Genomic DNA, 57,671 nt, shown 5'->3' on the forward strand with positions numbered 1-57,671 from the left:
TTGGTGAAGTCACCCCAGTTGGTGGTGCCGATACGGTGGTTGATCACGACATCGGCCACGCTGTGTATGCCCTGCCCGTTCAGTGCCGAGATGGCAGCGGCGAGCGCAGCTTCGTTGCCGTAGTTGGAATCGAGCTTGTTGAGCTGCCGCGGCAGGTAGCCCTCGCGCGAGCCAGCATCGGATGGCGGCGGGAACCAGACATGGGTGATGCCCAGGTTTTTCAGATCGCTGGCCTTGGCTTGCAGATCGCCGTACAGCTGACCATTGGCCGAGTTCCAGTGAAAGCCCTGGAACAGCACGGCGGTGCTGGACTTGGCCTGTTCTGTTGCGGCCAGCGCGGGCAAGGCGGCGGCCACTGCGCTTGCCAGCAAGCTGGCACGCAGAAGGTGTTGCAGTTTCATGTCGTCACTCCGATTTGATTTTTTATGTGCTTGTTGGGTTGAGGCCGTACCGTCGTTCTGCTCTGTTGCGGCAACTCCTTGGCCATGCTGCAGCCGGCTTGGGGTTGAAAAAAGGCCGCCCTCTCGGGCGGCCTGACAGTTTACATTTCCACGAACACGGCGGTAGTCCTGGCCGGCACGCTAAAGCTGCCGGCGGCGCTGCTGAAGACAGCCCCCCTCACCACAGCATCCGCCCCGGCCTGCAGCACGGGGTGCAGTTGCAGTGTCTTGCCGCTGCTGCCTGCCACCGTGGTGGTATGTGCCACCTTGTCTGCATTGAACAGCACGAACACCGTCTTGTAGACCCCCCCGGTGTAGCCGGCACCATCCACCTTCATCACGATCAAGCCCGGCAGTTGCGCCGCGCCCGCATCCGGAAAGCTGACCCGCGCCTGCACATCGGCAGCGGTACGCAGACGGAACAGCGGAGTGCTCTTGCGGATGCGCAGTAGATCCTGGAAAGCACTACGGCTGGCAGCAATATGGCTGCTGCCGACCTTGAGGCCAGCGTCGGCCAGCAAGGGCTTCATGATGCTCCAGTTGTCGCCGTTCTTGTCCTGTATAGGCAAGCCCACCGCCCAGTTGTTGCTGGTGCCGCTCCAATCGATGCGGTTGAACCAGTCACCCGAGTTGTAGGAATCACGATCCAGCGACTTGGAGCGCAGCAGATCATCGCCCGCGTGGAAGAATGGCACCCCCTGTCCCAGCGCAACCAACGACAGGCCCACCACCTGCGCCCTGGCTCGATCCGCGGCACTACTGGCGCGAGGCAAGCGGTACTGGCTGATATCGAACAGCGTCTGGTTGTCGTGTTTGCTGACATAGCTGATCAGTTCCTGTGGGTCCGCCGTATAGCCGGCCGGTTGGCCGTTATAGTCGATCTGGCTGCCTTTCTTGCTGGCACCGGTGTAATCGACCAGCGTGTAGTCCTTCAGGTTGCCCGCCAGACCGAGGCGTATCAGGTCCTGCGCCTTGAGGGCGCTATTGCGCTCATCCGCAGTACAAGCACTAGCGTCGTTCTTGTCCACGCACTGGCCATTGATAAACCCCTGGTTGCGTACCAGCCACTCGCCACCATCGAACGGGCTACCACCCCGGGCGGCATCGCGCAGGCGATCGCTGAACGAGCCTATGCCCGTGCCGGCCAGATTGAGCTGGCTGGCCTGCTTGAAGCGGGCATTGTTTTCCACCTCGCCAAAGTTCCAGCCCTCGCCGTACAGGTAAATCTCTCGGCCGGCGGCCGCATTTACCTCGGTCTGCAGCCGCTGCATCACGTCCAGCGGCTGGTGGCCCATCAGGTCGAAGCGGAAGGCATCGATCTGGTACTGGCTGGCCCAGACCTTGACCGAGTCGATCATCAGCTTGGCCATCATGGCGTGCTCGGTCGCCGTATTGGAGCAACAGGTGGAGTTGGTGACCGCACCATTGCCGTCTAGACGATGGTAATAACCGGGGACGATGCGATCCAGCACTGATTTGCCGTCCTGGCCCGATGCCGGAGTGTGGTTGTAGACCACATCCATCACCACCCGCAGCCCGCTATCGTGCAGCGCCTTCACCGCAGTGCGCATTTCCACCGTGCGGGCCAGGCCATTGGGGTCGGTAGCATAGCTCCCCTCCGGTGCGGTGTAGTGCAACGGGTCATAGCCCCAGTTGAATGCATCGCTGTCGCGCACGGCTGCCACGGCAGCTTGCTGGCTCTCGCCGTCACCCGCCGCCGCGGTGTCTATCGCTGGCACCTTCTGGTCTGCAGCCAGCTCAGGGGCGCTGGAGATATCGTTCACCGGCAGCCAGTGCACATGGGTCAGGCCCGCCTGCTGCAAGGCCTTCAGGTGCTTCATCCCATTGCTGGTGCCATGGCTGAATGCCAGGAACTTGCCCTGATGGTTGGCAGGCACAGTCGCATCATTGGCCGAGAAATCACGCACATGCAGCTCGTACAGCGCAATATCCTCGGGCGCAGCCAGTGCCGGTATGGCGTGGCCATCCCAGCCTGCCGGCTTGGTGGCTGCTGCCGTCAGGTCGGTGATCAGGCTACGGGTGCTATTGGCTGACAGGCCCAGCGAGTAGGGATCGGTTACCGTATTGATCTCGACCTTGCCGGTACTGCGGGCATATACCTCCACCCGGTAAGCGTAATACCGGGCGTTGATCCAAGCCGCTTCGCCATTGGCACTCCAGATACCCGTATTGGCATCCAGCTGCATGGTCAGCGAGCCGGCGCTGGCGCTGGTCGGGCCATCAAACAGCTGCACATCCACCGACCTCGCTGTCGGCGACCACAGCCGGAACACCGGCTTGCCGCCTTCGATCACTGCGCCCAGCGCCGCATTGGCTGCGGCACTGGCGTACAGATCGTCCAGCACCGGCCCCGTCTGTACCTGGCTGCCATCGACTACGACACCGTTCACCGTCTGCGACACCACCAGTTGGCCTTTGACCAGGCTCTTGGCATTGGCGCCTGCCGCAAGCTTGAACGCAGGCGCACCGGCCAAGTGTGGGTAGCGGGCCTTGAGGGCATCAGCCAAGGTGGTCGCCGCCAGGTCTATCACACCATCGGCACCGCTGATGCCACTGGCCCCCAGCACCATGCCGCCATTGGCAGCATGATGCAGCTTGTAGCTGGCGCTCAGGCTGGCGCCAGGCCAGACCAGGGTATCGGCAGTCAACCACACAGCCTTGGCCGACGAGAGATTGGCGCTGCTCTTGGCCGGCTCGCTGCTATAGACCGTGCAATCGCCATCCTTCACCCACACCTGCTGGCCCTTGCTGGCGATATCTGCCGCAAAGGTCGCCAATTGATCGCTGCCGCACAGCTTGGTGGCATCCTTGCCATCGGCCGTCGGGACGGTGATCAGGAAGTCCATCTTGCCCTTGGCCACATCCACCTCGATATCGGTGTAAGCGCCGTAGGCATTAGTCTTGTCAAACAGGTAACGGTTGCCGGGCCAGCCGGTAGAAGGCGTCTTGGGGCCGGACCAGGAATACACACCCCAGTCCTTGTAAACACCATCCTTACGCCAGAGATTGACGCGCAGATGGCCTGCCTTGATTTCAGCCGTGGGTGGGGTAGTTGTGCCGCCGCCGTCACTGCCACCGCCTCCACCGCCACAGGCGGTGATCAGCAAGCTGCCGGCGAGCGCCGCGCCAAACAGGCGCAGCCGGGCCCAGCGGCCCGAGTCGCTAAGGTATTGCATGGGTCATCACTCCGGTTTATTCGCCGCCGGGTATCCCGGCTGGCTGGTTTATTGTGCGGTGCAGCGTAACTACGGGTAAGCAAAGTACTGAAACTACGCAACTTTTTGCTGCACTCGTTTATTTGTGCCCCAGGACTGGCGCGAGGTCAACGCCCAAGACAAGACTGGTATGACAAGTAGTTTTACAACCTTGCTGCAACGGGCTTCGTCGTCATGCAAGCCGGCATGCGCAAATCCGAAAACAAAAAAACGCCAAGCACAAAGTGGTTGGCGTTTTTCGTAGTCTACATATTAGCAGCTACTTGTTTGGCACAGCCCTGCAGCAAAACAGACCGTATCAGAGGGGCTGCAGATCCAGCTTTTCAAATAACTGGCGATCCCGATCCGCCTCCGGATTGCCGGTGGTTAGCAGCTTATCCCCATAGAAAATGGAATTCGCACCGGCCAGAAAGCACAAGGCCTGCACCGACTCTGGCATCTGCTGGCGGCCGGCAGACAGGCGCACAAAGCTGCGCGGCAAGGTGATGCGGGCAACGGCAATAGTGCGCACGAACTCGCTCCAGTCTATGCCTTCCTGCTCCGCCAGGGGCGTACCCTCCACCTTGACCAGGTTGTTGATGGGAACCGACTCAGGTTGCGGATCCAGATTGGCCAACTGTGCCAGTAGGCCGGCGCGCTCTTCGCGCGTTTCGCCCATGCCCACAATGCCGCCACAGCAGACACTCATGCCCGATTCCCGTACCTGCCGCAGGGTATCAAGCCTATCGTCGTAGCCACGGGTACCGATGATGTCGCCGTACTTCTCCGGCGCGGTATCCAGATTGTGGTTGTAGTAATCCAGGCCAGCGTCCTTCAGCTCCCCCGCCATGCCTTGCTTGAGCATGCCCAGGGTGGCACAGGTCTGCAGCCCCAGGGCCTTGACCCCGGCTATCATCTGCTTCACCTCGTCCAGATCACGCTGCTTGGGGCCACGCCAGGCTGCCCCCATGCAGAAGCGCGAGGCACCAGCAGCCTTGGCTGCCTGCGCCGCCTGCAGCACCTCATCCAGCGGCATCAGATCCTGGCTGGTGACACCGGTGTCATAGCGCACCGACTGCGGACAGTAGCCACAATCCTCCGGGCAGCCCCCCGTCTTGATCGACAGCAAGGTGGACAGCTGCACCTTGCTGGCATCGAAATGCTCGCGATGCACCGTCTGGGCCATGAACAGCAAGTCATTGAAAGGCAATGCAAACAACTCCGCCACAGCCTCCACCGACCAGTTCTTGGCCTCGGCATGCGGAACGGGTTTCTTGTGGAAGACAACAGCGTTGGGTGCAGCAGCTTGGTTCATGGCAGGGAAGCATGTCTCGTTATCGTTATGCTAATTTTTGGGCCTACCGCCGCACTTGTCAAATATTCAACGCAGCAAAATTTGACTAGTAAACCACCCCACCCCGCGGAAACTGTTTGGTTTAAGTCAGGCAGGCTCAGCAGCCTGACTGGCGTATGGCGGTTGTAGTTAGCCGCCGCCACTGCGGGCGCGATATGCATGATCAGGACGAGAAGGTGCTGATGGTTGAATCCGGGCATACCAACTTCAGCCTGCAACGGTACCGACTAAAGTGGCCAAGCCAAATGGTGAATAGTTCACAACCACATGTTTTGTAACAAATCCATGATATGAACGTCCTTTGCCTGAAGTTCCACCCTAAGGATTTGTCATGAGTCGTTCCGCACTTTTTAGCTGCCTCCTCGCCTGCACCGTGGCCATTGGCCTGCCAGCACACGCTTCAGACCCCAAGGCCATTACGGTTGGGCTGATTGCACCGACCAACGAGGCGGAAACGCTCAAGAAATGGCAACCGGTGCTTGATGACATGGCCGCAGAACTGAAGGTGCCGGTAGTCGGTATGCCGGCCAAGGATTATGGCGCCCTGATCAAGGGTATGGCAGATGGTAAGGTGCAGGTTGCATGGTTTGGTCAGAAATCGGCCTTGCAGGCCATCACCGATGCGCATGGCGAGGTGTTCGCCCACCATGTGAAGGCAGATGGTAGCAAAGGCTATTCATCGCTTTTGCTGGCGGCCAAGAGCAGCCCGATCAAGTCCGTGGATGAGGTCATCGCCAGCCCCGGCAAATATAGCCTGGCAATGGGCAAGCCCAGTTCGACCTCGGGTTTTCTCATTCCAATTTACAACGTGATCACCAAGAACAAGCTGGAAATGAAGACCCATTTCAGCCGCCTTCAGACGGGTAGCCATGAAGACAACTTCCTGGCGGTTGCCAATGGCAAGGTGGATATCGCCACGAACAACACCGATGACCTCGACAACTTCCGCAGCAAGCACCCTTCGGAGTATGCCAAGGTCAAGGTAATCTGGACTTCGGAGCCGATAGGACTGGACCCTATGGTGATGGACAAGCGCCTCAATGCACCACTCAAGCAGCGGATTGCCGGCTTCTTCAGAGCCTATGGCAAGACTGCCCAACAGAAGGCGCGTTTGCTGCAGGCCAATGAGTTGGTGGGGTTTGCCCGGGCCAACAACAAACTGCTGAGCCGAATTGCTGATCTGGAAGCATTCAATGAGCAATACACGCTGATGAACGATGAATCGCTCACTTCCGAGCAAAAGGATGCAAAGTTCAAGGTGCTGTTCCAGAAGCACAAGGACACGTCCCGCCTTCTCGGGGGCAATTGAACGGGGTTGCGCAAGGCTGTGATGGGGCGACCGGCTCAAGCAGGCATGATGCTCGCTCCGCTCCTGATCGCCTTCAAGGAAGTTGCCCGCCAGGGCAGTGTGACAGCGGCAGCCAGGCAGCTCGATTGCAGTCAGCCCACGATCACAGCCCGAATAAGGCAGCTGGAGGAACGTTACGCAGTTGAGTTGTTCCACCGTCGAGGCAGCAGGCTGGATTTGACCGATATCGGTACCCACCTGCTACCCTTGATCGATCAACTGCTGCAGCAGGAAGGGGATATCGACTTCTTGCTGCGGAACGCAGGCGCATTGCGTGGTGGCAGTTTGCGCATAGGGGTCACAGGGCCGTATTACATACTGCCCAGCGTTGCCGCCTTCAGGCAGCAGTATCCCGCTGTTGAAGTGAGCATAGAGGTGGGTAACTCCCAGGCTGTGCTGGAGGCGCTCGATGACTATGAAATCGACCTGGCTGTTTCTTCGCATGAGGTCGAGGACAGCAGGCTGGAGCGCAGGACCATCGCAACCGACCCCTTGGTATTGATCGTGCCGCAGCGGCATCGGCTTGCCGCTCTTGCGGACATTTGCCTGGCCGATCTGGCCGATTGCAACCTGCTGCTGCGCGAGCCGGGGTCCATGACCCGCAAGCTGACGGAGCAGGCCCTGCAAGGTGCCGGCATCAAACTGGCGTCTAGCATGGTGATAGGCAGCCGTGAGGCTATCTGCGAGGCAGTCAGGCTGGGCATGGGCTGCAGTCTGATGCCGCGTGGCGAGGTGCCTACTCAGGCTGGCCTGGCCATTTGCTCCTTGCGCGAGCCTATCCCCGTCTTGCATGAGTATCTTTACACCTTGAGTACGCGCGCGCACAACCCGGTGATCGCCGCTTTTCTCGCCGCCCTGCCCCCACACCGACTCCCCTGACAACGCTGTGTCCTGAGTGCTCATAAGGCGCGGAGCAGGTCACCCCCCTGCAGCACCGCACACCCCAGCCATCACCCGCTGCCAAATCGGCTGATATGGGTATCGGTAGATTTGTGCCTATGGCAATCAGCCTGTCGTGCTAGCTCCCTAAGCTGCGGGCAGCCTCGTTGGCTCGGCAGCACGGGCAATGAGGCCTGCTTGCAGGGAGCGATGATCCTTGCGCCACAAGGGAGAGCAACAATGCATCGGAAACAGTTTACCCAGCGCCTGCTACTGGCGGGCCTGGTGGGATTGAGCCTGGCTAGCCAAGCCGCGCCCAAGGCGGTACTGATAGGCATGGACGGCACCCAGTACGAAAAATTGCAGGCGCTGAACTTGCCGCACATCAGCCGCTTCTACCAGACCAAGGCCTACACAGGGGGCGTGCAAGGGAGCGGTAGCGAGCAGGCTACCGTCAGCGGGCCGGGCTGGACCACCATGCTCACCGGAGTGTGGGCCAACAAGCATGGTGTCACATCCAATGAATCGGGCTTGGCCAACGCCCAGTTCCCCAGTGTGTTCAAGCGCATTCGGCAAGCCAAACCAGGCGCCTATATCGCCAGCATCACCAATTGGGCCAGTATCAACCAGCGCTTCCTGACGCAGGATGTGGCGGGAAACAACTTCAACGCCAGCGGCCTGAGTGACCAGGCCGTGACGGACAAAGCCGTAGAGCAGATACGGAACACAGCGGCCGATTTCATCTTCGTGGCACTGGATGATCCAGATCATGCAGGCCATGCCAGTGGGTTTGGTTCGGCCTACAACCAGGCGATACGCGACAGCGATGCCCGCCTGGGCCAGATCATGGCCGCGGTAGAAGCCAAGCGGGCTAGCACTGGTGACGATTGGCTGGTTTTGGTGACGACCGATCACGGCCGCGAGGCTACGCTGGGTTATGGCCATGGCAACCAGACTCTGTCTGAGAAGACCATCTTCATTGCCAGCAACCAGCCTTTGAATGCTGAGTTCAGCCAGCCGGTAGGCAATGTGTCCAATCAGGGCTTTGGCGGGCTGTATGGCTATGCGGCCCATACCTCGATAGCCCCCACCCTATTGCGTCACCTGGGCATTGAGCCACAGCCGCAATGGCTGCTGGATGGCATACCGCTCAAGGGCGCACTAGGCGTACAGAAGCTGCTTCCAGCATCGACCAACCAAGCCACACTGAATTGGTACAGCACCTCAGGCGGCATGGTGGATATCCAGCGCAATGGCCAGAGCGTGGCAACCGTACCGGCAGCACAGCAGGGTTGGCTGGATAGCGCAGCTCCTATGGGGATGACCGATTACAACCTGATCCACAACGGCACACCGGCTGCTTTGCGCCTGAATCGGCGGCAGATACAGGCCACACTGGATTGGGATGCGACCCGCAGCTATTTCTTCCTCGATGATGGTAGCTACGTGCGATACAACCAGGTACTGGACAAGGCCGACAACGGCTACCCGGCCACCACTAGCGACACTAGCTGGCCAGGCTTGGGTAGCTACGCCAGCAAGCTGGTGTCCGGCTTCAGCAAGGATGCGGGTGTAGCCTATCTATTCCTGAACGACGGCCGATACCTGCGCTACAACAAGATCGCCGACAAGGTCGATAGCGGCTATCCCAAGGAGATCAACGACAGCACCTGGCCCGGCCTGGGCGCCTACGCCTCCCAGATTCGCGCCACGTTGCGTTGGAGCGGCAGTACCGTGTATTTCTTCCTGCGCGATGGTCGCTACCTTCGCTACAACCTGACCTTAGACAAGGTTGATGCCGGCTACCCCAAGCCGGTGACCGACGCCTTGTGGCCGGGGCTGGGCGCCTATGCAGGGCAGATCGAGTCGGCCATGAAGTGGGATGATACCCGTGCTTATTTCTTCCTCAGCGGCAAGCGTTACATACGCTACAACATCACGCTTGATCGCGCCGAGAGTGGATATCCCAAGACCGTGAACCAGTCGACATGGCCAGGCCTGGCCGTACAGTAGTGGCGCTTGGTACGCCATAGCTGACCGGCGCACCATGGCAACAACGGGAGCTCAAACGCGCTCCCGGTGTTGCCATTCAAAGGGAAGCCTGCTTGCGAAATGCCCACCAGCCTGCCAGCAGGGTAAAGGTCACCACCAGTACGACCATTACCCAGAATCCACTGGGGTGATGTGCCAGCGGTACATCTCCCACACTCATGTCGAAGAAACCCGCCGTGATATAGGATGCAAAGAATTCGTCGGACAATACGCTTTGTGGCTGCATCCAGCGCTCGAACGCGGTGTGGGTCAGGTTGAAATACAGCCAGATGAGCTCACCTCTCTCACCGCCCTGGTGCTGCCATGAGTGCACCGCTGCCGAATCGATTTCCCGCCCTGGCTCACCGGCCTTGAAGTGGCAACCACTGACCAAGCCGGCCTGATCTGAACCATAGCTGGCTGAGGTAATAGACATGGTCAACAGGGTTCCATTTAGATCCGCTAACAAAACCGTTCTGGCGTTGTTGTGAGAGCTTGCCGTACCCGCGTACTGTCTGCTGCGCGCGCCATCGCTCACGCGCCTAGCCAGAACCGCTACGCTGGGTTTTGTTAGCGGTTCGTATAGGGTGTACAAACGCCATGCTAGCCAGCGATGCTGACAATAGTGTTGCATCCAGATGCCAAGTACCTTGCCGTCACCTCACTGTAAAAGGCCCGTAATCATCCACCGCTAGCGTTCTGCCCTTTTGCGCCGCCACCGCCGCCGCGCAGCCACAACGATAAAAGGGAATAGCGAGATGCATCGAGCCAATCACGCAGATAGGGCCAACCGAGCACATGACCGATCGCGACTGCACCGGCTGTGTTTGCTGGCCGGCCTGGTGGCTGCAGCTTTTGCCCCACCCGCCGTTGCAGCGGGTTTTACTGCCGGTAATGTGGTGGTGTACCGGGTGGGTGATGGCAGCAGCAGTTTGGGGAGCACAGGCGCTGCTGTGTTCCTGGATGAATACACGCTAGCCGGCGCCCTGGTGCAAAGCCTGCCCTTGCCCACGGCAGCCAATGGCAGCAATCAGCCCCTTAGCGCAGCAGGCAGCGCCAGTTCAGAGGGCATGCTGAGTCGCTCCAGCAACGGTGAATGCCTGCTGCTGACGGGCTATGCCGCCGTACCAGGCACCACCGGGCTGGCGGCGACGACCTCAGCCAGCGTCCAGCGGGTTGTCGGTGTGGTCGGTAGCGACGGCAGTGTCGATACCCGGTCGGTGCTGGGTACCGGCAGCAGTGGCAGTTTCAGCGCCACCAATCCGCGTGGTGTCGCCAGCGATGATTGCAGACGCGCCTGGATTACCGGTGGCAAGGATGGTGTGATCTACCTGCCGGGCCTGGGGGCCACCCCGACCGTCGTGGCCAATGCCACCACGAATCTGCGCTCGGTGGTGATTGCCGATGGCCAGCTCTATATCAGTACAGCCTCAGGCAGTGTGCGCATTGCCAGCGTGGGCACTGGCCTGCCCACTGCGGCGGCCAGCGCCATCACCAATCTTGCCGGTATCAGCAGCACCGCCAGCGACCCGGCCTATGTCAATGGCCCCTATGGTTTTGCGCTGCTGGATGCCGACAGCAGCACACCTGGCGTCGATACGCTGTATGTCGCGGACAACGGCGCCAACCTGGTGCGCAGGTTCAGCTTCAGCGCTGGTAGCTGGGTGGCTTCCGGCAGTGTGGCCCTGAGCGGGGTGGTGGGGCTGACGGCAGGGGTGAACGGCAATACCGCCACCCTGCTGGCCTCCAGCGGCAGCAAGCTGTATAGCCTGAGCGACACCAACGCAGGTGGCGCCAGCGCAAGCTTCAGTACGCCCGCCGTGCTCGCCTCGGCAGCCAGCAATACAGCCTTCCGGGGCGTCGCTTTTGCGCCGGCAGCCACGACTGTCAAGCCCACCGTGCAGTTAAGCGCTTCCACTGCACAAGCCAGTGAGGCAGGCATGACTGTCATTACCCTAAGCGCCACGCTTTCCGCACCGGCCGTACTCGATCAAACCGTGTCCGTGCAGGTAGGCGGCGTTCAGATCGATGCCAGTGACTATGCACTGAGCAGCGCTGTGATAACCGTACCTGCCGGGCAATTGTCGGCAAGCGTCAGCTTTACGGTGCTGGATGACGCGGCTGAAGAAGGCGAGGAAGTGGCCACCCTGACCTTGCAGCATCCCAGCAGCGGGCTGACCCTGGGTGCAGACAAGTCTGTCAGCATCACGATTGCCGACAACGATGATACGACGGCCCCCACGGTCTCCAGCGTAGCCGTGCCTGCTGCGGCTACCTATACGGCAGGCCAGGTACTGCGTTTCACCCTGAACTGGAGCGAGCCTGTCACGATCAATGGCTCGCCCTACCTGCAGCTCGATGTGGGCGGCACGGCCCGTCAAGCCACACTGCTGGACGGTAGCATCAGCAGTACGCATCACTTTGACTATACCGTGGCAGAAGGTGACGTAGATTCTGATGGCCTGGCCTTGCTGAGCCTGAGCGGCAACGCCGCAACCTTGGTGGACGCAGCCGGCAATGCCGCCAACCTGACGCTCCAGCAGATCGGCAGCCTGGCAGGCGTCCAGGTGAACAGCAGCCTGGGCTTGCCTGTGCTGGCGCCGCCAGTTGTGCTGGATGCGACCAGTGAGAGTGCCGAAATCAGTGTCAGTAGCAGTCTGGCCGGCATGGCCTACTACGTGGTTCTGCCAGCCGGTGCAGTACCGCCATCAGCAGCCCAGGTGCTGGCTGGCCAGGATGCCACCGGCGGCAGCGCGCTGCGCGCGGGCCAGCTCGCGGTGGCCAAGGATCAGTCGGCCAAGCTGGTCATCAATGGCCTGGCAGCCGACACGGCCTACAAGGTGTATATCGTGGTCAAGAGCGGGGGGGTCAGCTCTGCCGTCGCGGCGGCTACGCTGGCCACTACGCCTACCATCACCCGCATCCATCAGATACAGGGTTCCGGTGCAGCCTCGCCACTCGCCAACCAGGTGGTGTCGGTGGAGGCCATCGTCACCGGTGTCTTCAAGGGTACTGGCAGCTTGCAGGGCTTCTACCTGCAAGAAGAAGATGCCGACACGGATGCCGACCCGCTGAGTTCCGAAGGCCTGTTTGTCTACACCGGTGCATCGATGCCGGCATTGAGCAAGGGGGACAAGGTCAGGGTGACGGGCAAGGTGGTCGAGTTCAACGGCCTGACCGAGCTGACCAACACGCCTGCGCTGGTGATTTCCGTGTTGGCCCAAGGCCAGGCGCTACCCAAGGCCACCAGCCTGACGCTACCTGTCGCCAATCTCGCCGATTGGGAGCGCTATGAAGGCATGCGGCTGCAGTTCAGCCAGACACTGACCGTCAGCAATAACTTCGAGCTGGGGCAGTATGGCAAGGTCACCCTGTCTAGCGGTGGACGTCTGCTGCAACCCACAAACGTGCTTGACCCCAACGACGCAGACCCCTCGGGCACCAGCAGCAGTGGCAACAGCAACAAGGCCGCCATCGAGGCCATGGCGAATGCCAATTTGCGGCGTGCCATCGTGCTCGACGATGGGTTTAGCAAGCAGTACCCAGACCCAGTACCGTATATCGAGGCCAGCAGCAACAGCCTGCGACTGGGCAGTACCGTGAGCCAGCTCAGCGGGGTGCTGCACTACGGCAACAATGTCTATGCCTTGCAGCCTAGTGATGGTGCCCCGGCCTTCAACTATGCCGCCCGCCCGGCCGCGCCTGACCTGGCGGGTGCAGACCTGCGGGTAGCGGCAACCAATGTGCTCAATTACTTCACCACGCTGACCGCTAACAACAAGAATGCCCGAGGTGCCGATAGCGCAGCCGAGTTCAGCCGTCAGAACGCCAAGATCGTGGCCGAACTGCAGGGCATCAATGCTGACGTACTGGGCCTGATGGAACTGGAGAACATTGACCAGGGCGCGCAGGATGTACTGCTGGGCAAGTTGAACGCCGCCGTAGGCGCTGGTAGCTATGCCAGGCTTGAGGACGGCATTGCTGCTTATCCGGCCAGCGATGCCATCAAGGTAGGCATGTTCTACAAGCCCGCTGTAGTCCAGCCCGACGGCAAGCCCAGCCTTCTGGCGGATGCCATGTTCGAGCGGCCGTCACTCGCCCAGGTGTTTGTGCACAAGGCCAGTGGCAAGCGCTTCATGGCGGTGATGAATCACCTCAAATCCAAGAGCTGTGGCAGCGCCAAGGGCCTGGATGCCGACCAGGGCGATGGTCAGGGCTGCTATACCGAAAAGCGTCGTGAGCAAGCCAAACGACTGGCTGCCTGGCTGGTGACGCTGCGGCAGCAAAGTGGCCTGGACGAGGTCATTCTGCTAGGGGATTTCAATGCCTACGCCGAGGAAGACCCCATCGACATACTGCGTGCTGCGGGCTACCAGTTGCAGCATGCGGCGACAGAGTCCTACCAGTTCGGCGGACTGACGGGATCACTGGATCATGCGCTGGCGACACCCGCCCTGGCCAGCAAGATAGTGGGGGTAGCGCACTGGAATGTGAATGCCGATGAGCCTGTCTTCCTGGACTACAACCTCGAGGACAAATCGCCGGCACAACAAGCCGGGCTGTACCAGCCGAATGCTTACCGCTCCTCCGATCATGACCCCGTTATTGTCGGCCTCAAACTGGGCACGGATGTCGCGCCGCCAACACCCAGCAATCCCTTCAATGGCGGTGTTACCGAGCAACCCAACCCTACCAGCCTGCTGGGGGTTGCTGGCACCCCAGCCACGGCCGATACCCTGGACAATGCAGGCGCACTGGCCGGAGAGGTCGGGATAGCCGACAACGGCAGCCTTGTGGTGCTCTCGCCTCCCAAAGGCCCTGTCGTGTTCAGCCGAAGCGCACCCGACAATATCGTGCTTTCCTTGCCGGCCAAAGCACCCGTCGCGCTCAGCGTGGCCGGTGGTCTGGTCACCCTCGAAACCAATCCGGAATCCGACAGCAGCAAGCGAGACACCTTGCTGGCGACAGCCAGTTTTCCGCGTGACGATGGCTCTGTGCAGCAAGGCGTGCGGCTATTGCTGGGCCAAGCCTATGCGACCGCTGGGTCCATGGGCGCCTTGCTGGGTGGCATGAGCCTGTCCGCCGATGGCGCCGGCCCCCTGCTTACCGTGCAAGCCGGCAGCAGCGCTGCAAAGGCAGGCATGCAGCGCAGCGCCGACGGCCAGGCCGCAGTGTCGGCAGAGCAAGGCGAGATCAGGCTGAACATGCCTGCATCAGCCAGGGCTGGCAGCCTGGATCGGAGCACCAGCACACGCCTGACCATGGCACTGCAAGCGGGTGAAGTGGCGCGTTTTGATGCCCTGGGCAAGCTGACCGGTATCTACTTGGGATCGGTCAGCGGCAGTGCCGGCAAGGTGGGCGATACGTTTGTTCTGCAACGTCCTGCCGGGGTGACAGACTACCCCTGGCAGCTACCTCGGCTGAAGGGCAGCAATCTTCCTGCTCGCACAGGCAGCCTGATAGATGGCCTGAGCAAGGCACTGGGCGCCAGCATCGTGCAGCGCGCTGACGGTGTGGTGGAGGTCAATGTCGGTACGGAACGCTACCGGGCATTTTTCACTGATCGCTTCGAGATAGTCCCTGGTGCCAGCGACGCTTTCGCAGTACAGGACGACGGCGGCTATCTGCTCACGGTGGCAGGTGTACGCTACCGCATTTATCCTGCACTGGATGATGTGCCAGGTTTGCTGACAACCCTGCCCGGTGCCAGCCTGACCGTAGGCCAGACAGGGCTATTGCGTATCTACCACCAGGGCATGAGCTACATGGCCCAACCTGCCCTGACGCTGACTGCCGCCACGCCAGCAGGCGCACCAGCCATCACCACGGAGAACGGAGTGTTTCAGCTGCTATCAGCCAGCGGTCAGCGCCAGCAGTTGCTGCCCACCTGGTTTGATCGGGCTGAGCTGGCAGCGGCAGCTCGCAAGCTGGGTTGGCAATTAATGCTGTTCGGCGAAACCACTACCCTGCTTGACCCCAGCGGTAAGCGTTGGCAAGCCCGGCCGGATTACGGCTTTGGCTACACCTACCCGGTGCAGGCGACTGATCTGGGGCATGGTTTTCTCCTGAGCCCCCAGCATCAGCTGTTGTTCCGCTTCAGCAATCCCAATTATCTACCTGCCTATCAGCGCTTCGAAATATTGCCCTGAGAAGCAACTTGGATAGCCAGAAAGCACCGGTTTAACCGGTGCTTTTTTGTTTTTCGGCGGTAGGAGTTGCTGCCAACCTCGCACAGTCATCTAGACGTCACGATGACGTAATGCAGACCTCGTAAAGTGCCATGGCTGGTCGACAAACGGCCTGCCTTTCCACCCACGAGGAGTTTCCATGCAGGTTCGCCACATTCTGAAGCCGCTTGCCACGCTCGTCGCCTTACTGGCAGGCGTTGCGCACGCCAACACCACCCTGACTGTCTATACCGCGCTGGAAGCAGACCAGCTCAAAGCCTACCAGGCGCAGTTCGAAGCAGAGAACCCCGATGTCAAGATCAAGTGGGTTCGAGATTCCACCGGCATCATTACCGCCAAACTGCTGGCCGAGAAAGCGGCCCCACAGGCAGATGTCGTCATGGGCGTGGCGGCCAGTTCCCTGCTGGTGCTGGCTCAGGAAGGCATGCTGCAGCCCTATGCGCCCAAGGGCGTGGAAAAACTCAGCAAGCAATATGTGGATACCGCCAAGGTACCAAGCTGGGTAGGCATGGATGTCTGGGGAGCCACTCTGTGCTTCAACACCGTCGAAGCCGCCAAGCAGGGCATCAAGAAGCCTGAGTCATGGCGTGATCTGCTCAAGCCGGAATACAAGGGCAAGATCGTGATGCCGAATCCAGCCTCCAGCGGCACCGGTTACTTTGATGTCACGGCATGGCTGACCCTGTTTGGCGAGAAGGAAGGCTGGGCCTATATGGACAAGCTGCACGACAACATCGCGCAGTACACCCATTCAGGTTCCAAGCCATGCAAGCAGGCTGCTGCTGGCGAGTTTCCCATCGGTATCTCCTTTGAGTACCGCGCCGCCAAGCTCAAGGAAGGCGGCGCACCGCTTGATCTGGTCTTTCCCAAGGAAGGCCTGGGATGGGATGTGGAAGCGACTGCCATCATGAAGGGAGCCAAGAATCTCGAAGCTGCCCGCAAGCTGGCCGATTGGTCCGCCTCACGCTCGGCCAATGAGCTGTACGAAAAGAACTTCGCTATCGTCGCCTATCCCGGTGTCGCCAAGCCCAATGGCTTTATCCCGGCCAACTATGAGCAACTGCTGGTCAAACAGGATCTGTCCTGGTCTGCCAAGCATCGCGATCGCATCCTCGCTGAATGGACGCGTCGTTACGACGGCAAGTCTGAACCCAAGAAGTAAAGCCGTCTGGCGTGCCATGCGCCAGCAAGCTGGCGCATGGCACGCCACTTTCCCTACCCATCTGCAGCTCACGCCATGTCATTGACCATACCCACCATCGCCTCCCTGTTTGCCAGCCACGGTAGCCAACTCTATGGCGGTGAGGCCATCAGCCAGGCAGAGCATGCATGCCAGGCGGCCTGGTTGGCTGAACAGGCCGGCGAGGACGATGCGCTGATCGTAGCCTGCCTGCTGCATGACTTGGGCCACCTGCTGTTTGAGCAGGGAGAGCAAGACCTGGCGCAAGGCAAGGATGACCTGCACCAGTACAGGCTGCTGCCTTTTCTGCGCCATTGGCTGCCCGACGAGGTCGTGGTGCCCATCGGCATGCATGTGGATGCCAAGCGCTACCTCTGTGTTACCGAGCCCGGCTATCAGGACCGATTGTCCGAGGCGTCCAGCCTTAGCCTGGCCTTGCAGGGAGGCGTCATGGATGTGGATGCAGCCGCACGCTTTGCCGCGCAGCCACATGCAGGGCGCGCCATTGCGCTACGACGTTATGACGATGCGGCCAAGCGAGTGGGCTGGGTCGTTCCGGATATTGAATATTTCCTGCCACGCCTCGCGGCGCTGGCGAGTGAGTAGGCCATGAAACGCCAGGAGTTTCCTACACCAGCCGAGCAAGGGCACCCGTCTGCCGACTGCTTGCGCTTTACTGGTATTCACAAGCGCTTCGGCAGCTTTAAAGCGCTGGATGGCATAGACCTCAGCATACGCAAGGGAGAATTCCTGTGCCTGCTTGGCCCGTCGGGCTGTGGCAAGACCACCCTGCTGCGCATTCTGGCCGGGCTCGAGACCCAGGATGCCGGCAGCCTCCACATGGCCGGGCGCGACATCAGCCGCCTGCCCCCTGCAGCAAGGGACTACGGCATCGTCTTCCAGTCCTATGCGCTGTTTCCCAACCTGACCGTCGCCGGCAATATTGCCTACGGCCTGCGTACAAGCAGGCAGGCGCAAGGTCGCCGTGTCGCCGAGTTGCTGGATCTGGTGGGCCTGCCCGGTTCCGAGTCCAGGTTCCCATCGCAGCTATCCGGCGGGCAGCAGCAGCGCGTAGCATTGGCCCGTGCACTGGCTACCTCACCTAGCCTGCTGCTGCTGGATGAACCGCTCTCGGCGCTGGATGCCCAGGTGCGGGAACACCTGCGCGCAGAACTGCGCCTACTGCAGCAAAAGCTGGGGGTGACCACCATCATGGTGACCCATGACCAGGAAGAGGCACTGGCCTTGGCGGATACGATTGCGGTCATGCGCCACGGCCGCATTGAGCAGGTAGGTAGCCCCGAGCAGATCTATCGGCAACCCGCCAACCGCTTTGTGGCCGAATTTGTCGGCCATGCCAACTGGCTGCCCGTGCATTGTGACGATATGGGCACGCTAAGGCTGGCTGGCATACCGCTTGCCAGCAGCTTTGCAATGCCGACAGGCTTGGCGTCGGCAGAGGCTACGCTGTTTTGCAGACCAGAGGATGTGCGGGTCGAACCGCACTGGCAGCCAGCTAACAACACCCTGATGGCGGTAGTGGAGCGGGTGGATTTCCTCGGCGGCTTGCGCCGGGCCAGCCTGTCGCTTTGCGCAGCGCGCGAGATCGTGCTGGTGGCGGATGTAAGCCCAAACGATGCCGGCTTCAGCGCGCTTGTGCCGGGACAGCGAGTACCCGTCACGCTTCCCGCCGACCGCCTGCGGCTATTCCAGGGGTCGGTTCTATGATGGCCTGGGCTTGGCAACGGTTCCACCCTGTGGGGCTGAACATAAGGCGTAGCGCGGACGAGCAACTGGCTGTCGCGCTGGTATGGCTACTGGCTGCCCTGCTGCTGGTTTTCCTGGCCTGGCCACTGGCCAGCATCCTGATAAAGGCAGTGGAGGCACGTAATGGTAGCTTTGTTGGCCTGGATAACCTGCTGACCTTGCTGACCGAACCCCGCCTGCTTGAGGCCACCTGGAACAGCATGCGCCTGGCCCTCATGACCTTGGCCCTGGTATTGCCCCTGGCCCTGGCATTTGCGTTCGCCTTGACCCGCTCACGACTCTGGGGGCGCCCAGTTTTTCGCCTGATCGCGCTGTCGCCGCTGCTGGCACCATCCCTGATGCCTGCCATCTCGCTGGTCTACCTGTTTGGTAACCAGGGCGTGCTCAAGGACTGGCTGGGAGACAGCAGCATCTACGGCCCCTTGGGCATCGTCCTGGGCGAGGTGTTTTACACTTTTCCCCATGCACTATTGATATTGGCGACGGCGCTATCGGTGGCGGATGCCCGGCTGTACGAAGCGGCCGAGGTGTTAGGGGCCAGCAAGCTACGACGCTTTATGACGGTCACCTTGCCGAACGCTCGCTATGGTCTGCTGTCGGCCGGCATGGTGGTATTCACTTTGGTGGTGACGGATTTTGGCGTACCCAAGGTAATAGGCGGGCAGACCAATGTGCTGGCACTGGAAGCCTACAAGCAGGTCATCGGGCAGCAGAATTTCGGCAAGGGTGCCGTGATCGGCCTGTTGCTGCTTCTGCCGGCTGTCCTCAGCTTCTCGGTGGAGCGTTGGCTGGCGCGCAGCCATGGCGCCGCAATGAGCGGTCGCTCGGTTAGTTACCAGCCAGGCCGCAATCATGGGCGTGATGTCCTGCTAGGCGTGTGCTGCAGTGGAATATGCCTGTTCCTCCTGGCCATGCTGGGGGTGGCAATCGCCGCGGCCTTCATGAAGCTTTGGCCCTATGACCTCAGCTTTACGCTTGATCATTTCGACTTTGATCAGGTTGATGGCGGTGGCTGGCTGGCGTTTTTCAACAGCCTGAAGCTGGCCGCATTGACTACCCTGGTCGGCACAACCGTGGTGTATTTCACCGCCTACCTGATTAGCAAAACCCCGGCGCCCCGTTTGCCCGCCAACCTGATACGTAGCCTGGTGTTGCTGCCGATGGCAGTGCCGGGCCTGGTCCTGGGGCTGGGTTACATCTTCTGCTTCAACTCCCCCGCCCATCCTCTGCACGGACTCTACGGCAGCATGACCATTCTGGTGGCGGCCACTGTGGCGCACTTCTATACCACCGCCCACCTCACCGTTGCGACGTCATTGCGCCAGATTGATGCGGAGATCGAGGCTGTAGCGCGTAGCCTGCGCCGCCCCTGGTGGATCGCCTGCCTGAGGGTCACGCTGCCTATCAGCCTGCCTGCTTTGCTCGATGTGGCGCGCTATCTGTTTGTCTCCAGCATGACTACCGTCAGTTGCGTCATCTTTCTCTACACCCCCGATACCGTGCTGGCCTCGGTGGCGGTGCTGAACATGGATGACGCAGGAGATACCGCCCCTGCCGCCGCGATGGCCAGCCTGATTGTGGCCAGCTCCCTGCTAGCGACGCTGCTGATCAATCTTCCGGGCTGGTGGTTGAACCGCCATGCCCAGGCTTGGCGGACAGCCTGATTGTCTACTTACTTCCCTACTGGATTTGACTCTATGCGTGACCCCCTATTGCTCACCCCGGGCCCCCTGACCACCACACTGGCCACCAAGATGGCCATGCTCAACGATTGGGGCTCATGGGACAGCAGCTTCAATGCACTGACCGCTAGCGTATGCCAACGGCTGGTTGACCTGGTTGACGGCGGTGAGGACTTTGTCTGCGTGCCCTTGCAGGGCTCGGGCACCTTTGCGGTGGAGGCCGCGATCGGCACCTTGCTACCCCGGGACGGCAAGCTGCTGGTGTTGGCCAATGGCGCATACGGAAAACGTATGGCGCGGCTGACTGAGGTCATGGGGCGTGCGGTTTCAGTACTCGACTTCGGCGAGACCTCACCGGTCGACCCGGTGCGGGTAGCCACGCGCTTGGCCGCCGACCCACAGATTACCCATGTGGGTGTTATCCACTGTGAAACCAGCACCGGCATACTCAACCCGCTGGAGGCCATTGCCGAGGTCGTCGCACTCGCAGGCAGGCGGCTGATCATTGATGCCATGAGCGCGCTGGGCGCGCTGCCCTTGTCTGCGCGCGAGATAGCATTTGATGCGGTGATCGCCAGCAGCAATAAATGCCTGGAGGGGGTGCCGGGCATGGGCTTCGTACTGGTGCGCCAGCGCAGCCTTGCCTTGGCGCAGGGCAACGCCCACTCATTGTCACTGGACCTGCACGACCAGTGGCGCTATCTGCAACAGACGGGTCAGTGGCGCTACACGCCACCCACTCATGTCGTGGCAGCCCTGGCCTCGGCACTGGATCAATACCAGGCCGAAGGCGGGCGGCCGGCGCGCTTTGCACGCTACAGCAGCAACTGTGCGGCTTTGATCGAAGGCCTGCATGGCCTCGGCTTACGTCCATTTCTCCCTGCTGCCATACAAGCCCCCATTATCGTTACCGTACAGGCACCCGAGCATGCCAACTGGCAATTTGGCGAGTTCTATCAACGCGTCAAAGCCCAGGGTGTGGTGCTCTACCCAGGCAAGCTGACGGAGCTGGAGACCTTCCGCGTGGGCTGCATAGGCGCCATAGGCAAGGCCGAGATACAGATGGCGGTCGATGCCATTGCCCGCGCCCTGACCGAAATGCGCATACGCGCCTGACTCCTTCTCCCTATGGAAAACATCATGCTGCAAACGCCCTACCGCCACAGCCGCCACTATCATGGCCCGGTGCAAGCCGTTGTGTTTGACTGGGCAGGTACCCTGGTCGACTATGGCTCTTTTGCGCCTACACAGGTGCTGATTGATGCCTTCAAAGGCTTCGGCATTGACATCACGCTGGCTGAGGCCCGCATTCCCATGGGCCTGGCCAAGTGGGACCATATAGCAGCGCTGGGACAACTGCCGTCAGTCGATGCCCGTTGGCGTGCCCGATTTGGCCATAGCATGCGCCGCGACGACATTGATGGCCTCTATGCAGCCTTTATGCCCTTGCAGGTAGAGCGCGTCGCGCATTACTCCACGGTCATACCTGGCGCTCTTCCCGTATTGGCCAGTCTGCGTGAACGAGGCATCAAGATAGGCTCCTGCTCGGGCTACCCGCGCGTGGTGATGGACAAGCTATTGCCACATGCGGCTGCACAGGGGCTGGAAGTGGATCATGCGGTCGCCACCGATGATCTGAAACCAGGAGGCAGGCCCGGCCCCTGGATGGCACTGGCGAATGTGATCGAGCTGGGCGTGAGCGAACTGGCCAGTTGCATTAAGGTGGATGACACGGTGCCAGGCATAGAGGAAGGCTTGGCTGCCGGCATGTGGACCGTGGGCCTGTCGCTTTCTGGTAATGAGGTTGGGCTGAGCCTGGACGAAGTCCAGGCACTGCCTGCTGCCGAGGTGGAAGCCCGACGCCGCCGCGCCGCCAACAAACTGGCTCAGGCGGGAGCGCACTACGTGATAGACAGTATTGCCGACTTGCCAGCCGTGGTGGCCGCGATTGCCCTGCGACTGGCGCGTGGCGAGCGCCCATGAGCCGCCCCCGTTTGGCCGTGGTGGGGGCCGGCGTGGTGGGTTTGGCGCATGCCTGGGCCGGTGCACGCCTGGGCTATGACGTCACGGTCTTCGAACGTGATGCTGTCGCCGCAGGTGCCTCCGTACGCAACTTCGGCCTGGGCCTGCTGCTGGGGCAACCCCAGGGTGACCTCTATGAGCTGGCCCGGCATAGCCGCAGCCTGTGGCTGGAACTATTGCCCGCAATGGGCTGCTGGTACAAGGCCCAGGGTAGCCTGGTCGTGGCTCGCAACGCTGTCGAATGGGCGGTGCTAGAGGCATTTCAGGCGGAGCTGGGACAGCAGTATGGTACCCGGCTGCTGAATGCTGCGGCGCTCAGCGCACATGACGCCTTAGGCCTGGGCGCACTGCAGAGCGGCAGCGAGATCGCCTTCGAATCGCGCCAGGTCATTCCAGCGCTGGCAGGCTGGCTGGCCCAGATGCATGGCGTGCGTTTCCACTACGGCACCCAGATCAACGCAGTTGAATTACCGGTGCTACAAACCAGCCAAGGCCGCCATCATGCAGATAGAGTGATTGTCTGTACCGGGCACGATTTCCAGACACTGTATCCCGCACATTTTTCGGCACTGGATTTGGCGCGCTGCGGGTTGCAGATGCTGCGGGTAGTCAACCCTGGTATTACACTGGGCCCCGCACTGATGACAGGCTTGTCCACCCTGCATTACGGGGCTTTCACCCAGAGCGCGGCCTTGGCCGAACCGCTTGCCAGGCTGCATGAACAGCTTGCTTGCGAGCAGCCAGAGCTGCTTGAGCATGGCATACACCTGATCATCCAGCAGGTGGGCCTGGACGGAGATCTGATCATCGGAGACTCTCACCACTATGGCGCGGACATCACGCCCTTCAGCTCTGCTGCAGTAGATACCCTGTTGCTGGATCTGGCAGAAAGTCTGCTGGGACGACGCTTGCAGGTTCAGGCAAGGTGGCAAGGCGTCTATGCCAAAGGACCACGCCCCTATGAAATCATGCAGCCCGAACCAGGTGTGCAACTGGTCACGATCACCGCTGGGGTGGGTATGAGCATCGCCCTGGCGCTAGCAGAACGGGTACTCTCTCCATAATATGGCCCAAGCAACCCCCTCCCCCGCAACGCCCCCTACCCCCTTGGTACGCCGCGCCGGCACCGCTATCTGGCGGCAGATAGAAGAAGCCCTGGCCAGCGACATTCTGTCGGGTGTACGCAAGGGCCGTTTACCCAACGAAACCGAACTGGCTGAACAGTTTGGCGTAAACCGCCATACGGTGCGCCAGGCGGCAAAGGCCCTGGCAGAACGTGGCCTGGTCGAAGTAGTACATGGTCGTGGCACGTTCGTGCGTGAGAACCTGATCGACTATGAGCTGGGTCGCCGAACCCGTTTAGCCCACAGCCTGGACAAAGCCCGTCGCGTGGGCATCAGCCGCGTGCAAGGCCATCGCGAACTGATTCCCAGCCCTGATGTACTGGAGCTGCTGACCTTGCCGCCGGGAAGCAGCGTTATCCAGATCGATACGTTGGACGTGGTAGATGAGCGAGTCGTGGGCGTATGTACCCAGTATTTCCCCCTGCCACGCTTTGCCGGCTTTGCCCAGGTATATCAGACCCTGGGAAAAACCCACCTGGCCCTGGCGCATTTCGGCGTGGCGGAGTTCCAGCGCAAGCTGAGTCGTGCAAGCGCCAGGCTGCCCGAGCGTGAAGTGGCGGTGCAGCTGGACCAACCAGCCGCACAACCCATACTTTACGTCGAGACCATCTATGTCGATGCCGCTGGCAGCCCTATCGAATACGGCATCTCTCGCTTCAACAGCACGGCTGTGCAGCTGGTGATCGAACCCTGAGAGCCGCTTGAAAGCAAGGTCCGGCCATGGTTTCAAGGCTCTCCGGCCTTGATGCTGATGGCGGCCTGCATCTCGGCGATGCGGCGACGCTTTTCCTCCGCCTGGGCAATCTGGGCCGCAGTCACCAGCCCTTCTGCCTTGGCGCGCGCAATGTCGGCATCCAGTTGCGGCAGCATTTGATCAGCGGCTGCGACATAGGCGCGATAGAGCTTGGCCTGCTGTCGCTCGGCGTAACGCTGGTATTGGTCGGGGTCTGCCAGCTCAGACTGGCTGGGCGGATCGCGCCACTGCGCGTCCATCCGTACCAGCGGTGGTGCACGGTCATCGCCGCGCTCACGGGCATCCGTCATGCTCAGGATGGCGGACGCTGATTGATCTATCACCGCTGGTTCGCCGGCCAAGGCCTGAGGCATTTCTGCCGCCCCGGCCGCAGGATGATCATTCAACCCACGAGTTTGCACCAGGGGCGATGTCACAGTGGGAGCATCAGCCGATCGCGGCGTTGGCGCTACCTCGCGCTGCCAATCAGGCAGCATAACGAAGGCGCAGGCGGCGAGTAGCGCCGCGACCACCAGTCCAGTTCTACGCTTCATGGTTGCTCCTGGATATTCAGTGCGCTCTGGCCAAAACCCAAGGCCGTGGGATTAATCGCAATGTCAGCATCCCGGTAGAGCTTTTCGCGCAATGCCTTGAACTCGGCCAAGGCTTTCTTTTTGCCTATCGCCTGACTGGCGATATAGCGAACGGCCTCACTCTCTGGCGCTTGCATGCCCTCTTCGCGCGCCTCAACCAGCACTATCTGCCAGCCGCTGCCGTTGGGTTCGCGTATCAAGCGGGAGGGTTTGCCGGGTGGCAGGGCAAAGGCCAGCTCGTGCAGCCAGGGTGCCGCGCCGTCCTTGGGAAGCAGCCATCCCAAAGCGCCACCTTCAGCCGCATTGGCGGCATCTGAAAACCTGCGCGCCGCCTCGCCAAAAGGTAGGCCCTTGCCCAGCGCTGCATAGGCACGCTGGCAAACAGCCTCCTCCTTGCACTGGATATGGCTGGCCCGCACCCGTTCTATGCGCCGGAACTCCTCCTGGTGACGATTGTAGTAATCACGTATCTCAGCTGGAGTGACGGTAGCGATAAGCCTGTTCAAGTGCTCGCTGGTGTAGTGCATATCTGCTGCAAGACCCAGCAGTTGCAAGAGCGCACCACGGCGGTCTCGATCCTCGATGGCACGCTGCAGTAAAGCCAGGTCTGCCGGTGCCAGGCCACTGGCGTGTTTTGCCCAATCCAGTACATATCTGCTCGCCAGCAACTGCATCGCCTGCTGATCCCGATAGCCCGCATCCCCACCCACAAGCTGGGTCTTGCCCTGGATGTTCTGCTTCAACCAGACATCGGCCAGGGAAATCTGTCCGGCTTCGCCGCCGGGAAGGCGATACGACAGCAGCACGATCTGGCGGGCCGCCGCCATTTGCGCCGTGCTGAGTTCCGAGTTCAAGCGCAGCCCCCGCTTGGGCGGGAACACCTGCTCCAGCATGGCCTGTTCTGGGACATGGCGGCGATTCACGAGGGTGTCCAGCCCTCCCGCCTTGTCCAATGCCACATCCAGCTGGGTTTTGTAGGCACGCCGCAAGGTAGCAACGAGCTGATCCTCTACAGCCGCCGCGCGGCTGAAGGCTACGCCCGTACCGGGGAACAAGGTGGCATCGTCGTAGTGCCGAAGTGCGTACTCGCCCAGCAAGCGGTTATCAATTACCGAGGCAAGAACCTTGTTGAGCGGTGTGCGCCTATCGCTGTGGGCAGCGATGCTATGCAACACGGCCAGACCGGCCAGGGAAATGGGCTCACCATTCACTCGGGCGGCCAAACTGGGGTCGTTTAGGCTATCTCGGCTGACAGCGCTGACCGCCAGGCTGGCGATCAGCATTGCCATCAACGCCAGCCATGTAGAGCAAGGCTGGCGCATCATCAGAAGCGCTCTGCTGCGCGATTGAGCAGATGCACCACCATGGCGATGGCGTGCGGCACCACCACCTTGCCTACGGTACGGCGGGTCTCATGATCGGTTGCCGATAGTACGGCGCCGCCTCGTGAGTAGGAAATGCTGCCACCTTGCGTCAGCAATGGGCGGATATCCGTTGCTGTGCTGGCCAATGGGGTAAAGTTAGCCATGGCGTTCTTGACCAACGCAGGGTCGTTCAACCGCTCGCTATCGTAGTAGTCCTTGACCCAGCCTTCCCATTGCGCGTGATTGAGCGCTGAGGTGGTCCAGGTATGGTGTGGCTGCAGCAAGTCGGTGGTATGAAACACGAAGCCCAGCGACTGTGCAGTAGGCCGGGCCAGAAACTGCTGAAACCAGTACTGACCAAGATTGTCGATGGGCTGAAACGGCATGGTTTCAAAATCGGCATACATGGCAGGGGTCGAATGGCCACCCAGGCGGTAATTGGCTTCGGTGATGCCGTAGCTATTGTATTTGGACCCATCACCGAACCAGCCTTTCATACCACCACGGCCATCGTCCAGATGGTCGCCGTACAGCCAGGACGAGGCCATATTGTCGATATCGCCCCAGACAGTCAGCTTGTTATAGTTGTAGCCGCCCAGGTCGTTGCCATGCACGTCGGGACCGCCAGTATGGTTCTGGAAGTGCAGGTAGCTGGTGTACTTGACGATGCCTGCACCAAGACCCCAAACCGGCGCCATCTGGCAATCACCGGTCGTGGCACCGCACAGATAAGTATCGGCAAAATCGTCCACATCGTAGGCTCCCTGCCCTAACGCGGCCGCGAACTGATCGACTGTGTAGCCGGCACGGGTAGCACCCGACTGGAGCTTGGCGAAGTTGGTGGTGCCTGGGTTGGCCTGCATATAGGCCACGGCATCAATAACGATACGGCGATGGGTCTCTTGCGAGAAGGCATGGGCTGGGGCGGTGAGACAACAAGCTACTGCTACACCGGCCAGTAGACGGGCGAGTTTCATTGCTATGTTTCTCCTTGATTTCTCGTTTTCTGTGGGGCCAATGGGCCGCGGCCTATTCTGGTCTGGCCATATGGCGCTTTTGTGAAACGCGATATCAAGTTCCCGGTGCCACGATGGCTGTTCCTGGCGCAGCTGTCCGGCTCAGATAGTCGGCAGACCAGCAAGCCCATGCCTTGCTCGCTCAGGCTCGACTTGATCACTTACACCGGTGACCGGAAATCGGCTAAACCAGCCAATGTTGGCTACCGCGAGGCAGGAGAAGACGCTGATGTCAGAGTTACGACGCTGCATTGGGCGGCAAATCAATCAAGCAAGGCTGGCGGCCGAACTGGCCACCCACGGGCTACATGCGGGAGATATCGAGGCTTTGCACGACATAAGGGTGGGCATTCGCACCGTCGATAGCGTGCTCACACCAGTGTGGCGCTTGCCAGGGATGAAGCCGGTGAGGCAGGCCTTTGCCCCCCTCTGGCGCTGGTCCCGCAAGTACAACGCCTTGCGTGATGTCGAGGCGCAACTGGCCCTGCTACAAGCCCTACTGCCCACGCCGTGGCCGCTACGGTTACAAGATTGGTTCCACGCAGAAACGGCCCGGGTAGCCGCCAGCCACCGTCAGCTGGTGCAGGCTGCCGACGACAAGCGGTTGTTGGCGAGATATCGCTCGTTTCGCAAGGTATGCCGCCGGCGCCTGTCCAAGACGCGAGAGGCTGATCTGAGGTCGGCGCTGGAGCAGCAGATGAGAAGCTTGCTGGCGCAGCTCTACGAAGATTGCACGCTGGGTATGGCCCTGTTTTCGCATAGTGGCTATTGGCACCAAACCCGGATTCTTGCCAAACGGTTACGCTATCTGATCGCAGGCTACCCAGGTCAACTCGGGGCAGCGTCGGCGCTACAGAAACGGGCCGGATCCGTGCAATCTACACTGGGGCAACTAAGAGACTGGCTGGCTTTGCGGCCCAAGATTCAAGGCAGGCTGGGCGCGCAGGAAGCCGCGAATTGCGACCTCATACAGGCTCGTTTGCTGGCAGCGTCTGCCGACGCATTGGCGGCACTGGGCTTGTTGATCGCAGCAGAAAAAATCCTGCATCGCACCACTAAAACCGCCGTCGCAGCTTGTGCTGAAGCCGTTTGAACAGATTGCTGGGGCGATGGACGGCTGCCTGCAATCGGGCACAGATGGCTTCGGGCTGCAGCCCCTGCTCCGACAGCTGCCAAGCAAGATCCGCTTCATCTGTTGTGAGGGGACGCCCCATCAGGCTGCTGACCATCGCATGCTGTCGCTCGCGCACAAGGCCATCCAGCACCTGGGCACAGTCCTGTATCGAGAAATCTGAGCCGCCCAGAAAAAGCACCACCGTCTCATCCTGCATGCTGAGTGGCCGCTTCATCAGCGTACTGACCGCCTGCAGATACTTTTCTGGTTGCATCGCACCTCTCCTCAGACATGCTGCAATGCAATATAACATGGTGCTTACGATGGCCGTACTAGCAAGGTAGCGATGGACAGCGCCAGCAGACTCAGCTAGTACGGCAAAGCCGCTTTCGCAGGCCATTTGATGGCGATACGGCCGTCCGTCGGCTTGCCGTATGAGCCCATAGCAGGCCTGTCATCCCTGTTTTTGATGGAAAACGACAGGTAGCTGCCGCTTTCTCCCGGTGGCTCTCCCCCTGCGCGAAACCCGCATCAGCGTGCAGCGGCATGCGCCTGGTTACCGGAAAAACAAGCCACATGTCACTAATTTGAAACACATCCTAAATATTATTAGCTGCTGATATGCAAATTGGCGATAGCGATGAAATGGTCACTCTCCAAGCAGCTGATGCTGGTTAGCCTTGTCACCGTTGCCGTGCTGGCGGTAGCGATCTTCATGACGGCACAGCGCGTTACAAGCTTGCGTGCCAAGGTACAGCAGCTGGAACAGGGTCAAATGATCGTGACCCGGCTTCTCACCATCAAGTCCACTGCACTGGCAGTCTCGCGTGCCGACCCGGTCATGCCGGAGACCAAGCAGCGCCTGGATGAGGCGAATCAGCAAATTGTTGCCAGCACGGCAGCGCTGTTGGACAGCATGGAGGCTGACGCGGCCAAACAGCTGGCGCAGCAGTTTCAGCCTGCCTGGCAGGACTACCTCAAGCAGTTCCTGAGTGCCGTGCAGATTGCCGAAACGAGCCCGCAAGATGCCCTTTCCATCCCCGAACAGATCTACAAAGGTGGCCTGGAGCCCGCCATCACCCTGCTGGATGGCCTGGTGGTACAGCAGGAAAAAGCAGCAGAACGGCGCAAGGCGGATATCGACAACGAGCTTTCTCAGGTGGTGATGGTGGTCGTTGTTGTGCTGATGCTTGCTGCTGCAATTGTCATCAGTTTTCAGTTACTTTTCGCACGTAGCCTGAATCGACAAGTACAGCAGACCAGCCTTGCCGCCAGACATCTGGGACGCGGGGACCTGTCTTTCCGCCTGCCCGAATTCCGAAATGAGCTGGGTGCCATATCCAGCGCGATCAATCAGTTCGTGAGCCAGCTGAATCACCTGCTGGGCGAGGTAAAGCAAGCCAGCCAGCGATTGAGGCATGAGTCCGAACAGCTGAGCGAGCATGCCGAAGCGGTACGGCATAACACGCAACTGCAGTCGGATGAGGTGACCAGCATCGGCGCCGCCGTAGAGCAAATGAGTACCGCAATTGACAGCGTGTCGAGCTTTGCCAAAGGGGCATCGGATAAATCGGCCTACTCCGTCACCCTGGTCCGATCGGTGGCCCAGCATACCCAGCAAGCCATGAAGCAGATGGGTAGCTTGGCAAATGACATCGGTAGCGCCAGCACGACGCTGGGTGAACTGAGCAGCGCGATCAATGAAGTCACCCAGGTCAGCAGCCTGATTACCGAGATTGCCAGCCAGACCAATCTGCTGGCCTTGAATGCCGCCATTGAGGCCGCGCGTGCTGGCGAGGCAGGACGCGGGTTTGCCGTGGTTGCAGATGAGGTGCGCTCGCTGTCTGAACGTACTGCTAAGGCCACCACACAGATCAATCAGCAACTGGAACGTTTGTCGTCCAGCATGGGCATGACCCGCACGGCAATGGATATTGCCTTGGAGAAGACACGCACAGAAGCCCAGCAGATTGCGGCGGTAGTCGATATGAGCGTGGGCGTTGAGGCCGCAGTCAGCGAGGTTGAAACCCTTATGCTCAGTATCGCAGAAGCCACGGTGCAGCAATCCAAGGGCGCCTCGCAGATTGCCATCGAAGTCGCGGCTATCAACAACTTGGCTGAACGCAACGTGTTGGCCATGTCCAAAACGCTGCAGGATGCCCAGGAACTGGTTGGAACAGCGGCGTTACTGGATCAGGCAGCCAGCCAATTCGTCATCAGCAGGGCCTGAGGTAGAACATCAGCGGTGTGCGGCCGTAGATTTGTACACGCCATGAGGCTAAGCATGGCTGGCCACGCCTAGCCCATCATCAAATGGTTCGATCTACAGAGATTCAGGCTACAGGCCACAACCATAGCCAATACAGCCTATGGGCTCTGCTTCGTTCGGCGCCTAGGCACACCACCTATCGGTAAGTCCTTGAGGCGCAAGGTGCCGGAATTCCGGCATCTGCGACAACCTGCACCAAGGATACGCAAGGTCCGACGCCCCCTCAGAAACCTCGGCGCAGATGCGCCCCGGCTACCCAGCAAGCCCGCCCAAGCTCGAACCTTGAAAATCCCCACCGAAGATGGCAAGGTGCTGCCACGCTGACGCTTGGGGATGCCCTGAAAACCTTGCGTTCCAAAAAAACGCCAATCAAGCGCAGCAAAGCTGGCTACTGTGTGCAACAACAGATCGTGGCTACGGCAAGCCCGCACAACAACTTCAGAAGGGTCTTGTTAGCCGCTCTTAAAGGCTCTCCGAGCTTGGCGCTTTACAGTTACCTAACCCTATAAACATCTTTTAATTACCACATTACCCGTGATCTCGAGCCAACTACTATTTCTCTTCAGCGCCCTTGGCTCGGTTAACGGCATCTTCCTGGCGCTCTACCTCTTCACCCGACAATCGCATCGGATGACGAATGGCATGCTGGGCGCATTACTACTCGCCATAGGTTTCCGTACAGGGAAGTCAACGATCTATTATTTCTACCCTGACGTCTCGGTCGATTTCCTTCAGATCGGCATGTCAGCCTGCTTATTGATCGGGCCATTGACTTATCTATATGTCGGATTCCATCTTGCGGATTTAAGACAAAGCGCCCCAGGCAAACACTGGCGCTGGCATCTTCCCTTATCGCTGCTTATCATCGGCATTGGGCTTATTTTCCCATACTCGCAATATCCGTACATCTGGCACCATGTCATGCGATGGATACATGTCTACTGGCTCACCTATTTACTGCTGACCGGAAGACAGCTGTGGAAATCACGTATTTTACTGACCGACATAACAGGCCGGGTATCTCGCCCTACCCTATTATTGCTCAGCGTCTATTTTAGCAGCTGCGTGATTCTCATCGCCTATATGAGCACTCCATTTACATCGTATATTATCGGTGCACTGTCGTTTACCTTTAGCATACACCTCACGGCGCTGACCTTTATACTGCAGAACGACGCCAAAGTTGATGCAAGTAAAAAGGAAAGGTATCAAAATCGAAAACTGACCGAAGAAGACGCGCTTTCATTACTGGCATTACTGAATCAAACAATGCATGAGCAGCAGCTATACTTGAACCCCAACCTGAGCCTAGCGCTGCTGGCCAAGAAGGTTGGGAATCTACAAACAACCGTTTCCCAAGTGCTCAACGAGCACCTGAAGAAAAGCTTCAATCTCTATATCAATGAATTTCGCATTCAACATGCCAAGGACCTGTTGATCAACGAATCTCACTTGAACATGGAACTCGTTGCCGAACGCAGCGGTTTCAATTCCAGCTCCACTTTTTTTGCCGCCTTCAAGAAAATCACCGGGCAGACACCTGCAAGCTATCGTGCTGCATTGGCATCAGAGCCATCTTCAGCCTCGCCAACAGATCTTCCGTCAGCACCGCCACAAAACCACCAGGTTTCCAGTCTCCCCTGAGAGCCGCTTCATCGTTGTTTCTTCTCCTTACCGTCGCGCCCAAGCAGCCTTTGCAGGCCGACGGTAAGTGCCTGACTTACGCATCACCTACGGTTCAGCACCAACCTCCCCAAGGCTTGCGCTATTTCTCCCTCGGCCTGCCACGTGCGCCGGCACTATCTGTGGCTGCTTCACCCGCTTTGGCGGCCTGCACCTAGCCGCTTCCTCATTGAACCGCTACGAAATTATGTATCCGGAGTCCGAAATCATAGTTCGAGACTTCAGGTATCTGCACCCAGACTACATTGGCATCCGGCAAAGCGAGGCTTGATCGCTGCCGCACAACCGTACTTACCTTCGGTAAACAGGTACATGTCCAAGTCCAGGTCAATTTATGAGCCCACATCGTTCTCTCAGCGTCATCCTTCTCAACATCTGCCTTGTTCTCGGTGTGCCTGAACAAGCTATCGCCTCCGCCGCATCATCCACCACGGCCACCGAAGTCGCAACCCAAGCGGGGAGCAACAACACTGATACGGAGCAAGTCACCAGAACGCTGACGGATTACCTAGAAGGTACGGCGAATAGCGAACCAGAAAAGCTGCGGAGGGCTTTTCACCCCGACTTTAAGCTCTATGTTGTAAATGAAGCCAATGAATTAGTCATTCGCTCCGGTGAGCAGTACATCATGAACTTCAACAATGGCAACAAAAACAATCGGGTTGGACGGATATTATCCATCGATATCGAAAACAATGCCGCCATGGCAAAGGTGGAAGTGCTGGCGCAGAATCAAAGGCAATACACTGATTACTTCATGCTGATGAAGTATCAAGGTGCCTGGAAGATCGTACAGAAGAGCTATACCTGGAAAGAAATCCCCAAACAGGGCAACAAGATTTTATTTATCACCTCCAACCAGCACACCTACGGCAACACGAATCTTAATGCAGCCAATCATTTTGCGGAAATCGTCATCGCCTATGACATTTTCAGGAAAAATGGCTACACAGTAGACTTCGTCAGCCCCCAAGGTGGTGCCATCCCCCTTGGTTATATCGAAACATCGAACAGCATACAGAAAGCGCATTTATACGACACCGACTTCATGCGCATGCTGAAAAATACTTTCAAGCCCACGCAGATCAACGCAAGCGACTACAGAGCGGTGTATTACAGTGGTGGAGGCTCAGCCATGTTTGGTGTCGCCGACAACAAGGAAATCCAAAACATCGTCGGCCAGATATATGGGAACGGCGGCGTTGTTTCAGCCATCTGCCACGGCACTGCCGGCATAGTCAACTTGAAGGACAGCAACGGCAAATCCATCTTCTCAAACAAGAAGATCACTGGTTTCCCCGACATTTTCGAGAATACCAACGCTGAGTATTACAAGACTTTTCCTTTCTCCATCGACAAGGAAATCATACGAAACGGTGGCGACTTCGTTTATTCGAAGAAGTTTGGTAATAACTTTTTCATTACCGATGGCAACATCGTAACGGGCCAAGACCCGTCAGCCACCGCCTCTGTGGCGCAGCAAGTCATCAAGACCATCCAGAAAAACTGAACGGAGCCCCCAATGAACAATACCGTCAAGTACGCAATACTGGGATGCCTTGCCTCGCTTTCCTTTACGGCTCGCGCCAATATCGGCATAGACCCGGCCACCAATCAAGCCATTGAAAAAATACTCAGCGAATTCAACTCACCTGGCAAACCAGCTTTGGCTGTCACCGTCATCAAGGAAGGGAAACCCATATACGAAAAAGCCTTTGGCAGCGCCAACCTGGAGTACAAAACACCGGCAACGGTCGACACAAAATTTCAGGTCGATGCATTTGCCTGGGAGTTCATCGCCTATGCCGCGTTAAAGCTGGAAGCGCAAGGCAAGATAAAGCTGGATGATGACATCAGGAAATACCTGCCGGAGTTGCCCGACCTCGGCGAAAAAGTCACCGTCGATCACCTACTAAGCTCGACGGACGGCTACTATGGGTACAAAGCCCTGAAGTCACTATCAGGCTGGGAAACGAAAGATCCCGAACAACACAAATCCATCCTGCGAATCATAAAAAGTCAAAAAGCATTGAACTTCAAACCGGGGAAGGCATTTTCACCCGGTGGTGACACACGGCTGATCCTACTGGCAAGCATAGTGGAGTCGGTTACCGGCCAATCGTTTGACGCTTATTGCAATAGCCAAATATTTGCTCCCCTGGGCATGTCCAACACCGTGTTTCTCTATGACAGTAATCAGGCACCAGACAACACCGCCGTACCGTATCGCAGTGAGAGTAACGGAACCTACAAACGGGACTATGGTGACAGCACTGCCCCAGGCCCGGTGAATCTTTACACCTCTATCCGGGATCTATCCGTCTGGCGATCACACATTTCGGCACGCACGCCCGGCATAAGTTCACTGGTGAACAAGATGAATTCGCCCATTAAACTGGACGGTGGTGCAATGATAAAAGACGTCGCCAGCATCTCGAACTATGGGCAGCAGCACGTGGGTAAGGAGAGAGGGATTCCCAAGGTTTACCTACGTGGGATCTCCGGTGGATACTCCAGTACCTTGTTCCGCTTCCCCGAACAGGATTTCTCGGTGATCGTATTGAGTTCCGGTCTTGCTTACAATGGTAGCTACGGCATGCAGATCGCCAACCTGTTCATGAACAATCACTTTCCCGAGCCGGAGACCATCGATTACACCAAGATTGAAGGCGTAAAACTAAGCCGGCAGCAATTGCAGCAATTTGTCGGGAACTACTGGAACCCAGTACGCGCCCTCAACGCAAGAGTCCACTTGAAGGATGATGTACTTTATTACAGCAGAGTTGACGGCTCAGACGGCAACGCACTGATCCCACTAGGCAACTCAACCTTCCAGATAACCATCGAAGGTGACGACAAAATCTTGCTGAAGTTTATCGACAAAGCAGGAGGAAAGGATATGAACTATACCGTTAACGATAGTGATCCCGTTGTTTTTGAATCATACAAGCCAACCTCATACGCTAACAACGAGATGACCCAATTCACTGGAACATTCTATTCCAATGAACTCAATTCATCCTTCGTCTTCGATGTAAACAATGGCGTGTTAACTGCCAGCAATGTCCGTTCAGGCACTATCAAGTTCAAGCCCCTCAGCCCAAATATGTTTTCCGGGGATAAAAGCTTCCTAAGGGGTATCAGGTTCATTCGTGGCAACAACAACGAGGTAACGGGGTTCAAGGTCGCGGTGGATACGGTTCGTAGCTTGGTATTCAAGAAGGTTCAAGAGGATGACAACCGGAAATTGTTCAGCCTATAGAGCTCATCATTGTTCCACCTTGGCATGGTGAACCCCATCAGCCTGCCGCCCAGGCACGCGAAGCCTCGCTGACGAAGCCGGCTTCGCGTGCCAGATGCTCTGGTGACCGACGAAGAGGTTTGATGCCGCCCAGTCAGCGCGCACCATGCGAGCGCCCCTAAGCTTCAGTTTCCCTGCAAGGCAAGATGCCAGCTAAAACTTGCAAGCAGCAGAGCGTCAGTCCCGTCCCCGGCAGACTTGATCTACCTTTTTAAGCAAGGTAGGTATCCGGTACGGGCCATGCATGCTAGCCACTTTCTGCTTGGCTTCCTCAATTGCCATGCCTACGCAGCTTACATACAGGGGCTTGCCGCTCTCGCCACGGTATACCTCACACTCTGAGCTTATACCTGCGTAGGCAGTCTTGGCGACGCCAACCACGGGTAGCTCACCCTGCAGGCTATGATAGAGATGCGCCCCCAAACCTGGTGCTGCCTCGCCATCCAGATAGACATGGCCATCTATCACGATCAAATCTGGCAAAAGCGCATGCTCCGCCAACAATTTCAATATACAAGGCAGCTCCCGCTTGTAAAACTGTCCGGGTATATATCCAGCAACGTCTGCGACCTCACTGACATAGATGGCATCAGGCGCTGCATCTTGCCACTCCTTGAACATCACCCCCGCCACACGAGCACCGCTTTCAGCATAATCCACATCTACCGCGAGTATCATTGCAAGTCAATCCTCAATCCGCACCGCCATTGCCCCTTGTACACTGCCACCACAGTAGCAACCAGAAAATTCACCTTAACGCTTGATCAATCTATAAATAGGTTTAATCGCTGGTCGACAAGACAATATCAGTATAATAACCGTAGGCATTGCAAACACCAACATATCCATAACCAAACCGCCCAACACATCCAGTACCACGCACAGCAACAAGACAGATGCACCCGATTGCAGCAAAGACACTGCCAAGTAGACATTATCCATCAGCCCTTGTGGGTTTCTGTAAACTGAGCACATAAGGTTTATCACAGCACAAGCCAGCAACGCCAACTGTGCAATCATGAAAAAAGCCATCGCTTCCATCAGAGCTAATACTCTCGATCTTATTATTACTTCGCCAAATCGATTGCCATCGGTAAAATTGCAAGCTCAGCTACTGCTGCGCAAAACAACCCCATCCGTCATTACATCCGCCTAGCGCCGCAGCACTCTGCGCCAGCCACTCTTCATAATTTCCGATATTTTCATGTGTTGGCGTAAGAATGGGATGTGCCTGTACCTGCCAAGGCATAGTTTCATGCTCTTCATAAGGGGAGAATGAAACCTTCTGGTTATTACAAAGCAAATGCACAGCAAATTTCAACGCCATCTCCTTATTGGAAAATATAACCGAGAAATCAATTTCTCGTGCCTTTGCCAAATTATCCCCCTGCTGGTGCATTCGCCAGAGAACATTACCATTTTCATCATCAGGAAATGCTTGGTTATTTCGCAGCATCAGCCCCCTCCTTACCCAGTCATCTGTCACCGGCGCAACGATAGCACGCGACATAGGGAACACACACAAAACTCCAGTTCCATACGCACAACACCTTATTGCATCGGCTGAGAGCTTGCTGAAGGCTCCAAAATTCAGACTGTGGGTAACCGCAACGCATCGCTGGCAGGCCCGCTCCAAGCACACATGGTCATCACAACCAGCCCCTCGTAAACGTCTTGTGCATGAAGCCGTGCAAGTTCAACGGCCCCCCCCACGAGTCAGCCAGAGGAAAGCCATGACCACCCCGCCCCCCACCAGCCTCAATCTGCAGTTCTTCAACCACAGCGGCATCGACCCTACAGCGGTGTCCATCGGCTTCGTACCCGGCGCATCTAACGCAGCCTTCAGCATCATCAACGCAAGCAACCACGCTGCATTGCAACCATTGAACATCTCCGGCACCGGCACCTATCCGTTTGCCGGCAACTGGTACACGCTCGATCAGCTGAGCGACGGTGTCACCGTCAATGCTTTCAGCGGCCGCGTCTATGTCGCCTACAACGGAGCATGGACTGTGCAGTCGCCAGCCTACGAGCCCGCCCAAGCCGTGACCGACCCGAACTTCTTTCTTCGCTATGACAAGCTGGAAATGACTTTCAATGGTCAGCCTGCCGATGTGGCCAACCTTACCAGCATTGATTACTGGAGCATCCCGATCACGCTGGCCACTTCGCTCAATGGCAGCGTGGTTCAGACCGTATCTGGCTTGCTGGGCAGTGCCAACTCGCAAAGCGTATTCGAGGCGCTCAATGCACTCACTACACCGCCCGTTTCGGGTGTAGTCGGGCCAGGTGGCATTGATGGGCAGCCACTACCAGCCACGGTGCCAGGGGAGTTCCAGCAGTATGGTACGGGACCAGCACCTGGCAGCAGCTTCGCCAGGGTGATAGGACCAACCTCCTATCCATCGATCTCGCCCACCGTCGGCCTACCCGTCATGCCTTACGACACGCTACACAGCTACCTGGCCTACCTGCTTGATAACTTCGGCCCCGGCACAGCCGTAGGTTCGATCGTACCAAGCCTGGGCAACGGCGTATTTGCCCATATCGCCGGGCAGTTTGCCGGCGTGGGCCCCGATGTACCCAGCAGCGGCCCGCTCAGCCGGCAAAGCTATACGCTGGAGGCCACCATAGACAGCCATCTGAACATCACCCTCAGCGGTGCCCTGAGTGGCGTAGCTGGCACCACCAGCATTCTGTACAAGCAGGCCGATCTCACCAACCCCTCGGGCATCTATGGCGGTAACGTGCCGTTTTACCTTAACGGCGCCACCACGGCGACCAACCCAGGCAATGACGTCTACGGCTGGGTCGGCGGTGATCTGCTTGCCGGCCTCAACATAGGCGCAGTAGGTAGCACTGCCACGGTGGGTGGCGTCACCGGCGTGCCGCTGCCTACCATGGTCGGCGCCATCAATAGCCAACTCTGGTTCAATATCCCCAGCCAATTTTTCTTTGCCAACATGCAAGCCACCCCTAACTACAACCAATGGGCTGCTACGCTGGCCCCGCTGTCGCAAGCGTATAACTTCGCCTACTCCGACCGCTTCGCCAAAGTGTTCGCCAGCCTTGATACCGCAAACATAGACACCCTGACCGTGGTTTTGGAACCTGCTGACGTCAGCCTGCCAAGCTGATACAGAATGGCCGGCTCCTCCACAAGCAACAATGGAGCCGGCCACAGGGCAATGGATGGCCCCTGCCAGCCTCCCACAGCGCTATGATGCCGAAGCGCGCGGCAAGGACTGTCGTCGCCAACACCACCATCCCGCAAACAGACTAGCCATGTTCGCCATCATTCTCAGCTACAAGAAACCGCTCGATACCGTAGATGCCTTTGTCGCAGAACATAAACGCTTCCTGGAAGCCCACTACGCTTCGGGGCACTTCCTGCTGTCTGGCCGCAAGCAGCCACGCACCGGCGGCATCATCCTGGCCCAGGCAAGCAGCAAGCACGAAGTGGAGGCCATCGTTCGCCTGGATCCGTTCTGGCGGGAAGAAATCGCCGATTACGACATCATTGAGTTTGTACCCAGCATGGCCGCCAGCCACCTAAGCAGCCTACTGGCGAATTAAGTGACATACCCCCGTCGGGACCCATCACATGCAATATCTGACGCCATTTCAGCCACCTGAAGCATTCGATATGCTGGAGCGCGGCTTCACGCTGTCCGTATCTCCCATTGCAGACGACTCTGCCGTCGAATTCTTGCGCTATTACCCCGATGGGAAACAGCTCACCATTGCATTTGAGTTAGGCAGTGACTCGACCATCTCGGTCAAAATTGCCGATCACGATGAGGTCATTAGCGACATAACGATTGAAGGCGTCATCAGCTATGCATTTCAGTCGTGGGACAACCAGAAGATCATGCGCCTGCGTTTTGAAGCCGGTAGATCAGACCTGGATCTCCGTATCCATTACGCCCCCCTGCCTTCTGCAGTGCTCAGCTTACTGAGGACATGAGACGTCACCCTGAGCGAAGTGCCCAGACACCTCACTATATTGCGATGCCGCGTTACTCGAGAAAAATTTCCCCGAATGTATCAACTATTCGGTGCCTTGAAACTCTCGCTGGCCCCTTGCTTTGATCCGACATCAAGGTTGCTGGAAGATCCCGCTGCCGCATGGGCTTGACCACCCTACAATACTTCCACTAACATAGAATCATGGAAAGTAAAACCGTCGTCAACCTGCTTGCCGCCCTCGCCCAGGACACCCGCCTGGCGATTTTCCGTCTGCTGGTGGTTCAAGGCCCGGCAGGCATGACAGTGGGCAAGATAGGCGAGATGCTGGCCGTGGCGCCAGCCACCCTCTCCTTCCACCTGAAGGAGCTGAATCGTGCCGGCCTGATCCAGGCACGGCAGGAAGGGCGGTTTATCCACTATGCCGCCAATTTCGACACCATGAACGACCTGCTGCGCTTCATGACTGAAAACTGCTGCACGGCAGCGTCCTGCGCTACCGAGCAGGAGAACAGCTGCTGTGGTTGATTTTTTGCAGCCCAATATTTCAATAAAATTTGAAACAATATCCCGCCATGGACAAGATCTCCGCACTGCAGGTTTTTGAGGCGCTCTCCTCCAGCGCCCGCCTGGATACCTATCTGCTGCTGGTGGGCGCAGGCGGTACCGGCATTGTGGCCGGCGAGTTGGCCAACCGGCTGGATATGGCGCCGTCCAATCTCTCCTTTCACCTGAAGAACCTGGCGCATGCCGGCCTGGTGACGGTGGAACAAGAGGGGCGGTTTCAGCGCTATCGCGCCAACCTGGCCCTGATGCGGCAAGTGACCGGTTTTCTGACCGACCACTGCTGCGGCGGGCATCCCGAACAATGTGCTGAGCTGGCTGCACCGGCTACTAGTGCCAACGCTTCCCCTTCTTGCTGTGAGCCTTAGATGAATATCCTGATACTTTGTACCGGCAACTCCTGCCGCTCCATCCTGGCCGAGGCCACCATCAATGCCCTGGCGCCAGAAGGCATCCGCGCCATCAGCGCTGGCAGCAAGCCGGCCGGCTATGTCCACCCGCGCTCCCTGGCACTGCTGGAACGTGAAGGCATCTCGACCCAAGGCCTGCACAGCAAGTCTTGGGATAACCTGCCGATGACACCGGACGTGGTGATTACCGTCTGTGGCAGCGCCGCCGGCGAAACCTGCCCCGCCTACCTGGGCCCGGTGCTGCGTGCACATTGGGGAGTGGAAGATCCTGCCCATGCGACTGGTACCGATGCCGAAATCGATGCCGCCTTTGAAAAAGCCTACCGCATTCTGCGTGGCCGAATCGAAGCCTTCCTCGCCCTTCCTTCGTATCTGCTTGCCGACAAGGCCAGGCTCAAGCCCGAGCTGGATCGCATCGGTCTGATCGGGGCCTGAGGGGAGCTCAGGCCACTGCTGCGGGAATGGCGCCCCCCTTATCAAAACGAAATACACTACATAAGCTGGGAGAACAGTAAGTCATGGATTTGCATCGTCGATTATTTGCCGAGTGGCTGGGTACGGCCTTTCTGCTTGCGGTAGTTGTGGGCTCCGGCATCATGGCCGAGCGCCTGTCTGGCGGGAATACGGGCGTGGCGCTCATGGCCAATGCCCTGGCAACCGGTGGCGGGCTGATTGCCCTGATACTGACCTTTGGCGGTATATCCGGGGCACACTTCAATCCCGCCGTTACCCTGGCAGCGGCACTGCGTCGTGAACTGAGCAGCCGAGATGCATCACTGTATGTGCTGGCACAGCTTGCCGGCGCGTTCTGCGGCGTAGCTGCAGCCCATGGCATGTTTGGCGAGGCCTTGTTTTTCGCATCACAGCATGTGCGTACCGGCCCGGCACAATGGTGGAGCGAATTCATCGCCACCTTCGGCTTGCTGGCGGTGATCTTTGGCTGCTCGCGCAGCCGGCCAGAGGCAGTACCGTATGCGGTGGCGTCCTATATCGTCGGTGCCTACTGGTTTACCTCGTCCACCTCGTTTGCCAACCCGGCAGTCACCTTGGCACGCGCAGCCAGCGATACCTTTGCTGGCATACGGCCCGTGGATGCGCCCGGCTTTATCGTCGCGCAACTGGTAGGCGCGGTGACCGCGACACTGGTTTTTGGCTGGCTGCTGCGCGACAAGGCCGCCCTGTCGCTAGGCTTGATGGCCAATGCCGGCGAGGATCGCCCGGTGCACCCCCTGAAGTAAGCCTTCGGAAAAACTCCTTCACCAAAAGCTATCACCCATGGCAGCCCTGCCCGCTAATCCACCAGCACCCCCTCGACTGACATTGCAACCATGACCCAGATCACGATCTATCACAACCCAGCCTGCGGCACCTCGCGCAACACCCTGGCGTTGATACGCAATACCGGCATCGAACCCCATGTGGTGCACTATCTGGACACCCCACCCGACCGCGAAACCCTGGTCGCGCTGATTGCAGTCATGGGCATACCGGTACGCGAACTGCTGCGCAAGAAGGGCACGCCCTATGCCGAACTGAATCTGGATGACACGGCCTGGACCGATGCGCAGCTGATCGACTTCATGTTGCAGCACCCCATCCTGATCAATCGGCCGGTGGTGGTCACCCCCCTCGGTACACGCTTGTGCCGGCCATCAGAAGCCGTGCTGGATATCCTGCCCTTGCCGCAACTGGGGCCGTTTACCAAGGAAGATGGCGAAGTCGTGATTGACGAACAGGGGCGGCGCTTCAGGTAGTGCTTGCCTGCTGCACGCCCCCTCCTCAAGCCGTGCTTGGCTTGGCAATGGCCAGCAAGCCTGCCTGCAGCAACCATTGCAGGCCCAGGATGATGCGTTCATCGCCCACCTCGGTGCGCTGTGGATGGGCGGCCACCACGGCTGCTGCAGGGGTCGTCGTGCTGCAGGCACTGAGCAGGCTGGCAGGTTCAAGGGGCTGCAGATCAGCGGGCCAGGCCACTGCATCGACAGCCTTGTGCACCGACACCAGCTGGCAGTCCGGCGCCAGCGTCACCACTGCCTGACGCCGGCGCCAGAAGTTACTGTCGGGCCAGCGCTGTTCCATCTGGTAGTAACTTGCCCGCGTGCCCAGGTATTGCTGATAGGCGCCCACATGGCGCTCGGCCAGTTGCGCCAACGCGGCCCTATTGCCTACCAGCGCCTGGACAACCGCCTGGCCGGTATGGATGCCCGCATCCAGCGCCCGGACTATGCCGCTGGACGAAAGTGGGTCATAGCTGCCTGCCGCATCCCCCACCGCCACCCAATCCTGCCCATACAGCGGCTCAAGCAAGGCAGAGTGGGCACTCACCACCTGCAGGCGCGCTGGTGCCTGCGCACCGGCCAGCCTCGCCATGGTATGCCGGGCGCCATTGAGCAAGCGCCACCATACCTCCGGCACACGCAGTTCATGCTGCTGTATCAGGTCGGCATCCGTCATCAAGGCGACCCACCAGGTTCGCCCACCCGCCTCAGCCGGCAAGCAGGCTGAATAGAACCAGCCCTGGGCGCAGGGCTCTACCAGGGTAAAGGTGTCGGCATCGGGCATGGCCGGGTACTCGGCCACCAATGCCACCATATTGTCGATCAGCTGGCGTTCCGCCCCCAGCTTGCGCGCTACCACCTGCCCCTTGCCACTGGCATCCACCACAAATCGGGCAGTCAGGCCCATCGTGTCCTCGCCTTGGCGCAAGCGCAGGCGGCAGCCACCGTCCTCGCGCTCTACATGCTCCAGCAGGGTATTGCGGTAGACCACCACACCCTTCTGCCCGGCCGTGGCCACCAGGTCGGCATCAAAGCGGCGCCTATCCAGATGCCAGCCATGGCCAAATGGGGTGAACATGAAATCGCGCTGATAGATGGCATCGTTACCCCAGGCAGCTGCATTGCCATAGGCAGGGGCGTGGCCGGCCTGTTCAAACGCCGGCCATGCCTCCAGATACTCCAACAGGGAACGGGCGCCGGGCGAGAGGGTCTCCCCTACGCGCGGCTGCCCGTAATCTGTCTTCTCTACCAAGGCGACCGTCAGACCGGATTGTCGGCGGATACTCAGCGCGGTAGCCGCACCGGCAGGTCCGCCGCCTACCACGGCAATGTCGAACGTCTTGTTCATACTTGGCCCTATTTGTTGCCCAATGCCGCACCCTGGGCGAGATAGGTGGTATTGCGCTCCTTCTCGACAAAATAGCGGTAGTCCTGCGGGCCGACATTGACGATGAAGCCCAGGTCCTTCCAGGCCGCCGTCATCTGATTGAAGGAATTGATCCCCCGCGCATACAGCACAGGCTGGCCGGCGGCCGTGATACTGAAGCCCCCTTGCGACTGCACATTGAGCGTGAGGCCATTGACGCCCGAGAACTGCGCCGGCTGGCTGCTGACATAGCCATCCAGTACCTGGTTACCGGGGTCCAGATCCCCTGCAATGACATGCATGGGGCTTTGTGGCGGCCACCAGTAAACGTAGAACGCGGGCGGCACTTCGACACCATCATCGGCAGGGCTTTGATTGATGGCCGGGTTGTTGACGTTGGGCGTCTGCACCGTGCAGTCAAAGAAGTCAGCCTGCCAGGGTATGGCCATGCGCTTGGTCAGGTCGCCCGGCTCGGCCCCATCCCCGTTTTGCGGATCGCTGGTCAGCGACAGGCCGTTGGTGCGGTAGTACTCGCTGAATGCCGCCTCGCTACCTGTCCAGTGCGCAATATCATAGGCATACGGCGTACGGTAGAGCTGTGGCGTACGAACTATCCAGGTGGTCTCGATACCGGGCGAGAACGGCGCACCCACCAGGTTGCCGATCACCGCGCGGTCCAGTTCGGTCACACCCTGGCGCAGATCGGGTGGCGCGCAGCCAAGGTCGAACTTGCCCTTGGACCATTGATGCAGGAAGAAATACTGGGTGGGGCTCAGCGTCATGAACTTGTAGATCAGCTGATTGGTCACCGAGTTGTCGCCGGAATTGAGCGGCATCAGCGGTACGCCGTCCTCTGCAAACAGCGTATTGGGGCCGTTCTTGACCTGATCCATGAAGCGGTAGGACTGCGGCGGCACCGGCACCCGATAGTGGGCGAAGTAGTTCTCACGATTGGCGCGATTCCCTTCGGATGCATCGCGGATATCGAATGGCGGGTTGACGAAGTCCACCATGGATGGGGTTTGCGCCACCCAGCGATACCCTTCTGGCCGCTTGATGATGGGCAGGATATCGCGCTCGAAATTTGGCCGATAGTCCGGGTTGAAGCCGGCAAACGGATCGTAGCGATCGGCAGGGATAGGCCACTTCTTGGCGTCGTAGATGTCGGGTGCGTAGTTCAGGAAGCGCACCGAAATATCGTAGACGGTGTCGTCCAGCGTCACGATATTGACCAGCTCCGGCGCAAACTTGGGGCTGCCTACGATCACCCATGCGGGCTCAAGCTCGATCTTGCTGCCGTCCTTGAAATACAGAGTTGCCTGGACATAACCATCGGAAACGTCATCCCACCAATCGCTGGCGCCACGGAAGCTCGATAGCGTGGTGGTGCCGGCTGAATTGCCGAAACCGCCCAGCAGGATAAGCCGACCCGCTGTATCCATGCGCAATTCGCCCAGCGAATTGATAGCCGGGTTTAGGCTATCAGGCGGGAAGGAGAAATGCGGGTAGTCGGCCGGCGGGTTATAGCGTGAGAACGCTACCTGCTCGCCAGGCTTGGCTATGCTGCGCGGGCCTGGGTCTATCATCAGCGCCTTGCGATCAGCCGGATTGGTCACGCTGCCGTTGTTGAGCGGTACATGCTGATCAACGTAGTTGTTCCAATCACCAAACTCGAGGTCACCAGTCAGCTCGGAAAAAGTAAACCAGATTGGTTTCTTGTTGGCGATATGCGATGTCCAGACGATCTTCTCGATACGCGGATCAGCCAGGGTGATCTCTGCGGCCTTGCCATCGCTGTGCTCGAAAATCTTGAACCGTGCGGCCTGCCGCTTGATACCGCCGATAGCGTCCTTGAACTGCCTGACATACTGGATCTGGCCATCAACGACGACCGGATCACCGTTGGCGTGACAGGCTATGGGTAAGCCACCCAAGGTCTCCGGGCCAAGGTAGAAATCAGTCTGGCTGTTGCCAATACGCGCGACCCCCACCTTGGGGTGTATGGAAAAACTACTGGTCATGCTGCCCTCCTCTATGAACATGAATCCGGCGTTCGCCGGTGCTCTACTGGTGCCCGACGCTTGCGCGCCGTGCGTTTGCTGCTCGCCTCTTGGGTGCGATCTGCGGCGGATAAAGCGCGCCCGCCAGCCTGCGCCGTGCAGTGCCCATCCTTGCACCCCATGCAGCCTGATTGGGCGCTCGGAGGCGGGGAAAGGTTTAGGCAGTAGCGAAAGCTTACGGGGTGGTAGCTGAACCAGTACGGCGCGACGCCGTAGTGGGGCTAGCGAAGAAGGCTGGCCTGTACTCAGGCGCGGGAATACTGCAGGTGTCGTAGCTGACGGTGTCGATGGATGCCATCTTTGCCGTTCCTCCTTGTATATGGATAGGACCGCCGCTTTTTTATGAACTACTGGCGCGGCTGGTCTTGGGGCTGAATCAGTGCAACGGTACGATGGCTTGAGCCCCAATACGGCGCCTGTTGGCGCCCATCAGAACCCGGCTGGCCACATCGCCACCCGTCCAACAGGTATCGTAGGAGGGAATTACAGAATTGAAAGGGTAAGATGAAAAAAGTGGGTGCCAGGCTGCTAGTGGCTTGCATCCAGTCCGGCTGCGATACAAGCTACCCACGCCATAGCAAGTGCCCTACGCCCTCTGAGTCGCTAATAAAACCAAGCGTAGCGGTTCTGGCTAGGCGCGCGCAGCTGACAGTACGTGGGTACGGTAAGCTCGCACAACAACGCCAGAAGGTTTTTTAGCGGCGCTAGCCATGACAGACATCAAACTGCATTGGGAATCGGTATACCAGGCCAAGGCGCCTGATGCCGTTAGCTGGTACAGCCCGCATCTGGTCACCTCATTGCGGCTTATCGGCGAACTGTCGCCGAGCAAGGACGCGGCCATCATAGATGTCGGCGGCGGCGAAGCCACGCTGGTGGATGATCTGCTGGCCGACGACTACACGCAGCTGAGCGTGCTGGATATCTCGCAAGCAGCCGTGGATGTAACCCGGCAAAGGCTGGGCGCACATGCCGCACAGGTACACTGGCTGGTGGCTGATATCGCGTCTGTCAGGCTGGACACAGCGCACTACGACCTATGGCACGACCGGGCAGTGTTCCACTTCCTGACTACAGCGGCGGCCAGGCAGGCCTATGTCCGCCAGTTGGCCCACGCACTCAAGCCTGGCGGCCATGCCATCATGGCGACCTTTGGCCCTGACGGCCCGCTGAAATGCAGCGGCCTGGATATCGTCCGCTACGATGCAGCAAGTCTGCAGCGAGAGCTGGGCCCGCAGTTCACCTTGCTCGACAGCTTTACTGAGCCGCATCAAACACCTTTCGGCACGACCCAGCAATTCCTCTATGGGGTGTTCAGGCGGGCCAAGCCCTAGCAGACTGGAGCTTGGTCGATTGCAGATGGGCTGCCAGGTGCGACATCAGCCAGGCTGCATCCGGCCCTACCCCGCGCAAAGTGGCAGAGGCGAAATTACGTTGGCGCGACAGCCCGACAAAATACAGACCAGGCACATCCAGCGCGATACCCTGGTGCTGCCGTACCAAGCCCTCTGGCGTCACCACGCCGAGATCAGCCAGGTAGGGCATATGGGGCCGGAAACCGGTAGCGAACAGCAGGGTATCGACTCGCTCCCGCTTGCCATCGGCCCAAACCACCTCGTCAGCCACCGCCTCGCGGAACATGGGCCGGCGGGCGGGCTTACCAGACTTGATAGCACGGCGATAACGGCCGTCATCCAGCACTGGCGTACTCTGGTCGTCCAGCCAGCGAGTGCGCTCCAAGCCGGTAGCGGCCAGCCAGAAGTGAAAATCCAGCCCCAGCACCCGCTGCGGAAAAAAACGTATAGGCCGGCGCGTAGCCAAGCTGACATCGGCCGTGTCCGCCAGCTCGCAGGCAATCTGCACGCCCGAGTTGGCCCCACCCACCACCACGACCCTGTGCCCAGCAAAATCGGCAGGATCACGATAGCTGCCGCTGTGCAGCACACGGCCACCAAAATCGGCCAGACCGGGAATCGACGGCATGAAGGGCGTACCAAAAGCACCAGAAGCGGCAATCACGGCGCGGGCGACATAGCCTTTACCCTCGGCCGTCTGCAGCCAGAAACCGCCACCCTCCCGCCTGACCGTGCTGACACGCTGACCATACCGTATGGGTAGGTCGAAATGACGTGCATAGTCCTCCAGGTATCCTGCTACCTCATCCCGGCTGGGATAGTGGCCCGGCGCAGCCGGAAACGCCAAGCCAGGCAAGGCGGAGTAGCGGGCGGGCGAGAACAGCGTCAGGCTGTCGTAATAACCCCGCCATGCGCCGCTGGCCTGGGTGCCTGCCTCCAGCAGCAGAAAACGGTAACCTGCCCGCTGCAGATGATAGCCCGCAGCCAGGCCAGCCTGGCCCGCACCAATGATGATGACGTCAACGTGTTCCATATAATCTCGCTTAAGTTTGCTTGGCTTGAACGCGGTGCAGTGGCGCCGTAGCGGGCCTGGCCCGATAGGCAAAGACGAAGGCAGCCCAGCCCAGTACGCCCAGGCAGGTCAGCCCGAGCAAGGTAGCCGATCCGCCCCACTGCGCCAGGCCATATGCGGCCATGGCAGGCGCCAGGGCTCGGGCAAACAACCCTGGTGCCGATACCCAGCCCAGCGCCACACCATAGTTGGCACTGCCCAGCAACTCAGCTGGCGCCATGCCGCGAACGATGGTGAGCACGCCATTGCTGGCGCCATAGAGGCAGGCAAACAGCACTGCCAGCCAAGGCGCCTGTTTGGCCAGCAGCAGGAGCACCATCGCCGTCGGCAGCATCAGATGGGCCACATAGCCACTCCAGCGCACCGACAGACGCTGTGCCAGCAGCATGTCCAGCAAGCGTCCTGCCACCTGCATGGGGCCAAACAGCGTGACACTGAGCATGATCAGCGTGGGACTCACCGCACGATCAGCCAACAGCAGGCCGGCGTGTGCCGACAAGGTACCCCCTAGCAAGGCCGTCATGCCGATGGCAACGGCAAGCCCCCAATAAGCCGGCGAGCGCAGCATCTGCATCCATGGCATGTCAGCGGGCGAGACCTCGGTGGCGGCCACTGCGGGCACCACCCTGGGCAGCGCACGATGCAAGGGTAAGCAGACCAAAACGTGCAATGCGGCATAGCCAAGCAGGGTAAGACGCCAACCCCACAGCCCCTCCAGCCAGTAGGAGAGTGGCCAGAACACCGTGCTGGCAAAACCGCCCACCAGGGTAAGAAGGGTCATGGCCCGCCTGAACTCGGTATGCGCAAACTCGTGCAGCGCGGTAAAGGCCGCCTCGTAGAGGGTAAGCGCCATGGCCACGCCAGCCAGTAACCAGGCCAGCAGGAAAGTGTAAGGGCCCGATGCCGCCGCGAGGCCAGCCAGGCTGAGGCTGGCAAGGACAGAACCCAGGCTGAGCCCCCAACGGCCACCATGGCGGGCCAGTAGCTGCCCAGCCAGCGGAGCACACAAGGCCGCCAGCAACAGGCCCGCCGAATACGCGCCGAATATACCCGGCAGGCTCCAGCCCGTACTGGTCTGTATGGGTTGCGCCAGGAAGGTAATACCGTAGTAAAGCGTACCCCACGAAATCACCTGCCCTGGCGCCAGCAACCATAGCGCACGCATGCCGGGCGAGCGGGAATGCGTGTTTTGCACGGGCGGCACTCAGCAACAGCCTGCCACAGCGTGCCCGGCCTTGTCGGCGGGCACACCGCAACCGCAGCCCGCCTTGCCGGTCTGCTTGGCGGCAGCGTCCTGTGCGCAGCAAGCGTCGATGCCTACCGGCGCGGCGCCACCACAGCAGGTGCTGGCCACCATCGCCGCAGCCGGCATGGCAACGCAACAAGCGCCCTGCTCCACCATGCCAGGCAAGCCAGCACTACAGACACCGGTTTCAGGCAGGTCCAGCCGTACATCTTCGGCAGCAGCCAGGTCACCCGCCAGGGCGGCGGCCACCGAGCGCACCTGCTCGTAGCCGGTCGCCATCAGAAAAGTCGGTGCACGCCCATAGCTCTTGGCGCCCACCACATAGAAACCCGGTTCGGGGTGCGCCAACTCACGGTGGCCATGGGGGCGCACCGTACCGCAGCTGTGCTCATTCGGGTCTATCAGCGGTGCCAAGGCTTCGGAGCTCTCCAGCCAGGCATCCAGCCGCACCCGTAGTTCGCGCGTCAGTGCCAGGTCAGGGCGCGAACCGGTGGCGCAGATCACCTCATCCACCCCCGTCAGTTCGGTCAGGCCCTGCGGAGTATGGGCGCGGACGGTGAGCCCGGTCAGGCCGGCCTGCATGGATGCAATACGGAACTCGGTATGCACTGTCAGGCGCCCCTGCTCAATCAAGCGCTGCAGGCGCTGGCCCAACTCGCCCCGCGCCTGCAGCTGGTCAGCCTCGCCCCCGCCAAATACACGGCGCAGATTGTTGCCCCGTACTGCCCAATGCACGCGGGTGCGCTCGTCCTGCTGGCCGAGATCGGCAAGCGCCAGCAGCGCCTGGGCGGCAGAATGGCCAGCACCAACCACCAGCACGCACTTACCGGCATAGCGTGCGCGGTCCTTGCCCAACACGTCGGGTATGCCATAGCGGATACGGTCGGCGTGTGCAGTCTCACCAATCGCCGGTAGCCCATTGGCACCTAGCGGGTTAGGCATGGCCCAGGTCCCGGTCGCATCCAGCACGGCACCGGCCAAATGCTCGCTCACGCCGCCATCGCGCTCGATCTGCAGCAGAAAAGGAGCTTGGTCGCGGCCTGCCGTCTTGATCTTGTCCATACCGAGGCGCGATACCGCCAGCACTCGGCTATTGAGCTGGATCTGCTCGCGCAAGGCCCTACCCAAGGGCTGCAGATAGAACTGATCCAGCTCGCCCGCCGTGGGCAAGGCATCCAGATCGGGGGCTTGCCAACCGCCCTGTTCCAGCAGGCTGCGCGCAGCGTGATCGATGTTGTAGCGCCAAGGCGAAAACAGCGGGACATGTGCCACCGCACGCATGCTGCTGCCCACCGATTCCGCCGCTTCAAATACTGTGGGCCTGATACCACGGACCAGCATATGCGCCGCCGCAGCCAAGCCAACCGGGCCGGCACCCAATATGGCCACACCGTATTGCTGAATCAAAGGGGAAGTCATCGCAGGCTCCTTGGTCGGTTATGAGGGGGCGGCGACCCAATCGATAGACATCAAGTCGCCAAGTCATTATTTCTACACTTCTAGAATAATAGATACAAAAACATCAAGTCAAGATAATTCCAAAAATATCGAATCAATCACCCGACAGGCGCATCCACCAAACCTGGGTTACGCCAAGGCGTACACTGGGGGCATCGTCATACTCAGCGCTGCAGACAAAAGCTTTCTGGCGCTATTGTGCGAACTTGCCGTACCCGCGTACTGTCCGCTGGGCTTGCACCTCTAGCCAGAACCCTGCGCTGGTTTGTGATGACGGCTCCCGGCGCACCCTTCGCACTCCCCCGAATACCGACCGATGACACCCGACCTGTTTGCCGATCAACCCGCCATCTGGCAGGAACACCTGATACCAGGCGCCGTGGTATTGCGCGGCCAAGCCCTGATGCAAGCCGACAGCCTGCTGACAACCGTGGCGCAACTGCTGGTGGCGGCACCACTGCGCCATATGCTCACCCCAGGCGGCCAGACCATGTCGGTCGCCATGAGCAATTGCGGCCAGTTGGGTTGGATCAGCGACCGCCATGGCTATCGATACTGCGCGCAAGACCCCACCAGCGGCCAGCCCTGGCCTGCCATGCCGCCATCCTTGCAGCAACTGGCAGCGCAGGCCGCGGATCTGGCGGGCTTTGCCGGGTTCGAGCCCGATGCCTGCCTGATCAACCGCTATCTGGCGGGCACCCGCCTGTCGCTGCATCAGGATAAGGATGAGCGTGACTTCACCCAACCCATCGTGTCCATCTCGCTGGGCTTGCCGGCAACCTTTCTGTTTGGCGGCGCACGCCGCACCGACCCGGTAAGACGTATCCCGCTCAACCATGGCGATATCGTGGTGTGGGGTGGCCCAGCCCGCCGTCACTACCATGGCGTGGCGCCACTCAAGGCTGGCCTGCACCCCGTGCTGGGCGAACAGCGCATCAACCTGACTTTGCGCAAAGCCGGCTGATAGGTGGCTACAGAGCCTTGGTGTTTGCAGCGGCTTCTGTTCCGGGCACAAAGCCGGCAGAATGCCCGCAAGCCAAGCAAGAGAAACGCCCGTATGGTCTGGTCCAGCCTCGTCAACCGGCTATTGCCACAATCCTGCCTGCTGTGCGGCGACCACAGCGGTGCGCGCAGCCTGTGCCCGCCCTGCCATGCCGAGCTACCTTGGCATGGCGGCGAGCAATGTCCGGTGTGCGCCATACCAACGCTGCACGGCAGCCACTGTGGCGCTTGCATCAAGACACCGCCTGCGTTTGACCGGACCACTGCAGCATGGCGCTACGGTTGGCCCGTGGACAGGCTGATTCCTGCCTACAAATATCGTAGCCAGTTAGAACTGACCCATGCCTTGGCCCAGGGCCTACTGCAGGCTACCGAGGGCGTAGACCGACCCGATATGCTATTGCCCATGCCCCTGCACCCTGCCCGCCTGCGCGAGCGGGGGTTCAACCAATCGCAGGAGCTAGCCAGGCAGCTGGGCAGATGGCGCCAACTGCCCTTGGCCGACAAAACCGTTGCCCGCATCAAGCTCACCCCGCCGCAGGCCAGCTTGCCGCACGACGAACGCCAACGTGCCATACGGGGTGCATTTGCAGTACAGGGCAAGGTGGCAGGCCAACATCTTGCCCTGGTGGACGATGTCATGACGACAGGCGCCAGCTTGAACGAACTGGCCCAAGCCTTGAAGAAAGCCGGCGCCCGGCGGGTAGACTGCTGGGTACTGGCCCGTACCCTGTAGGGACGGCCACCCGCCTAGCCCTGCGTCCAAAATCAACCCAGAGAACACCTACCATGCGCAGACCCGACTGCATCAAGCACTACACCGAGATACAGGAAACCGAGGCCGGCCACTATCCCGGCAGCACCGAATCACTGAGCCTAGGCTCACCCTTCGGCAGGGTATTCGGTCTCAGCCGTTTGGGCATACACCATGAAACCCTGCCGCCTGGCAGCCGTACGTCATGGCCTCACGCCGAGAGCACAGAAGAAGAATTTGCCTATGTGATTGAAGGCACGCCGGATGTCTGGCTGGACGGCGAGCTATACCGGCTGGCGCCCGGCGACGGTGTCGGTTTCAAACCCGGCGATGGCCTGGCGCACACCTTCATCAATAACACCGATGCCACTGTGCGCCTGCTGGTCGTCGGCGATACCCGGCGCAGCGACAATCAGGTGCACTACCCCCTGCATCCTGAGCGTAATGCCGAGATAGGTGGTTTGTGGTGGCCAGATCACCCCAAGCGGCCACTAGGTGACCACGATGGCCTGCCCGATGCCCTGCGCGGCAAGCTGGCCGGCTAAGCAGAAGGATATAATGGGGCCCAGCCACACGCCCTCGAGCACAGCGTGGCGGCCCATTGGCGTCGGTGCCAACAGACTGCGCACTGCTATCATGCCCCACCCTGCAAACCAGATCCGCACACCATGTTCGCCGTCATCCTGTTCCAGCCTGAAATCCCGCCTAACACCGGCAACGTCATACGGCTATGCGCCAATACCGGCTGCGAACTGCATCTGGTCAAGCCACTGGGTTTTCCACTCGATGATGCCAAGCTGCGTCGCGCAGGGCTGGATTACCACGAGTATGCACAAATGCAGGTACATGAGAACTGGGAGGCCTGCCAGGCCGCCTTTGCCGGACGGCGGATTTTTGCCATGACCACCAAGGGGTCTACCCGCTTCGACCAGATAGCCTACCAGCCCGGCGATGCTTTTCTGTTCGGCCAGGAGTCCGCCGGCCTGCCGGCAGACCTACGCGATGGCTTTGCCGCCGATCGCCGCATCAAACTACCCATGCGGCCCGACAACCGCAGCCTCAATCTGTCCAACGCAGTAGCAGTAACCGTGTTTGAGGCATGGCGGCAGCAGGGGTTTGCCGGGGGTGTGATCTAGACTGGGCCTAGCCTCAGCCTGCCCCGCCCGGCGCCTAAGGTCTTACTCAGAGGCCTCGGGTATCTGCGCTGGCGCAGCAGGCTGCCCTTGCTCCGGTTCTGTCTTGTTTGGCATAGCAATAAAAACCAGGATACCTAGGATAACCATTGCAGGAACAATACACGCCACCACGATCACACCCCTGCCGTTCTTCTCCGGCATGGCGCCGAAGCGGTTACGCCCTTTGGTACCTGGCGCAAGCAGCAGGTAAAGACCAAACAGGACGTTAAAATACGGCGCCAGTATCAGCAACGCAATCCAGCGGCTAAGATCCAGATCATGCAGGCGCCGGCCGACCATAATCAAGGTACCGGCAAGCATCAGCAATATAGCCACGCAGAGCAACACCACTCCCAAGGTCCAGCTGGCTGCAGTTGCTTTGACAGCCAAGGCTATCAGCAGGTAACCCAGTAGGCTGGCACCCAGGTAATAGGCAAAGTAGCGTACGCGACCGAGCCTGCCATCCACCGAGAAAAAGCGCGGGCTATAGGTTTCCTGATCAGCGAATTGATCTAGTTGGGCACTTAGGTTGTGATAGGTATTGTCAGTCGTCATGTGCACGCCAGATGAGAGGGCCTGGCCTCAGCCTGGCCCGCCAGGCGCCTTGGCGCCTGTTCTAGGTCTTTGATCCTCTACACGATTTTTCCCCAGCGCCGTGGCGAAAAGATCGTGAACAGGCGCTTACTCCGAGGCCTCGGGTATCTGCACAGGCGCAGCAGACTGCCCTTGTTGCTGTGCCGCCTTGGCCTTCTTGGTGTACTCGGCGTACTGAGGGATGGCAATGGCCGCCAAGATACCGATGATAAACACGGCCGGAAGGATACACGCCACCACGATCACGCTCCTGCCGTTCTGCTCGGGCATGGGGCCGAAGCGGTTACGCCCTTTGGTGCCCGGCGCAAACAGCAGGTAAAGGCCAAACAGGCCGTTAAGGTACGGCACCAGCATCAGCAACGCAAACCAGCGGTTAAGATCCAGATCATGCAGGCGCCGACCGACGATAATCAAGGTACCGGCAAGCATCAGCAGAACAGACACACCGAGCAACACCATACCCAAGTTCTGGCTGGCTGCAGCTATTGCGGCTGACACGCCTATCAGCAGATAGCCCGGCAGGCTGACACCTATGGAATAGGCAAGGTAGCGAACGCGACCGAGCCTGCCATCCACCGAGAAAAAGCGCGGGCTATAGGTTTCCTGATCATCCAATTGATCAAGTTGGGCATTAGGGCTGTGATAGGGATTGTTAGTCGTCATGAGCACACCAGATGAGAAAATGAGGAATATCACCAGCAGACTGGCAGTCCACAGGCAAGGCGGGAATCTATCATAGGCATGCGGCGCACCACAGAGACCGAAGCACGGTGTACCCAAAGCCCCACATACTAGTTGCGCGGCGCCGCCGGTAGATTGCGGGAATGCCGCTCCAAGGTCTGGTACTGCTGCACGGCCAGCACCACGAGCAGCCCTATCAACACGGCCACCATGGGTACCAGGCAGGCAGCCACGATCACACCAACACCATTTGCCACCGGTGCCGGTCCAAAGCGATTGGCATGGGGCTGTCCTGGGGCAAAGATCAGGTAGGCCAGCAGTAGCAGATTGATGAATGGCAATAGGCACAGCAGCAACCACCAGCGGCTGCGCCCCAGATCATGTAGCCGGCGACCGGCAATCACCAGCTGGCCGGCTGCGGCAGACAGCCAAACCAGCCCCATGACCACCATGACTATATCGCCGCCGCTGATGATCATGCTCAAGGCCATCACGCTGGCAATAAACAGCGCAAAGCCCAGAGCACCCATCGCCAGACTGTATGCCAGATAGCGCAACCGCCCTAAGCGGCCGTCCAGGGCCCAAAAGCGCGGTGTATAGTGGCCACCTTCGGTAGTCGCCAAATCACTGGTGGGGCTGTCATAGGGATTGACTGCTTCCATGCCTAGCGCCTGTCAGGAACTTAAGGTATTGATGGACAGCGACCCTGGCGCTAAACGCCAGCACAGCCTGAAACAGTTGGCTCTCCCCTGAGCCCCGCCCCCATGCCGCACCCGGCAAGCCAGCTGTCAGCCCTTGGGAGGCTCGGCCACATTGACCTGGTTCTTGCCGGATTTCTTAGCCTCATACATGGCCTGGTCAGCCCGCTCCACCGCCGCTTCTTGATCCTCGCCCTTGATAAAACGGGTAACACCAGCCGAGAAGGTGATCAGTACACGCTCGTTGTTGTGCAGGAAGAAGCGCTTGGTCAGCTCGCGCTGCACCCGCCGCATGACATTGGCCGACTCACTCAGCACCGACTCCGGCATCAGCACAACGAATTCCTCACCGCCGTAGCGGGCGATGGTATCGGTAGGCCGCAATACATCCTTGATGACCTGCACCAGATGAATCAAGGCGTCATCACCTGCCTGGTGTCCACGTTGATCATTCAGCTTCTTGAAGTTGTCGATATCGAGCAGGGCCAGGCACAGCGGCTTGCCACTCCGCTCCATGCGTGCAATCTCGGTGGCAAAGGCCTCGTCAAAACCACGCCGGTTCAAGGCACCAGTCAGTTGATCCTCCCGCACCTTCTCGCTGATGGCCCGCAGTTCCGCCTCCAGCTCCTTCACCCTGCCATCTGCCGCCTCCGCCTTGGCACGGGTTGCCAACAGGTCTTCGCGTGAACGCGCCATATCCAGCTGCATCACGCGGGTATCCTGCATCAACTCATCCAGCAGTTGCTTGAGGTCCCCTATGCCCTGGGTAGCTTCAATCCGGTCTGCGTAGACCTCGATCTTGTCGTGATAGCCCCCAGTGGTATCCGCCATGCTGCCCAGGCGGTCGATAAACAGGGAGATCATGCTCTTGAGCGCCTCCTGGGTTTCGTCCAGGCTGTGCCGCAGCTGCCCCTGCTTGATGACCACTTCCTTGAAGCCCACCTCGGCTTCGTACAGGCGATTCATGCTCAAGGGCTGGGCCAGAATATCGCGAACCACTGCGATCTGGCCCTGTACCCAGGTATCCTCACCCGACAGGGCGGCGAGATTATCGGTCAGCAACAGCAGCAAATTGATCAAGCCTGTGGAGATTCGGCTGTCACGCTCACTCTTGAGCTCGAGCTGCACCCAGAACTTCTTGAGCCGCTGCGCCAGGAACTCCAGGCCTTGCTCGCTGGACACGGCCTCGGCCGCCTGAGCCAGGCTCATGGCCTCTTCAGCCAGGTCCGGGTAGGTTTGCAATCGCTCGGCAATACCCAGCCGCAGCGAGGTCACCAGCATTTCACGCCAGTGGTGCCAATCGGTCGCGGCGACCACCGCCTTGGCGGGTGCCCCATCCACCTGCGCTGCAGCTTCGGCCTGCGCGGCAGAAACCGGTTCGATATCGCCTGCCCCGCCCGAACCATCGGCCCAGCTGCGTACCAAGGCATCCAGCTTTTCGTTCAATAGACTGGGATAGTTGCCGAAATTCAGCAAGACCTTGGCCAGCGACTCCTGCTTGCGTGAATGAGTGAAATGCGGGCTGCGCAAATCCCATTGCGTCACCAGCTCACGTATCAACTCAGCCCATGCACGCACCAGGCTGGCCTGTCCACCCTGGGATTCAATGGCCTGCATCAGCATGGGCGGTATGCTGCCCCAATCGCCATGGCTGGCAGCCTTTTCTATCAGGGCCAGGTCACGCAACAGCTCCGGTGTCTGCCTGGGGAGCTTGCGCAAAGCTGCCACCATCTCCACCACCAGCAGATTAGCGCCACCAGAAGGCCGTGTCTTGCCGTCAGAGATTTCGTAATAGAGTTCCTCGTAGCGCTCGGGGGTGGGCGCAACGCGGCGGACGGCGAGCTGCTTGAGCGTCTCGCGCGCAATATCGGTCGGATTGGTCAGCTTATTGCTCATCAATACACTTCAGTGTTTGGCACGACGGTGTGTCGGGGTTGGCCGGGGTACAACGTGGTCGCGTCCCCTACGGCCATGCCGGTTTTCGCGCTCGCGAAGTATAGAATCTCGGGCGCGGCTGTGACAGGTAAAACATACAGGCAACAAAAAAGGGACCCGGCTAGCCGAATCCCTTTTCTTGTTTACTACCAGCTGCGCTGATTAGGCGCCAACCACCGTAACCTTCACGTTGGCCGTTACGTCGTGGTGCAGAGCAATGACCACATCGTATTCGCCGATGGCCTTGAACGGGC

50 protein-coding genes (2 of these 50 cut by a window edge) are annotated in these 57,671 nt (G+C 59.5%); 30 read left to right on the top strand and 20 right to left on the bottom strand.

The window, feature by feature from the left end; translation table 11 throughout:
• The 3 genes from QQK16_RS11460 to bioB all read right to left on the bottom strand — a co-directional run.
• Positions 1-401 carry the 5' portion of a carbohydrate-binding module family 20 domain-containing protein gene (locus tag QQK16_RS11460; RefSeq protein WP_284196596.1) on the bottom strand. Its footprint begins 1,192 nt before the window's first position, so the window shows 401 of its 1,593 coding nt (coding positions 1-401); the start codon lies at positions 399-401; its stop codon lies off the left edge, out of view.
• A gap of 140 nt (positions 402-541) precedes the next feature.
• On the bottom strand, positions 542-3,637 hold the full coding sequence (gene pulA, locus QQK16_RS11465) for a pullulanase-type alpha-1,6-glucosidase (protein WP_284196597.1): 3,096 nt from the start codon (positions 3,635-3,637) through the stop codon (positions 542-544).
• A gap of 337 nt (positions 3,638-3,974) precedes the next feature.
• A complete protein-coding gene (gene bioB / locus QQK16_RS11470) occupies positions 3,975-4,970 on the bottom strand; it encodes a biotin synthase BioB (protein ID WP_284196598.1) in 996 nt (331 codons plus the stop codon).
• Positions 4,971-5,340: 370 nt separating this feature from the next.
• On the opposite strand from bioB, the gene phnD reads away from it, so the two are divergent.
• The 3 genes from phnD to QQK16_RS11485 all read left to right on the top strand — a co-directional run bounded on the left by phnD (position 5,341) and on the right by QQK16_RS11485 (position 9,249).
• On the top strand, positions 5,341-6,318 hold the full coding sequence (phnD, locus tag QQK16_RS11475; RefSeq protein ID WP_284196599.1) for a phosphate/phosphite/phosphonate ABC transporter substrate-binding protein: 978 nt from the start codon (positions 5,341-5,343) through the stop codon (positions 6,316-6,318).
• A 45-nt stretch (positions 6,319-6,363) separates the two neighbouring features.
• Positions 6,364-7,236 carry a LysR substrate-binding domain-containing protein gene (locus QQK16_RS11480; RefSeq protein WP_308447014.1) on the top strand — a complete coding sequence of 291 codons (873 nt, stop codon included), beginning with the start codon at positions 6,364-6,366 and terminating at the stop codon, positions 7,234-7,236.
• Positions 7,237-7,476: 240 nt separating this feature from the next.
• Positions 7,477-9,249 carry a hemopexin repeat-containing protein gene (locus QQK16_RS11485; RefSeq protein ID WP_284196600.1) on the top strand — a complete coding sequence of 591 codons (1,773 nt, stop codon included), beginning with the start codon at positions 7,477-7,479 and terminating at the stop codon, positions 9,247-9,249.
• A 76-nt stretch (positions 9,250-9,325) separates the two neighbouring features.
• Here QQK16_RS11485 and QQK16_RS11490 read toward each other — a convergent pair whose 3' ends face one another.
• Positions 9,326-9,703 (bottom strand): hypothetical protein, encoded by a 378-nt coding sequence (locus QQK16_RS11490; protein ID WP_284196601.1) that lies wholly within the window; start codon positions 9,701-9,703, stop codon positions 9,326-9,328.
• A gap of 322 nt (positions 9,704-10,025) precedes the next feature.
• On the opposite strand from QQK16_RS11490, the gene QQK16_RS11495 reads away from it, so the two are divergent.
• The 9 genes from QQK16_RS11495 (at position 10,026) to phnF (ending at position 23,924) form a co-directional block, all read left to right on the top strand.
• A complete protein-coding gene (locus QQK16_RS11495) occupies positions 10,026-15,416 on the top strand; it encodes an ExeM/NucH family extracellular endonuclease (protein ID WP_284196602.1) in 5,391 nt (1,796 codons plus the stop codon).
• A gap of 178 nt (positions 15,417-15,594) precedes the next feature.
• Positions 15,595-16,617, top strand: a complete 1,023-nt coding sequence (locus QQK16_RS11500; RefSeq protein ID WP_284196603.1) for a putative 2-aminoethylphosphonate ABC transporter substrate-binding protein — start codon at positions 15,595-15,597, stop codon at positions 16,615-16,617.
• Between the two features lie 75 nt (positions 16,618-16,692).
• Complete coding sequence (locus tag QQK16_RS11505; protein WP_284196604.1) at positions 16,693-17,241, top strand: phosphonate degradation HD-domain oxygenase; 549 nt, start codon at positions 16,693-16,695, stop codon at positions 17,239-17,241.
• A gap of 3 nt (positions 17,242-17,244) precedes the next feature.
• The gene (locus tag QQK16_RS11510; protein ID WP_284196605.1) at positions 17,245-18,363 is read left to right on the top strand and encodes a putative 2-aminoethylphosphonate ABC transporter ATP-binding protein; all 1,119 of its coding nucleotides are present in this window, start codon (positions 17,245-17,247) and stop codon (positions 18,361-18,363) included.
• The gene (locus QQK16_RS11515; RefSeq protein ID WP_284196606.1) at positions 18,360-20,066 is read left to right on the top strand and encodes a putative 2-aminoethylphosphonate ABC transporter permease subunit; all 1,707 of its coding nucleotides are present in this window, start codon (positions 18,360-18,362) and stop codon (positions 20,064-20,066) included. Before QQK16_RS11510 ends, QQK16_RS11515 begins: the two co-directional genes overlap by 4 nt.
• A gap of 33 nt (positions 20,067-20,099) precedes the next feature.
• Positions 20,100-21,200 (top strand): 2-aminoethylphosphonate--pyruvate transaminase, encoded by a 1,101-nt coding sequence (locus QQK16_RS11520; RefSeq protein ID WP_284196607.1) that lies wholly within the window; start codon positions 20,100-20,102, stop codon positions 21,198-21,200.
• Between the two features lie 24 nt (positions 21,201-21,224).
• A complete protein-coding gene (phnX, locus tag QQK16_RS11525; RefSeq protein WP_284196608.1) occupies positions 21,225-22,067 on the top strand; it encodes a phosphonoacetaldehyde hydrolase in 843 nt (280 codons plus the stop codon).
• A complete protein-coding gene (locus QQK16_RS11530) occupies positions 22,064-23,170 on the top strand; it encodes a TIGR03364 family FAD-dependent oxidoreductase (protein WP_284196609.1) in 1,107 nt (368 codons plus the stop codon). Before phnX ends, QQK16_RS11530 begins: the two co-directional genes overlap by 4 nt.
• Position 23,171: 1 nt before the next feature.
• Positions 23,172-23,924: a phosphonate metabolism transcriptional regulator PhnF gene (gene phnF / locus QQK16_RS11535; protein ID WP_284196610.1), complete on the top strand. Its 753-nt coding sequence runs from the start codon at positions 23,172-23,174 to the stop codon at positions 23,922-23,924.
• 32 nt (positions 23,925-23,956) lie between these two features.
• Here the strand turns inward: phnF and QQK16_RS11540 are convergent, their stop codons facing one another.
• Genes QQK16_RS11540 through QQK16_RS11550 form a run of 3 tightly spaced genes read right to left on the bottom strand, consistent with a single transcriptional unit; the run spans position 23,957 to position 26,897 of the window.
• Complete coding sequence (locus QQK16_RS11540) at positions 23,957-24,517, bottom strand: hypothetical protein (RefSeq protein WP_284196611.1); 561 nt, start codon at positions 24,515-24,517, stop codon at positions 23,957-23,959.
• Complete coding sequence (locus QQK16_RS11545; protein ID WP_284196612.1) at positions 24,514-25,845, bottom strand: peptidylprolyl isomerase; 1,332 nt, start codon at positions 25,843-25,845, stop codon at positions 24,514-24,516. Before QQK16_RS11545 ends, QQK16_RS11540 begins: the two co-directional genes overlap by 4 nt.
• A gap of 35 nt (positions 25,846-25,880) precedes the next feature.
• Positions 25,881-26,897, bottom strand: a complete 1,017-nt coding sequence (locus QQK16_RS11550) for a phospholipase (RefSeq protein ID WP_284196613.1) — start codon at positions 26,895-26,897, stop codon at positions 25,881-25,883.
• Between the two features lie 268 nt (positions 26,898-27,165).
• Between QQK16_RS11550 and QQK16_RS11555 the strand changes: the two genes are divergently transcribed.
• Positions 27,166-28,029: a CHAD domain-containing protein gene (locus QQK16_RS11555; RefSeq protein ID WP_284196614.1), complete on the top strand. Its 864-nt coding sequence runs from the start codon at positions 27,166-27,168 to the stop codon at positions 28,027-28,029.
• Here QQK16_RS11555 and QQK16_RS11560 read toward each other — a convergent pair.
• Complete coding sequence (locus QQK16_RS11560; protein ID WP_284196615.1) at positions 27,992-28,324, bottom strand: hypothetical protein; 333 nt, start codon at positions 28,322-28,324, stop codon at positions 27,992-27,994. The two genes, QQK16_RS11555 and QQK16_RS11560, sit on opposite strands and share 38 nt — an antisense overlap.
• A gap of 366 nt (positions 28,325-28,690) precedes the next feature.
• Between QQK16_RS11560 and QQK16_RS11565 the strand changes: the two genes are divergently transcribed.
• From QQK16_RS11565 to QQK16_RS11580, 4 genes are all read left to right on the top strand, one after another.
• Positions 28,691-30,280, top strand: a complete 1,590-nt coding sequence (locus QQK16_RS11565) for a methyl-accepting chemotaxis protein (RefSeq protein ID WP_284196616.1) — start codon at positions 28,691-28,693, stop codon at positions 30,278-30,280.
• A 573-nt stretch (positions 30,281-30,853) separates the two neighbouring features.
• Positions 30,854-31,963: a helix-turn-helix domain-containing protein gene (locus QQK16_RS11570; protein WP_284196617.1), complete on the top strand. Its 1,110-nt coding sequence runs from the start codon at positions 30,854-30,856 to the stop codon at positions 31,961-31,963.
• A 373-nt stretch (positions 31,964-32,336) separates the two neighbouring features.
• Complete coding sequence (locus QQK16_RS11575) at positions 32,337-33,512, top strand: nuclear transport factor 2 family protein (protein ID WP_284196618.1); 1,176 nt, start codon at positions 32,337-32,339, stop codon at positions 33,510-33,512.
• Between the two features lie 12 nt (positions 33,513-33,524).
• Positions 33,525-35,264 (top strand): serine hydrolase domain-containing protein, encoded by a 1,740-nt coding sequence (locus tag QQK16_RS11580; RefSeq protein ID WP_284196619.1) that lies wholly within the window; start codon positions 33,525-33,527, stop codon positions 35,262-35,264.
• A gap of 216 nt (positions 35,265-35,480) precedes the next feature.
• Here the strand turns inward: QQK16_RS11580 and QQK16_RS11585 are convergent, their stop codons facing one another.
• Together QQK16_RS11585 and QQK16_RS11590 are read right to left on the bottom strand one after the other, a co-directional pair.
• Positions 35,481-35,981 carry an endonuclease V gene (locus QQK16_RS11585; protein WP_284196620.1) on the bottom strand — a complete coding sequence of 167 codons (501 nt, stop codon included), beginning with the start codon at positions 35,979-35,981 and terminating at the stop codon, positions 35,481-35,483.
• 433 nt (positions 35,982-36,414) lie between these two features.
• Positions 36,415-36,759 carry a ribonuclease E inhibitor RraB gene (locus QQK16_RS11590; protein ID WP_284196621.1) on the bottom strand — a complete coding sequence of 115 codons (345 nt, stop codon included), beginning with the start codon at positions 36,757-36,759 and terminating at the stop codon, positions 36,415-36,417.
• A gap of 277 nt (positions 36,760-37,036) precedes the next feature.
• On the opposite strand from QQK16_RS11590, the gene QQK16_RS11595 reads away from it, so the two are divergent.
• The 8 genes from QQK16_RS11595 to arsC all read left to right on the top strand — a co-directional run bounded on the left by QQK16_RS11595 (position 37,037) and on the right by arsC (position 41,997).
• Positions 37,037-38,440: a beta-1,3-glucanase family protein gene (locus QQK16_RS11595; RefSeq protein ID WP_284196622.1), complete on the top strand. Its 1,404-nt coding sequence runs from the start codon at positions 37,037-37,039 to the stop codon at positions 38,438-38,440.
• A gap of 148 nt (positions 38,441-38,588) precedes the next feature.
• A complete protein-coding gene (locus QQK16_RS11600; protein ID WP_284196623.1) occupies positions 38,589-38,879 on the top strand; it encodes a YciI family protein in 291 nt (96 codons plus the stop codon).
• A 28-nt stretch (positions 38,880-38,907) separates the two neighbouring features.
• A complete protein-coding gene (locus tag QQK16_RS11605; RefSeq protein WP_284196624.1) occupies positions 38,908-39,270 on the top strand; it encodes a hypothetical protein in 363 nt (120 codons plus the stop codon).
• A 203-nt stretch (positions 39,271-39,473) separates the two neighbouring features.
• Positions 39,474-39,797: an ArsR/SmtB family transcription factor gene (locus QQK16_RS11610; protein WP_284196625.1), complete on the top strand. Its 324-nt coding sequence runs from the start codon at positions 39,474-39,476 to the stop codon at positions 39,795-39,797.
• A 47-nt stretch (positions 39,798-39,844) separates the two neighbouring features.
• Positions 39,845-40,201 carry an ArsR/SmtB family transcription factor gene (locus tag QQK16_RS11615; protein WP_284196626.1) on the top strand — a complete coding sequence of 119 codons (357 nt, stop codon included), beginning with the start codon at positions 39,845-39,847 and terminating at the stop codon, positions 40,199-40,201.
• Complete coding sequence (locus QQK16_RS11620) at positions 40,202-40,678, top strand: arsenate reductase ArsC (protein ID WP_284196627.1); 477 nt, start codon at positions 40,202-40,204, stop codon at positions 40,676-40,678.
• Positions 40,679-40,761: 83 nt separating this feature from the next.
• The gene (locus QQK16_RS11625; RefSeq protein WP_284196628.1) at positions 40,762-41,481 is read left to right on the top strand and encodes an MIP/aquaporin family protein; all 720 of its coding nucleotides are present in this window, start codon (positions 40,762-40,764) and stop codon (positions 41,479-41,481) included.
• Between the two features lie 90 nt (positions 41,482-41,571).
• Positions 41,572-41,997, top strand: a complete 426-nt coding sequence (arsC, locus tag QQK16_RS11630; RefSeq protein WP_284196629.1) for an arsenate reductase (glutaredoxin) — start codon at positions 41,572-41,574, stop codon at positions 41,995-41,997.
• Between the two features lie 25 nt (positions 41,998-42,022).
• On the opposite strand, the gene QQK16_RS11635 is transcribed toward arsC, so the two are convergent.
• Both QQK16_RS11635 and lodA read right to left on the bottom strand, forming a co-directional pair.
• Positions 42,023-43,369, bottom strand: a complete 1,347-nt coding sequence (locus QQK16_RS11635) for an NAD(P)/FAD-dependent oxidoreductase (RefSeq protein WP_284196630.1) — start codon at positions 43,367-43,369, stop codon at positions 42,023-42,025.
• Positions 43,370-43,377: 8 nt separating this feature from the next.
• On the bottom strand, positions 43,378-45,408 hold the full coding sequence (gene lodA / locus QQK16_RS11640) for a CTQ-dependent lysine 6-oxidase LodA (protein ID WP_284196631.1): 2,031 nt from the start codon (positions 45,406-45,408) through the stop codon (positions 43,378-43,380).
• A 749-nt stretch (positions 45,409-46,157) separates the two neighbouring features.
• Here lodA and QQK16_RS11645 point away from each other — a divergent pair.
• On the top strand, positions 46,158-46,781 hold the full coding sequence (locus QQK16_RS11645) for a class I SAM-dependent methyltransferase (RefSeq protein ID WP_284196632.1): 624 nt from the start codon (positions 46,158-46,160) through the stop codon (positions 46,779-46,781).
• Here QQK16_RS11645 and QQK16_RS11650 read toward each other — a convergent pair.
• The 3 genes from QQK16_RS11650 to QQK16_RS11660 are packed head-to-tail and all read right to left on the bottom strand — an operon-like array spanning position 46,762 to position 50,539.
• Complete coding sequence (locus QQK16_RS11650) at positions 46,762-47,835, bottom strand: FAD-dependent oxidoreductase (protein WP_284196633.1); 1,074 nt, start codon at positions 47,833-47,835, stop codon at positions 46,762-46,764. The two genes, QQK16_RS11645 and QQK16_RS11650, sit on opposite strands and share 20 nt — an antisense overlap.
• Positions 47,836-47,845: 10 nt before the next feature.
• Positions 47,846-49,069: an MFS transporter gene (locus QQK16_RS11655; protein WP_284196634.1), complete on the bottom strand. Its 1,224-nt coding sequence runs from the start codon at positions 49,067-49,069 to the stop codon at positions 47,846-47,848.
• Positions 49,070-49,078: 9 nt separating this feature from the next.
• Positions 49,079-50,539, bottom strand: a complete 1,461-nt coding sequence (locus QQK16_RS11660) for an NAD(P)-binding domain-containing protein (protein WP_284196635.1) — start codon at positions 50,537-50,539, stop codon at positions 49,079-49,081.
• A 355-nt stretch (positions 50,540-50,894) separates the two neighbouring features.
• On the opposite strand from QQK16_RS11660, the gene alkB reads away from it, so the two are divergent.
• The 4 genes from alkB (at position 50,895) to QQK16_RS11680 (ending at position 53,470) form a co-directional block, all read left to right on the top strand.
• A complete protein-coding gene (gene alkB / locus QQK16_RS11665; RefSeq protein WP_284196636.1) occupies positions 50,895-51,542 on the top strand; it encodes a DNA oxidative demethylase AlkB in 648 nt (215 codons plus the stop codon).
• Between the two features lie 93 nt (positions 51,543-51,635).
• Positions 51,636-52,316, top strand: a complete 681-nt coding sequence (locus QQK16_RS11670) for a ComF family protein (RefSeq protein ID WP_284196637.1) — start codon at positions 51,636-51,638, stop codon at positions 52,314-52,316.
• Between the two features lie 53 nt (positions 52,317-52,369).
• Complete coding sequence (locus QQK16_RS11675; RefSeq protein WP_284196638.1) at positions 52,370-52,879, top strand: cupin domain-containing protein; 510 nt, start codon at positions 52,370-52,372, stop codon at positions 52,877-52,879.
• A gap of 123 nt (positions 52,880-53,002) precedes the next feature.
• Positions 53,003-53,470 (top strand): tRNA (cytidine(34)-2'-O)-methyltransferase, encoded by a 468-nt coding sequence (locus QQK16_RS11680; RefSeq protein WP_284196639.1) that lies wholly within the window; start codon positions 53,003-53,005, stop codon positions 53,468-53,470.
• Between the two features lie 42 nt (positions 53,471-53,512).
• On the opposite strand, the gene QQK16_RS11685 is transcribed toward QQK16_RS11680, so the two are convergent.
• From QQK16_RS11685 to rplI, 5 genes are all read right to left on the bottom strand, one after another.
• A complete protein-coding gene (locus tag QQK16_RS11685) occupies positions 53,513-54,064 on the bottom strand; it encodes a DUF805 domain-containing protein (protein WP_284196640.1) in 552 nt (183 codons plus the stop codon).
• 126 nt (positions 54,065-54,190) lie between these two features.
• The gene (locus QQK16_RS11690) at positions 54,191-54,766 is read right to left on the bottom strand and encodes a DUF805 domain-containing protein (protein WP_284196641.1); all 576 of its coding nucleotides are present in this window, start codon (positions 54,764-54,766) and stop codon (positions 54,191-54,193) included.
• 128 nt (positions 54,767-54,894) lie between these two features.
• The gene (locus QQK16_RS11695; RefSeq protein WP_284196642.1) at positions 54,895-55,446 is read right to left on the bottom strand and encodes a DUF805 domain-containing protein; all 552 of its coding nucleotides are present in this window, start codon (positions 55,444-55,446) and stop codon (positions 54,895-54,897) included.
• Between the two features lie 126 nt (positions 55,447-55,572).
• Positions 55,573-57,378, bottom strand: coding sequence for a sensor domain-containing diguanylate cyclase (locus tag QQK16_RS11700; protein WP_284196643.1), 1,806 nt, complete (start codon positions 57,376-57,378; stop codon positions 55,573-55,575).
• A gap of 201 nt (positions 57,379-57,579) precedes the next feature.
• Positions 57,580-57,671 carry the end of a 50S ribosomal protein L9 gene (gene rplI / locus QQK16_RS11705; RefSeq protein ID WP_284196644.1) on the bottom strand. The gene runs 355 nt beyond the window's last position, so only the last 92 of its 447 coding nucleotides appear in the window; its start codon lies beyond the right edge, outside the window; its stop codon occupies positions 57,580-57,582.

The organism is Chitinimonas prasina (genome assembly GCF_030160395.1).
Taxonomy (GTDB): Bacteria; Pseudomonadota; Gammaproteobacteria; order Burkholderiales; family Chitinimonadaceae; genus Chitinimonas; species Chitinimonas prasina.

Excerpts from the sequence above, each read along its gene's own strand:
- pulA (WP_284196597.1), bottom strand. The coding sequence starts at position 3,637 with ATGCAATACCTTAGCGACTCGGGCCGCTGGGCCCGGCTGCGCCTGTTT.
- bioB (WP_284196598.1), bottom strand. The coding sequence starts at position 4,970 with ATGAACCAAGCTGCTGCACCCAACGCTGTTGTCTTCCACAAGAAACCC.
- phnD (WP_284196599.1), top strand. The coding sequence starts at position 5,341 with ATGAGTCGTTCCGCACTTTTTAGCTGCCTCCTCGCCTGCACCGTGGCC.
- QQK16_RS11480 (WP_308447014.1), top strand. The coding sequence starts at position 6,364 with ATGATGCTCGCTCCGCTCCTGATCGCCTTCAAGGAAGTTGCCCGCCAG.
- QQK16_RS11485 (WP_284196600.1), top strand. The coding sequence starts at position 7,477 with ATGCATCGGAAACAGTTTACCCAGCGCCTGCTACTGGCGGGCCTGGTG.
- QQK16_RS11490 (WP_284196601.1), bottom strand. The coding sequence starts at position 9,703 with ATGTCTATTACCTCAGCCAGCTATGGTTCAGATCAGGCCGGCTTGGTC.
- QQK16_RS11495 (WP_284196602.1), top strand. The coding sequence starts at position 10,026 with ATGCATCGAGCCAATCACGCAGATAGGGCCAACCGAGCACATGACCGA.
- QQK16_RS11500 (WP_284196603.1), top strand. The coding sequence starts at position 15,595 with ATGCAGGTTCGCCACATTCTGAAGCCGCTTGCCACGCTCGTCGCCTTA.
- QQK16_RS11505 (WP_284196604.1), top strand. The coding sequence starts at position 16,693 with ATGTCATTGACCATACCCACCATCGCCTCCCTGTTTGCCAGCCACGGT.
- QQK16_RS11510 (WP_284196605.1), top strand. The coding sequence starts at position 17,245 with ATGAAACGCCAGGAGTTTCCTACACCAGCCGAGCAAGGGCACCCGTCT.
- QQK16_RS11515 (WP_284196606.1), top strand. The coding sequence starts at position 18,360 with ATGATGGCCTGGGCTTGGCAACGGTTCCACCCTGTGGGGCTGAACATA.
- QQK16_RS11520 (WP_284196607.1), top strand. The coding sequence starts at position 20,100 with ATGCGTGACCCCCTATTGCTCACCCCGGGCCCCCTGACCACCACACTG.
- phnX (WP_284196608.1), top strand. The coding sequence starts at position 21,225 with ATGCTGCAAACGCCCTACCGCCACAGCCGCCACTATCATGGCCCGGTG.
- QQK16_RS11530 (WP_284196609.1), top strand. The coding sequence starts at position 22,064 with ATGAGCCGCCCCCGTTTGGCCGTGGTGGGGGCCGGCGTGGTGGGTTTG.
- phnF (WP_284196610.1), top strand. The coding sequence starts at position 23,172 with ATGGCCCAAGCAACCCCCTCCCCCGCAACGCCCCCTACCCCCTTGGTA.
- QQK16_RS11540 (WP_284196611.1), bottom strand. The coding sequence starts at position 24,517 with ATGAAGCGTAGAACTGGACTGGTGGTCGCGGCGCTACTCGCCGCCTGC.
- QQK16_RS11545 (WP_284196612.1), bottom strand. The coding sequence starts at position 25,845 with ATGGCAATGCTGATCGCCAGCCTGGCGGTCAGCGCTGTCAGCCGAGAT.
- QQK16_RS11550 (WP_284196613.1), bottom strand. The coding sequence starts at position 26,897 with ATGAAACTCGCCCGTCTACTGGCCGGTGTAGCAGTAGCTTGTTGTCTC.
- QQK16_RS11555 (WP_284196614.1), top strand. The coding sequence starts at position 27,166 with ATGTCAGAGTTACGACGCTGCATTGGGCGGCAAATCAATCAAGCAAGG.
- QQK16_RS11560 (WP_284196615.1), bottom strand. The coding sequence starts at position 28,324 with ATGCAACCAGAAAAGTATCTGCAGGCGGTCAGTACGCTGATGAAGCGG.
- QQK16_RS11565 (WP_284196616.1), top strand. The coding sequence starts at position 28,691 with ATGAAATGGTCACTCTCCAAGCAGCTGATGCTGGTTAGCCTTGTCACC.
- QQK16_RS11575 (WP_284196618.1), top strand. The coding sequence starts at position 32,337 with ATGAGCCCACATCGTTCTCTCAGCGTCATCCTTCTCAACATCTGCCTT.
- QQK16_RS11580 (WP_284196619.1), top strand. The coding sequence starts at position 33,525 with ATGAACAATACCGTCAAGTACGCAATACTGGGATGCCTTGCCTCGCTT.
- QQK16_RS11585 (WP_284196620.1), bottom strand. The coding sequence starts at position 35,981 with ATGATACTCGCGGTAGATGTGGATTATGCTGAAAGCGGTGCTCGTGTG.
- QQK16_RS11590 (WP_284196621.1), bottom strand. The coding sequence starts at position 36,759 with ATGCTGCGAAATAACCAAGCATTTCCTGATGATGAAAATGGTAATGTT.
- QQK16_RS11595 (WP_284196622.1), top strand. The coding sequence starts at position 37,037 with ATGACCACCCCGCCCCCCACCAGCCTCAATCTGCAGTTCTTCAACCAC.
- QQK16_RS11600 (WP_284196623.1), top strand. The coding sequence starts at position 38,589 with ATGTTCGCCATCATTCTCAGCTACAAGAAACCGCTCGATACCGTAGAT.
- QQK16_RS11605 (WP_284196624.1), top strand. The coding sequence starts at position 38,908 with ATGCAATATCTGACGCCATTTCAGCCACCTGAAGCATTCGATATGCTG.
- QQK16_RS11610 (WP_284196625.1), top strand. The coding sequence starts at position 39,474 with ATGGAAAGTAAAACCGTCGTCAACCTGCTTGCCGCCCTCGCCCAGGAC.
- QQK16_RS11615 (WP_284196626.1), top strand. The coding sequence starts at position 39,845 with ATGGACAAGATCTCCGCACTGCAGGTTTTTGAGGCGCTCTCCTCCAGC.
- QQK16_RS11620 (WP_284196627.1), top strand. The coding sequence starts at position 40,202 with ATGAATATCCTGATACTTTGTACCGGCAACTCCTGCCGCTCCATCCTG.
- QQK16_RS11625 (WP_284196628.1), top strand. The coding sequence starts at position 40,762 with ATGGATTTGCATCGTCGATTATTTGCCGAGTGGCTGGGTACGGCCTTT.
- arsC (WP_284196629.1), top strand. The coding sequence starts at position 41,572 with ATGACCCAGATCACGATCTATCACAACCCAGCCTGCGGCACCTCGCGC.
- QQK16_RS11635 (WP_284196630.1), bottom strand. The coding sequence starts at position 43,369 with ATGAACAAGACGTTCGACATTGCCGTGGTAGGCGGCGGACCTGCCGGT.
- lodA (WP_284196631.1), bottom strand. The coding sequence starts at position 45,408 with ATGACCAGTAGTTTTTCCATACACCCCAAGGTGGGGGTCGCGCGTATT.
- QQK16_RS11645 (WP_284196632.1), top strand. The coding sequence starts at position 46,158 with ATGACAGACATCAAACTGCATTGGGAATCGGTATACCAGGCCAAGGCG.
- QQK16_RS11650 (WP_284196633.1), bottom strand. The coding sequence starts at position 47,835 with ATGGAACACGTTGACGTCATCATCATTGGTGCGGGCCAGGCTGGCCTG.
- QQK16_RS11660 (WP_284196635.1), bottom strand. The coding sequence starts at position 50,539 with ATGACTTCCCCTTTGATTCAGCAATACGGTGTGGCCATATTGGGTGCC.
- alkB (WP_284196636.1), top strand. The coding sequence starts at position 50,895 with ATGACACCCGACCTGTTTGCCGATCAACCCGCCATCTGGCAGGAACAC.
- QQK16_RS11670 (WP_284196637.1), top strand. The coding sequence starts at position 51,636 with ATGGTCTGGTCCAGCCTCGTCAACCGGCTATTGCCACAATCCTGCCTG.
- QQK16_RS11675 (WP_284196638.1), top strand. The coding sequence starts at position 52,370 with ATGCGCAGACCCGACTGCATCAAGCACTACACCGAGATACAGGAAACC.
- QQK16_RS11680 (WP_284196639.1), top strand. The coding sequence starts at position 53,003 with ATGTTCGCCGTCATCCTGTTCCAGCCTGAAATCCCGCCTAACACCGGC.
- QQK16_RS11685 (WP_284196640.1), bottom strand. The coding sequence starts at position 54,064 with ATGACGACTGACAATACCTATCACAACCTAAGTGCCCAACTAGATCAA.
- QQK16_RS11690 (WP_284196641.1), bottom strand. The coding sequence starts at position 54,766 with ATGACGACTAACAATCCCTATCACAGCCCTAATGCCCAACTTGATCAA.
- QQK16_RS11695 (WP_284196642.1), bottom strand. The coding sequence starts at position 55,446 with ATGGAAGCAGTCAATCCCTATGACAGCCCCACCAGTGATTTGGCGACT.
- QQK16_RS11700 (WP_284196643.1), bottom strand. The coding sequence starts at position 57,378 with ATGAGCAATAAGCTGACCAATCCGACCGATATTGCGCGCGAGACGCTC.